The 57671-nt window shown below is 35.9% G+C and carries 50 protein-coding genes and 6 pseudogenes (2 of these 56 running past the window's edge); 26 read left to right on the top strand and 30 right to left on the bottom strand.

Annotated features, from left to right (window positions below):
* Positions 1–35 carry the start of a DUF6705 family protein gene (locus tag H5J24_RS25265; protein WP_068939297.1) on the bottom strand. It extends 490 nt beyond the left edge of the window, so only the first 35 of its 525 coding nucleotides appear in the window; it begins with the start codon at positions 33–35; its stop codon lies off the left edge, out of view.
* A 6-nt stretch (positions 36–41) separates the two neighbouring features.
* On the bottom strand, positions 42–1373 hold the full coding sequence (locus tag H5J24_RS25260; protein WP_068939295.1) for a hypothetical protein: 1332 nt from the start codon (positions 1371–1373) through the stop codon (positions 42–44).
* 156 nt (positions 1374–1529) lie between these two features.
* Here H5J24_RS25260 and H5J24_RS25255 point away from each other — a divergent pair, with 156 nt between their 5' ends.
* From H5J24_RS25255 to H5J24_RS25210, 10 genes and pseudogenes are all read left to right on the top strand, one after another.
* Entirely contained in the window at positions 1530–2084 is a 555-nt protein-coding gene (locus H5J24_RS25255) for a 3-oxoacyl-ACP synthase (RefSeq protein WP_228407553.1), read from the top strand.
* 160 nt (positions 2085–2244) lie between these two features.
* Complete coding sequence (locus H5J24_RS25250) at positions 2245–2502, top strand: phosphopantetheine-binding protein (RefSeq protein WP_034692439.1); 258 nt, start codon at positions 2245–2247, stop codon at positions 2500–2502.
* Between the two features lie 193 nt (positions 2503–2695).
* A pseudogene (locus H5J24_RS25245) lies at positions 2696–3893 on the top strand (beta-ketoacyl-[acyl-carrier-protein] synthase family protein).
* The gene (locus tag H5J24_RS25240) at positions 3890–4951 is read left to right on the top strand and encodes a beta-ketoacyl synthase N-terminal-like domain-containing protein (protein WP_068939289.1); all 1062 of its coding nucleotides are present in this window, start codon (positions 3890–3892) and stop codon (positions 4949–4951) included. The pseudogene H5J24_RS25245 and the gene H5J24_RS25240 overlap by 4 nt, the downstream one beginning before the upstream one ends.
* 133 nt (positions 4952–5084) lie before the next feature.
* Positions 5085–5840 (top strand): polysaccharide deacetylase family protein, encoded by a 756-nt coding sequence (locus H5J24_RS25235; protein WP_068939287.1) that lies wholly within the window; start codon positions 5085–5087, stop codon positions 5838–5840.
* Positions 5833–6459, top strand: coding sequence for a flexirubin biosynthesis/transport protein LolA2 (gene lolA2, locus H5J24_RS25230; protein ID WP_068939284.1), 627 nt, complete (start codon positions 5833–5835; stop codon positions 6457–6459). The genes H5J24_RS25235 and lolA2 overlap by 8 nt, the downstream gene beginning before the upstream one ends.
* Positions 6425–7060 (top strand): flexirubin biosynthesis protein LolB2, encoded by a 636-nt coding sequence (gene lolB2, locus H5J24_RS25225; RefSeq protein ID WP_082810962.1) that lies wholly within the window; start codon positions 6425–6427, stop codon positions 7058–7060. The genes lolA2 and lolB2 overlap by 35 nt, the downstream gene beginning before the upstream one ends.
* Positions 7061–7136: 76 nt before the next feature.
* Positions 7137–7517: an ApeI family dehydratase gene (locus H5J24_RS25220; protein WP_082810961.1), complete on the top strand. Its 381-nt coding sequence runs from the start codon at positions 7137–7139 to the stop codon at positions 7515–7517.
* Entirely contained in the window at positions 7514–7990 is a 477-nt protein-coding gene (locus tag H5J24_RS25215) for a hypothetical protein (RefSeq protein ID WP_068939282.1), read from the top strand. The genes H5J24_RS25220 and H5J24_RS25215 overlap by 4 nt, the downstream gene beginning before the upstream one ends.
* A gap of 4 nt (positions 7991–7994) precedes the next feature.
* Positions 7995–9168 (top strand): annotated as a pseudogene (locus H5J24_RS25210) (DUF2062 domain-containing protein).
* A gap of 38 nt (positions 9169–9206) precedes the next feature.
* Here H5J24_RS25210 and H5J24_RS25205 read toward each other — a convergent pair.
* The 7 genes from H5J24_RS25205 to flxA all read right to left on the bottom strand — a co-directional run bounded on the left by H5J24_RS25205 (position 9207) and on the right by flxA (position 17407).
* Positions 9207–10883 (bottom strand): C45 family autoproteolytic acyltransferase/hydrolase, encoded by a 1677-nt coding sequence (locus H5J24_RS25205; RefSeq protein WP_185124640.1) that lies wholly within the window; start codon positions 10881–10883, stop codon positions 9207–9209.
* Positions 10884–10908: 25 nt separating this feature from the next.
* Positions 10909–12426, bottom strand: a complete 1518-nt coding sequence (locus H5J24_RS25200; protein ID WP_068939276.1) for a phytoene desaturase family protein — start codon at positions 12424–12426, stop codon at positions 10909–10911.
* 175 nt (positions 12427–12601) lie between these two features.
* Positions 12602–13489 carry a lysophospholipid acyltransferase family protein gene (locus H5J24_RS25195; RefSeq protein ID WP_068939274.1) on the bottom strand — a complete coding sequence of 296 codons (888 nt, stop codon included), beginning with the start codon at positions 13487–13489 and terminating at the stop codon, positions 12602–12604.
* A gap of 106 nt (positions 13490–13595) precedes the next feature.
* The gene (locus H5J24_RS25190; protein ID WP_034692469.1) at positions 13596–13850 is read right to left on the bottom strand and encodes an acyl carrier protein; all 255 of its coding nucleotides are present in this window, start codon (positions 13848–13850) and stop codon (positions 13596–13598) included.
* Positions 13851–13854: 4 nt separating this feature from the next.
* Complete coding sequence (locus H5J24_RS25185) at positions 13855–15075, bottom strand: beta-ketoacyl-[acyl-carrier-protein] synthase family protein (protein WP_068939272.1); 1221 nt, start codon at positions 15073–15075, stop codon at positions 13855–13857.
* A 1-nt stretch (position 15076) separates the two neighbouring features.
* Entirely contained in the window at positions 15077–15808 is a 732-nt protein-coding gene (flxB, locus tag H5J24_RS25180; protein WP_068939269.1) for a flexirubin biosynthesis SDR family reductase FlxB, read from the bottom strand.
* A gap of 78 nt (positions 15809–15886) precedes the next feature.
* Positions 15887–17407, bottom strand: coding sequence for a flexirubin biosynthesis tyrosine ammonia-lyase FlxA (gene flxA, locus H5J24_RS25175; protein WP_068939267.1), 1521 nt, complete (start codon positions 17405–17407; stop codon positions 15887–15889).
* Positions 17408–17504: 97 nt separating this feature from the next.
* Here flxA and H5J24_RS25170 point away from each other — a divergent pair.
* Positions 17505–18753 (top strand): annotated as a pseudogene (locus H5J24_RS25170) (NAD(P)/FAD-dependent oxidoreductase).
* Positions 18754–18787: 34 nt separating this feature from the next.
* On the opposite strand, the gene H5J24_RS25165 reads toward H5J24_RS25170, so the two are convergent.
* From H5J24_RS25165 to H5J24_RS25150, 4 genes are all read right to left on the bottom strand, one after another.
* Positions 18788–19390: a hypothetical protein gene (locus H5J24_RS25165; protein ID WP_068939263.1), complete on the bottom strand. Its 603-nt coding sequence runs from the start codon at positions 19388–19390 to the stop codon at positions 18788–18790.
* Positions 19391–19468: 78 nt separating this feature from the next.
* The gene (flxY, locus tag H5J24_RS25160) at positions 19469–20761 is read right to left on the bottom strand and encodes a flexirubin biosynthesis putative acyl-CoA ligase FlxY (protein WP_068939261.1); all 1293 of its coding nucleotides are present in this window, start codon (positions 20759–20761) and stop codon (positions 19469–19471) included.
* Between the two features lie 85 nt (positions 20762–20846).
* Complete coding sequence (locus tag H5J24_RS25800; RefSeq protein ID WP_068939258.1) at positions 20847–22532, bottom strand: M23 family metallopeptidase; 1686 nt, start codon at positions 22530–22532, stop codon at positions 20847–20849.
* Positions 22533–22793: 261 nt separating this feature from the next.
* Complete coding sequence (locus H5J24_RS25150) at positions 22794–24014, bottom strand: IS4 family transposase (RefSeq protein WP_068939257.1); 1221 nt, start codon at positions 24012–24014, stop codon at positions 22794–22796.
* A 318-nt stretch (positions 24015–24332) separates the two neighbouring features.
* Here H5J24_RS25150 and ileS point away from each other — a divergent pair, with 318 nt between their 5' ends.
* The 9 genes from ileS to trpS all read left to right on the top strand — a co-directional run bounded on the left by ileS (position 24333) and on the right by trpS (position 32691).
* Positions 24333–27728 carry an isoleucine--tRNA ligase gene (ileS, locus tag H5J24_RS25145; protein ID WP_068939255.1) on the top strand — a complete coding sequence of 1132 codons (3396 nt, stop codon included), beginning with the start codon at positions 24333–24335 and terminating at the stop codon, positions 27726–27728.
* Positions 27729–27786: 58 nt separating this feature from the next.
* Positions 27787–28167 (top strand): TraR/DksA family transcriptional regulator, encoded by a 381-nt coding sequence (locus tag H5J24_RS25140; protein ID WP_045501318.1) that lies wholly within the window; start codon positions 27787–27789, stop codon positions 28165–28167.
* Positions 28168–28245: 78 nt separating this feature from the next.
* Entirely contained in the window at positions 28246–28491 is a 246-nt protein-coding gene (locus H5J24_RS25135; protein ID WP_068939252.1) for a DUF6576 domain-containing protein, read from the top strand.
* 18 nt (positions 28492–28509) lie between these two features.
* Entirely contained in the window at positions 28510–28704 is a 195-nt protein-coding gene (locus H5J24_RS25130) for a DUF2683 family protein (RefSeq protein WP_068939251.1), read from the top strand.
* Positions 28704–29345, top strand: a complete 642-nt coding sequence (locus tag H5J24_RS25125; protein WP_045501324.1) for a lipoprotein signal peptidase — start codon at positions 28704–28706, stop codon at positions 29343–29345. Before H5J24_RS25130 ends, H5J24_RS25125 begins: the two co-directional genes overlap by 1 nt.
* A gap of 14 nt (positions 29346–29359) precedes the next feature.
* Positions 29360–30004 carry a SanA/YdcF family protein gene (locus H5J24_RS25120; RefSeq protein ID WP_068939250.1) on the top strand — a complete coding sequence of 215 codons (645 nt, stop codon included), beginning with the start codon at positions 29360–29362 and terminating at the stop codon, positions 30002–30004.
* Positions 30005–30031: 27 nt separating this feature from the next.
* Positions 30032–30742, top strand: coding sequence for a hypothetical protein (locus H5J24_RS25115; RefSeq protein ID WP_068939245.1), 711 nt, complete (start codon positions 30032–30034; stop codon positions 30740–30742).
* Position 30743: 1 nt separating this feature from the next.
* Positions 30744–31601, top strand: coding sequence for a hypothetical protein (locus H5J24_RS25110; protein ID WP_068939387.1), 858 nt, complete (start codon positions 30744–30746; stop codon positions 31599–31601).
* A gap of 121 nt (positions 31602–31722) precedes the next feature.
* Positions 31723–32691, top strand: a complete 969-nt coding sequence (trpS, locus tag H5J24_RS25105; RefSeq protein WP_068939243.1) for a tryptophan--tRNA ligase — start codon at positions 31723–31725, stop codon at positions 32689–32691.
* Between the two features lie 57 nt (positions 32692–32748).
* On the opposite strand, the gene H5J24_RS25100 is transcribed toward trpS, so the two are convergent.
* The 9 genes from H5J24_RS25100 to H5J24_RS25060 form a co-directional block, all read right to left on the bottom strand.
* Positions 32749–34035 (bottom strand): sensor histidine kinase, encoded by a 1287-nt coding sequence (locus H5J24_RS25100; RefSeq protein ID WP_068939241.1) that lies wholly within the window; start codon positions 34033–34035, stop codon positions 32749–32751.
* A complete protein-coding gene (locus tag H5J24_RS25095) occupies positions 34035–34706 on the bottom strand; it encodes a response regulator transcription factor (RefSeq protein WP_068939239.1) in 672 nt (223 codons plus the stop codon). The genes H5J24_RS25100 and H5J24_RS25095 overlap by 1 nt, the downstream gene beginning before the upstream one ends.
* A gap of 192 nt (positions 34707–34898) precedes the next feature.
* Positions 34899–35105, bottom strand: a complete 207-nt coding sequence (locus tag H5J24_RS25090) for a PepSY-like domain-containing protein (protein WP_068939235.1) — start codon at positions 35103–35105, stop codon at positions 34899–34901.
* Between the two features lie 34 nt (positions 35106–35139).
* Entirely contained in the window at positions 35140–35589 is a 450-nt protein-coding gene (locus tag H5J24_RS25085; protein ID WP_068939385.1) for a PepSY-like domain-containing protein, read from the bottom strand.
* Between the two features lie 242 nt (positions 35590–35831).
* Complete coding sequence (locus H5J24_RS25080; RefSeq protein ID WP_068939233.1) at positions 35832–36527, bottom strand: YjjG family noncanonical pyrimidine nucleotidase; 696 nt, start codon at positions 36525–36527, stop codon at positions 35832–35834.
* Between the two features lie 203 nt (positions 36528–36730).
* Positions 36731–37321, bottom strand: coding sequence for an RNA polymerase sigma factor (locus tag H5J24_RS25075; protein ID WP_068939383.1), 591 nt, complete (start codon positions 37319–37321; stop codon positions 36731–36733).
* 195 nt (positions 37322–37516) lie between these two features.
* A complete protein-coding gene (locus tag H5J24_RS25070) occupies positions 37517–38008 on the bottom strand; it encodes a hypothetical protein (protein ID WP_068939232.1) in 492 nt (163 codons plus the stop codon).
* A gap of 84 nt (positions 38009–38092) precedes the next feature.
* On the bottom strand, positions 38093–39373 hold the full coding sequence (gene metK, locus H5J24_RS25065) for a methionine adenosyltransferase (protein WP_068939229.1): 1281 nt from the start codon (positions 39371–39373) through the stop codon (positions 38093–38095).
* Between the two features lie 236 nt (positions 39374–39609).
* Complete coding sequence (locus tag H5J24_RS25060) at positions 39610–40560, bottom strand: LysR substrate-binding domain-containing protein (protein WP_068939227.1); 951 nt, start codon at positions 40558–40560, stop codon at positions 39610–39612.
* A 133-nt stretch (positions 40561–40693) separates the two neighbouring features.
* Here H5J24_RS25060 and H5J24_RS25055 point away from each other — a divergent pair, with 133 nt between their 5' ends.
* The 5 genes and pseudogenes from H5J24_RS25055 to H5J24_RS25035 all read left to right on the top strand — a co-directional run bounded on the left by H5J24_RS25055 (position 40694) and on the right by H5J24_RS25035 (position 45003).
* A complete protein-coding gene (locus H5J24_RS25055) occupies positions 40694–42181 on the top strand; it encodes a catalase (RefSeq protein ID WP_068939225.1) in 1488 nt (495 codons plus the stop codon).
* Between the two features lie 104 nt (positions 42182–42285).
* Positions 42286–43053 (top strand): enoyl-CoA hydratase/isomerase family protein, encoded by a 768-nt coding sequence (locus H5J24_RS25050; protein WP_068939223.1) that lies wholly within the window; start codon positions 42286–42288, stop codon positions 43051–43053.
* Between the two features lie 51 nt (positions 43054–43104).
* A complete protein-coding gene (locus tag H5J24_RS25045; protein ID WP_068939220.1) occupies positions 43105–43527 on the top strand; it encodes a deoxycytidylate deaminase in 423 nt (140 codons plus the stop codon).
* Between the two features lie 6 nt (positions 43528–43533).
* Positions 43534–44449, top strand: a pseudogene (xerD, locus tag H5J24_RS25040) (site-specific tyrosine recombinase XerD).
* 41 nt (positions 44450–44490) lie between these two features.
* Complete coding sequence (locus H5J24_RS25035; protein ID WP_068939216.1) at positions 44491–45003, top strand: NUDIX hydrolase; 513 nt, start codon at positions 44491–44493, stop codon at positions 45001–45003.
* 190 nt (positions 45004–45193) lie between these two features.
* Here H5J24_RS25035 and H5J24_RS25030 read toward each other — a convergent pair whose 3' ends face one another.
* The 8 genes and pseudogenes from H5J24_RS25030 to H5J24_RS24995 form a co-directional block, all read right to left on the bottom strand.
* Positions 45194–45652: a heme-binding domain-containing protein gene (locus tag H5J24_RS25030; RefSeq protein ID WP_068939214.1), complete on the bottom strand. Its 459-nt coding sequence runs from the start codon at positions 45650–45652 to the stop codon at positions 45194–45196.
* 4 nt (positions 45653–45656) lie between these two features.
* Positions 45657–47432 (bottom strand): Ig-like domain-containing domain, encoded by a 1776-nt coding sequence (locus H5J24_RS25025; RefSeq protein WP_068939212.1) that lies wholly within the window; start codon positions 47430–47432, stop codon positions 45657–45659.
* A 25-nt stretch (positions 47433–47457) separates the two neighbouring features.
* The gene (locus H5J24_RS25020) at positions 47458–48720 is read right to left on the bottom strand and encodes a serine hydrolase domain-containing protein (RefSeq protein WP_068939210.1); all 1263 of its coding nucleotides are present in this window, start codon (positions 48718–48720) and stop codon (positions 47458–47460) included.
* A 179-nt stretch (positions 48721–48899) separates the two neighbouring features.
* Positions 48900–49829 carry a 2-hydroxyacid dehydrogenase gene (locus H5J24_RS25015; RefSeq protein ID WP_068939208.1) on the bottom strand — a complete coding sequence of 310 codons (930 nt, stop codon included), beginning with the start codon at positions 49827–49829 and terminating at the stop codon, positions 48900–48902.
* Positions 49830–49985: 156 nt separating this feature from the next.
* A pseudogene (locus H5J24_RS25010) lies at positions 49986–50536 on the bottom strand (acyl-CoA thioesterase).
* Positions 50524–51276, bottom strand: a complete 753-nt coding sequence (locus tag H5J24_RS25005) for an HU domain-containing protein (RefSeq protein WP_068939203.1) — start codon at positions 51274–51276, stop codon at positions 50524–50526. The pseudogene H5J24_RS25010 and the gene H5J24_RS25005 overlap by 13 nt, the downstream one beginning before the upstream one ends.
* A 180-nt stretch (positions 51277–51456) precedes the next feature.
* Positions 51457–53575, bottom strand: a pseudogene (locus H5J24_RS25000) (TonB-dependent receptor).
* 324 nt (positions 53576–53899) lie between these two features.
* Entirely contained in the window at positions 53900–54496 is a 597-nt protein-coding gene (locus tag H5J24_RS24995; RefSeq protein ID WP_232815936.1) for a WG repeat-containing protein, read from the bottom strand.
* A 465-nt stretch (positions 54497–54961) separates the two neighbouring features.
* On the opposite strand from H5J24_RS24995, the gene H5J24_RS24990 reads away from it, so the two are divergent.
* Positions 54962–57671, top strand: the 5' portion of a protein-coding gene (locus tag H5J24_RS24990; protein WP_068939201.1) for a bifunctional aconitate hydratase 2/2-methylisocitrate dehydratase. Its footprint extends 74 nt past the window's final position; only the first 2710 of its 2784 coding nucleotides appear in the window; it begins with the start codon at positions 54962–54964; its stop codon lies off the right edge, out of view.

The raw sequence follows: 57671 nt of genomic DNA, 5'->3' as shown, positions 1-57671 counted from the left end.
AAACCAATCAATATAAATGTTAATATTTTCTTCATAAATTTTTATTTAGGACAGTTTTCTGAAATTATATTTCCATTGGAGTCTTTTACGAGCAACCCCCAATTTTGCATACTATTGTCTCCTTTTAATATCTTTAATCCAGTATTATTTGATTCTAAATAATTATAAAATCCTTTTTCGTTATTAGCCACAGTATTATTTGCATCAATACCAAATAGCTTATATACAAAGTCATAATTTTTAAGAACAACAGGATCAAAAGAGTTTCCTTCAAATAAAGTAGCAGTAAAAGCACCAAACTTTACAGGATCATCAATTATTATCATATATTGAGTATCAGATGCTGTTACAACCCCAGTTATAAAACTATACATATCCGCTATTAGACCTTGTTTATATAATTGTGCAACCATAAAAATATCATACGGAGAAAAAACGGATAGCAAACCGTCATAATGGCTATGGATAAAACCGTTTATTGGACCATTTACATTGAAATTAATCTCTCCTGTACCAGGATCTCCCTGAACAGGAATTTCATTTATATTATTATTCTGTTGATTCAAAATGTACCCTTGCTCTGAAGATGAATTAGTCTTTCCTTTTAAATTGGACATTAATTCTTTTGTTTTATTTTGCATTCCAATAGCTTTTATTTTGAAACAAGGAGTTGGCTGGTCATTTCCTGAGTTTCCTCCGGGGCCGCCACCGCCACCACCAGGATTTACCTCAGGTTTGATGCAGTTATTCAATCCTGTACATCCACTTTTCGGGCCAGTACCTTTGGGTCCACCTTTGGGCGGGGAAATATCAATATTTCCTATATCACAGGCATCATCTGAGTCAAATCCGCAGCCACCGCCTTTATTGTTCAATCCGTTTTTCAGGTTGTGTTTCAGATAAGCCATACTGAATATTTTCAGCACTTCATCATAGTAACCGTTTCCGGAATCCAGCTTTCTAAATTCCACTTCAGTTTCTTCATTCCTCAGGATTCCAGCCATTAATCCACTTACCTGCCCATTCTTTAGCATGGGGTAAATAATCCAGCGTTCATCATCTTCCAAAAGCATACTTTGGGAATGCAGTCTGAATTCCACATATTCTTCATCACTTTTACCCTGATTTCCTGATTTTATGGCAGAAGTTTTTGTATAATGGGTTTTATGAATCCCATCATAGTTTTCCATAAGGGTTTTGAAGCCTTTGGCATAATCTACACTTTCATCATTAAACGAAGTAAATACCTGAAATTTGTTGGAATAATATTGTTCTTCTTTAGCAGAGAGATAATCTTCACCAGTCCTGCATGATTGTAAAGATAGGGCTAAAGCAAACAGCAACGAGAGCCGCAATGCTAAATTTTTCTTCATAAACATTTGTTTTTAATTCATTAAATATAATAATTTTTATCACATCCGAGTGACAAAATGCCAAAATATTTACGACTCCATTCCCAACAAAGGCTTTCTGTGATAAAACCGATAACTATTAATCCATCATCCCAAATTATTTTATATTTGTAAAAAATGGAAGAGCCATTAATGAGGAAAATTAATACCTGCACCCTAGAAAACTCAAAAATAATCGTTGATGGAAACCTTATTTTTGAAATCAAAAGCAATACATTCCTGGAATTTGCCAAAGAAGCCTATAAAAGCTTAGAGCTCAGCTATCCGAAATTCCACAAAATGGACAGTTTGAGTAAATTGGCTTTTCTTTCTGCTGAAATGCTATTAAAAGAGGAAGACCACAGCAGAACAGCATTAGTTTTTGCCAACAAATCATCCAGTCTGGATACTGATTTCAAGTACCAGGAAAGTATCAATTCACAGGAGAACTACTTCCCTAGCCCGGCAGTCTTTGTTTATACCCTGCCAAACATCTGTGTAGGGGAAATCAGCATTAAACACAAAATGCAGACTGAGAACGCTTTCTTTGTTTTGGACGAATTTGATGAAAATTTTTTAAACGAATATGCTGAACAGATCCTCCTTTCTGGAAAAGCTGATAAAGTATTATGCGGCTGGGTTGAATTATTTCAGGAAAATTATAAAGCTTTTGTATATTTGCTCACATTATAAATTTGATAATTTGAAAATGTGCTATTTCTATCCTGTAAAATATTAGAATTTAAAGTACAATAACTATTCAAAAGATTTTTTTATTTAAAATCCAATGTCTGATAGAATTCACTATATTTTCAAATTATCTCATTAACATATTTTCAAATTAAACCCTTTTATGGAAAACTTAAAAACTGAATTGAAGCACAAAATTATTGAAGTCCTTAACCTTGAAGACGTTTCTGTAGAGGAAATCAAAGATACAGATCCATTATTTGGAGGCGGATTAGGATTAGATTCTATCGACGCATTAGAATTGATCGTGCTTCTTGACAAAGACTATGGAATAAAATTAGCCGATCCTAAAAAAGGAAAGGAAATTTTCCAATCTATCGATACCATGGCAAAATTCATCGAAGACAACAGAACAAAATAATTTTTTTCAAACGCTAGGTTCGCTGAGCTTTTTAAAAATCGAAAATATTTTTCGGTCATAAAGGCGCTTCGCTTAGCAATGAACACTAATTGTATTTTCTTGGCTGAGTGAAACGCCCTTGCGAGCTTAAAAACAGTTTGAAAATAAAGCTTTGCGCTCATTGCGTTTAAATAATTCATAGAAAAACTAATTAATGAATCAAAATATTGCCATAACAGGAATGGGCATCATTTCCTCCATTGGAACAATGTGGAGGAAAATTTTATTTCATTGCAAACCGGAAAACACGGTATTTCAGATATACAAATGTTTGAAACCCGTCATGCCGGAGCGATTAAAACAGGTGAAATAAAATTATCCAATGAAGAACTTGTACAGAAACTTCAGCTTAACGAAGATAATAATGTTACAAGAACCTCTTTATTAGGAATGGTTGCTGCCAAAGAAGCTGTAGAAAGTGCCGGAATATCAGACATCAATGGATACAGAACCGGACTGATTTCCTCTACCAGCGTCGCAGGAATGGATATTACTGAAAAATATTTCTATTCCTACGAAGACTTTCCTGAAAAGCAAAAATACATTAACGCTCATGACGCCGGAAATTCTTCATTGGCTATTGCCGATCACTTAGGGCTAAAAGGTATGGTTTCCACCATCAGCACGGCTTGTTCTTCTGCAGCCAATGCTATTATGATGGGAGCCAAACTCATTAAAAATGGAGTTCTGGATCGTGTGATTGTTGGAGGAACAGATTCTCTTTCAAAATTTACACTGAATGGTTTCAATACCCTGATGATTCTTACAGATTCATACAACACCCCTTTTGATAATAACAGAAAAGGATTAAACCTTGGAGAAGCAGCTGCTTTTTTAGTGCTGGAATCCGAAGAAGTTGTTAAAAAGAAAACAAGCAGGTGCTGGCTTATCTTTCCGGGTATGGAAATGCTAATGACGCGCATCACCAAACCGCTTCTTCTGAAAACGGACAGGGAGCATTCTTAGCCATGCAGAAAGCACTAAAAGTTTCTGGATTGAAAAAAGAGGACATCGATTATATCAATGTTCACGGAACAGCAACTCCAAATAATGATTTATCTGAAGGAATTGCTATGATCAGAATATTTGGAGAAAATAAGGTTCCTGAATTTAGCTCTACAAAGGCATTTACAGGCCATACACTGGCTGCCGCAGCCGGAATTGAAGCTGTATTTTCAATTTTAGCGATGCAGCACAGCCTTATTTTCCCGAACCTGAATTTCAAAACAAAAATGGAAGAATTTGATCTGACTCCGGTTACTGAATTGAAGGAGAAAAATATCAATCATGTTCTTTCCAATTCATTTGGATTCGGAGGAAACTGTTCAACCTTAATTTTCTCAAAATCATGAGTGCAGTATACATCAACAGTGCATCCTGTATCTCTGTTCAGGACACTTTAAACGAAAATATTCTTCAGAATCTTAAGCCGGAAAACTCCGCGAAGATCATCAAAGCCATTGAACCTAATTACAAAGAATTCATTCCTCCTGGCATGATCAGAAGAATGTCTAAAACGGTAAAAATGAGCTCAGTAGCTTCACATTACGCTTTAAAAGAAGCCGGAATTGAAAAACCGGATGCCATTATTGTAGGAACCGGAATGGGATGTTCCCAGGATTCTGAAAAATTTCTAAAAAACGTAATTGATAATCATGAGGAGTTTTTAACTCCTACATTCTTTATTCAATCCACTCATAATACCGTTGCAGGCCAGATCGCCCTTGGACTGCAGTGTCATGCCTACAATTTCACCTATGTAAATACCTCTTCATCGCTGGAATTTTCATTGTTGGATGCTCAACTTCAGATTAAGGATGGTGAAGCTGAAAATGTTCTGGTGGGATCTACGGATGAGCAGACTGACAGAACTATGGAACTTTATTGTCTGAATAATACCATTAAAAAAGAATCCGATCTTCCTGCGGATTATCTACATTCTACAACCAATGGTGTTATCTGGGGCGAAGGAGCAAGCTTTTTTGTTGTAGGAAAAGATAAAGCAGAAAATTCCTATGCAAAGCTTACTGACATTAAAATCAGCAATAGATTGGAACTGGAAGAGACTTCAGATTTTATCCAGAAGTTCTTAATAAAAAACAACCTTTCTGTACAAGATATTGATACTGTCATTTTAGGGTACAGTGGTGATGCAAGTTCAGATGTTTATTACTCTAAGGCTATGGATTTGTTTCAAGATTCTGCCTTACTATATTACAAACATTTGAGCGGAGAATTCAATACAGCCAGTGGCTTTTCTACGTTTATGGCCTGTCATATTCTTAAGGAACAGCAAATTCCTGAAGTGATGATGATTAATAAAGAGAAAAAGGAAGAAGTGAAAAATGTACTTCTTTACAATCATTTAGCAGGCAGCGACCATAGCTTGACATTACTAGAAAGAGTATAGTTGTTGTTCTGTTATTCTGACGAAGAATCTCTACTTTTGTATTCCAGATTTCTTTTGTGACTATAGGCGACATTCAGAATGACAGAACGAGTATAGTTAGAAATTGTCGATAAGGAACTCAAAACAGCACATCATGAAACATTATTCATTCATCCTATTCTATCTCTTTTGTAACGTTTTTATCTATGCGTTTCAGGGAAGTTTTTGGGTGTACATCGCATGTTTCCTTGCTTTTTCTGCGGTAGTGGTTTGGGGATCGTTTGCTATTGAACTGGGGCATTTTGTTAACAGTATTACCCATAAAAGAACAAAAATTAAAGAAGTAGCCCTTACATTTGATGATGGCCCTACAGAATTCACACCGAAATTTTTAGATTTACTGAAAGACCATGAGATAAAAGCAACCTTTTTCTGTATCGGAAAACAAATTGAAAAATACCCTGAAACATTTCAGAGAATCATTGCTGAAGGCCACACCATTGGAAATCATACCTTATCTCATTCCAATTCAACTGGGTTTTTATCAACTTCAAAAATGATGGCAGAGATTGAAAACTGTGATAAAGTCATAAAGAAGGTTGGGAATATGCAAACAGATTTATACAGACCTCCTTTCGGGGTTACCAATCCAAGTATTGCCAAAGCGATACAGCGAACTCATAAAACAAGTATCGGCTGGAATGTACGTTCTCTGGACACTGTTATCGATGATGAAAAGAAAATCTACCAAAGAGTAACTAAAAATCTGAAAAAAGGCAGCATTATTCTCCTTCATGATACTTCAGAAAAAACGTATCGCGTGCTGGCAGATTTATTAGTATTTTTGGCAGATAAAAAGTATTCAACCTTTACCGTTGATTCCATTACAAATTCAAGAAAAAATGATTAAAAATATTGCTTTCGGAGCATTTTTACTGGTTTCTGGTTTCTTTTTTGCCCAAAATACAGCAATGTCAGGAGCAGAAGCTAAAGCATTTGTAACCAAAGTTTCCGCAGATACCAAGGAAATCAAAACGTTGCAGAGTGACTTTACACAAACCAAGAAAATGGATTTCCTGGATAAAAGTATTGTTACGTACGGGAAAATGTCTTTGCAGACTCCCAATATGCTGAGCTGGAAATACACCAAACCTTATCAGTACAGTATTGTTTTTAAAAGCAATAAGATCTACATCAATGATCAGGGGAAAAAATCTTCTGTAGATGCGAAAAGCAAAACTTTTGAAAAGATCAATAAACTTATTGTGGGAAGCTCAAACGGAACCATGTTCAATGATCCTGAGTTTACGGTCACTTATTTCAAAAACGGAAATTACAATGTGGCGAAATTCGTCCCTAAGACTTCTCAACTTCTGAAATACATTAAGCAGATTGAACTCTACTTCCCTAAAAGCCAGTCTACGGTTTCTCAGGTGAATATGACCGAAGCTTCGGGAGATACTACTAATATTGTTTTCAAAAATACAAAGATCAATGCTTCAATTCCTGCGTCAGAATTTACTTTATAGCCTGATTCTGGTACTGGCTGTTTCCTGTAAATCTTATCAGCTTACGGATGCGAAACCAGCTCCAACAAAGGAAAAAATAGTTGAAAATCTTTATTTTTCGTCTGCTGAAGATTATGTGTATAAATGTCAGATGGATATTTATAAAAATCATGTAAGTGGTATTCTGATCATCAAAAAACTGAATGAAACGACACACCGTGTCGCCTTAACTTCTGATTTTGGAAATAAACTGATTGATTTTGAAATTTCAGATCATGATTTTAAGCTCAATTACGTTCTTCCGGATCTGGACAAAAAAATTGTCATTAATTTTCTGAAAAATGACTTTCAGCAGCTGTTAAAAAGGCAATATCCAGTAACTGAAAGTTTTGAAAATGAAAATGCTAACATCTATCTCTCAAAGATGGACAATAAAAGCTATTATCTGTTTTTCAACAAAGACAATAATCTACTGAAACAGATTATTTACACGAAAAACAACAAGGAAAAGATCGATTTTACTTTTGGTGCAAAAAAGCATATCTTCGCAGACAGCTTAAACTTACAACATAAGGATTTTAAGATCAATATAAAACTATTTCAAATAACCGAAACAGAATGATTTCCAACATGAAAACAGACTTATATCGCTTTCAAACCGGATTTTATCATACCTTTTAATCTTAAAAAATAAGATCATGCAGACCATTCTTACAGACTTTTATACTTTAACATCATACGAAAAAACAGAAAACGGAGGTTTCATGGCTCATATCCATTTAAATAAGGATCATGATATTTTCAAGGGACATTTCCCTGGAAATCCTGTAACTCCCGGAGTTTGTATGATGCAGATCATTAAAGAACTGACAGAAGAATTTACAGGCTCAAAATTATTTTTAAAAACAGCATCGAATATAAAGTTCATGGCAATTATCAACCCTTTTGAGACTCCTGATCTGAAACTTCAGCTTGATATTGCAGAAGATGGTGAAGATGTTAAAGTAAAAAATGTAAGCTCTTTTGGCGAGACTATTGCATTGAAACTGTCTGTAAGCTATAAAAAATTAATGTCATGAAACTTATCTTATCCTTCGTAGCGGCATTTTTATTTTTCTTTCAGTCTGATCTCGATGCCCTGAGAAACAGCTATGCCAAGGCCAATGAATCAAGTGCCAATACCTCAAATTTTATTGAAGTTGCAGAGAAACAATCAGGTTCTGATGCGGTAACTTTAGGCTATAAAGCAGCGGCCAAAATTATGGAAGCCAAAGTATCTAAAGGCAACAGAAAATCGCTGGTAAAAACGGGAGCAACTAATCTTGAAGGCATCATCAAGAGCAATCCTAATAATGCAGAATTGCGTTTAATCAGGCTAAGTGTTCAGGAAAACATCCCTAAAATTGTGGGGTACAGAGGAAGCTTAAAAGATGACAAAGCATTTCTTCTGAACAATTACAGCAAACAGAATACTGCTTTAAAAAACTATATCAAAAGGTTTGCAATGCAGTCCAAAACAATGACCGAGGCGGAAAAAGCCACTTTAAAATAAAAACATGTCCCTTGCTGAAGTACAAAATGCAATTTCTGAAAGGAAAATCTGCGTTTTAATACCTACTTATAATAATGAGAAGACCCTGAAAAGGGTAATTGACGGTGTTTTAGATTACACCGAAAGTATTATTGTGGTTAATGACGGCTCCACCGATTCCACCCCTCAGATTTTGAGCCAATACCCACAGATCACGATAATCTCCTTACCTGAGAACAAAGGAAAAGGAAATGGGCTTAAAACAGGTTTCAGAAAAGCAAAACAGCTAGGTTATGACCATGCCATCACAATTGATTCTGACGGGCAGCATTATCCGGATGATATTCCCGTATTTGTAGATGCCCTTCTTCAGGAAAATAAAGACGTTCTTCTGATTGGAAACAGAAATATGTCTCAGGACGGAATTCCAAAGAAAAGCAGTTTCGGAAATCGATTTTCTAATTTCTGGTTCTGGTTTGAAACCGGAGTTAAACTGGAAGATACACAATCCGGATATAGGCTTTATCCTTTGCATAAAATTCCAAAAAAATATTTTACCCCTAAGTTTGAATTTGAAATCGAGATCATTGTAAGAACTGCCTGGAGGCATGTTCCTGTAAAGAACATTCCTATCAAAGTTCTATATGATCCTGCAGAACGCGTTTCTCACTTCAGACCCTTTAAAGATTTCACCAGGATCAGTATTCTGAATACAATTTTGGTCACCATCACCCTATTCTACATTATTCCGAGGAACTTCGTGAATAATTTCAAAAAAAAAAAGCTTTAAAAGATTCATAAAGGAAGATGTCCTGGAAAGCGATGGAAGTAACCGTACAAAAGCCTTTTCCATTGCACTTGGAGTCTTTATAGGTCTTTCTCCTTTTTGGGGGTTTCAGACTTTGCTTGTTATCAGTTTATCGGTCCTATTCAAACTGAATAAAGTGCTGGCATTTGTAGCGTCCAATGTGAGCTTACCTCCTTTCATTCCTTTTATCATTGCAGCGTCCTTATTTTTGGGAGCACCATTTGTAGATGGAGACAGCAATCTCCTGAGCCAGGATCTTAACTTTGAATTGATTAAAAATAATCTGCTTCAATATGTAATCGGAAGCTTTATCTTGAGCACGACCTTATCTGCGGCGGCTGGAATAGGCACTTTTCTTTTCCTGAATAAGCTGAACCCGGAGAATAATTAAGCTAAAAGAAAAGCCCTGAAAATGTTCTTGAGCTATAATTACTTGTTAATTTTTTTATTGGTTTTATAAAGATATTTCTCAACCATCTTCCGATCCGGAACAGTGGTTATTTCTTTAGTAAGAGCCTTTTCAAATTCTATTTTTGCCTCGGAATATTCTTTTTTGTGATAATAATATTTTCCGCTCAAAAAATAGACTTTCCAGAAATCAGGATTCAAAGATTGATAATAAGGAAAAAAGCCATCTGTAAATGCAATATCCCGACCCTCTGCAGCTTCATTAATCTCTTTGCTCAGCATCCTGGAGACTTCATAATTTTCAAACTCTTCAGAATCTGCAAAGGGATCACGTGGAATATTCATTTCTGATTTTGAAAAATCATTAGGCTTTAAAATCTTATCTGAGAATATTTCATTGAGGTCATAGCATACAAATTCTCCAAGCTGATAAGGATTGGAAGATACCCAAACCAGCTTCTTTTCAGGAGAAAATATAACGGCATGGTGGGCCAATAGCTGGTTTAATGCTTTTTCATTTCCATAGCCAATGCTTTTATCCTTTAAACCTGATCTATTTCTTAAAATAGATGCCATTTTCTCAGGGGTCAGCTTTTTTTCATCCTGTAAGAGTTCCTGAAGTTTTTCATAACGGTATTCTGAGTGGCTTTCTTTGATCTGTTTCTCATTTCTTTTATCATCTTGATACGCCTCAGATTGAAAATGATTGGTACAAAGCACTCTGCTGGTATTCTGAACCCTGTAAACGCCAAAGTTTTTTGGTGAAACTTCAATAATGACAGCATTCTTATCATGGGCACTTCCCACTAAGATGGATTCCGAAACAAAAACCTTTCTCTTTTTCGCAATGGCAATGGCTTCTTCTATGTTTTTAGCATATTGTAAAATTTCTCTTGTCACCAGGGAAATTGGCGTTTTTGCTGTCAAAGGAATTCTTGATTTCCCCGCATTGATGGTTACGGTTATTCCTTCTTTATTCATTCCTGAAACCACGCCTATCATTCCCGGCCAGCTTACAGACATGTAAGGAATACCTTCTTCGGGCTCCACGAATTCAACCAGTTTATTTTGAGCAAACTCGTCTCCTATATAAAAATCAAAGTTTCTTCCGATCAGCATATCTCCGTCTTCTGTATTTTCGTTCCAGACCGCCAGAGAAGTGCAGCCCACCATCGCCAGATCCTGCATGGCATGTCCAATATCATGAGCACCATGTAAATAAAGATTTCTCAGATATCTGGGAGCAATAAAATCATACTGGTCTGACGAATATTGTGACAATCCATATAATTCTGCCTGATAATCTTCCCTTACATTCAGATACATCTTACGGTTATACCACTTTAAGAAGGTATTTAAAAGCTTCTGTTTAAATTTTGAAGGAACAAAGCCTTCTACTTTGGAGAAGAAGATTTTCTCCTGTTTCTGCATCAGATCCTGAGTTAATGCTCCATTGTTGTATCCTAGTTGTAATGGATTTCCTTTAATATAAAGCTCCCAGAGCTGCTGTTTATTTTTAGTAAGAAAATTCTGATTATAGCTGAACGTACTGTCGTTGATCTTTTTAACCCTCGGAATTTCCAGGGAATATTGTTTTACATCAGGAAGATGATGAACAGATTTAGACACCCCGCACGCGCTCAGGAGAAAGGAAAAAAGGGAATATATGAAGAACCTTTTGTATGATAGGGTATGGATCTTAGTTCTTTTCACGGTTTGTTTATTAGGTCATTGGGTCCAAACGGCTGTCAATAGTTTCTTTTCCCAGAATTTCAGCACAGGTATTAAATGCACCGATGGTTACTCCTAAAATGCCATGCATATTTACAGATTGGCCTGTAAGAAACAGGTTATCGATTTTTGTACGGGGAGAAACCATGGTTTTAAGAGGATTGTCTGAGTTTTTCATATAACCGTACATATTTCCTTCAAAACTTCCGATATAATCGCGGTAAGACAGCGGTGAAGAGGTGTATATCTGCTGAATGGCGTGCCTTAAATCAGGAATTCTCTTTTCCAGGGCATCAATCATTTTTTCAGTCTTTTCCAGCTTGAATTTTTCATACTGTTTTCCTCTTTCATGTTCGTCCGCAACTGTATTAACGGTATTTTCCCATTGTTTCACCTCATCAAAATCCATATAAGAAATAGCCGTAAGACTTTCTGCAAATTCAGAGTGATGCTTTGATGGTGTAGATGAAAGCATATAGGTTTCCGGCCAGGCTTCTTTATCGTAGTGATAAGCATTCCAAACCTGATCTTCAGAGGAATAATGATAGATATTGTAATTAAAATTCGGTAAGCATTTGGGTTTTAAAACAAGATAAACACTGAAGCAGGATGAGACCGGCTTCCAACTTAACACCCTGTTCAGAAAAGATTTTTTCAACCTTTCTTCTCCAATCAGTTTAATAGTGGAACGTATTTCAATATTGGAAATAAACTGCTTGGCGGCATATTCTTTTCCTGATCTTGTTTTTACAGAAGTCAGCGTATTATTTTCATTAAAAATAAATTCAGAAACTTCTGAATGCTTGTGAACTTCGGCTCCGTACTGACGAAGCTTTCGGATCAGCAATTTGGATATCTGACTTCCTCCTTTTATACATTTATAAGCACTTTGTATGTAAGAATTCACTGTTAGAGCATGCACATAAAAAGGAACCTTTTCAGAATCTCCGGCATACAGAAAATTAGAACCTAATAAAACTGCCTGAAGGGTTTTATTCTGTGTCACAGATTCTATAAATCTTTTGGTATTTAAATGCAGGATTTCTTCATTGTAATTATCCTTTCCTACCACATGATATCTTGGAAACTGACTACATACATACTGAATTTCTTCACAATAGTTTTCAAGATTTTCTTTTTCTTCAGGAAAATAAACAGATAACTGTTCTACAAAGTTTTGGTAGCCTTGAGCATGTGGATATTTAACATCACTATCACCAAAGGAAATTCTGTCATATCCATCTTCATCCATTTTTTGAAGTTCCAGATCCTCCATAATCTCCAGGTAGGAGAAAAAGCGATTCAGATTCTGACCTTTTGAAAGACCTCCTAAATAGTGAACTCCAGTATCAAAAATGAGCTTATCTCTTGAAAAAGTTTGTAGATTTCCGCCATACTGATTGTTTTTTTCCAACACGCAAACTTTCAGGCCTTCTTTCGCCAAAATAAGAGCCGAAACAAGACCTCCCAATCCGCTGCCGATTACAAGTATGTCATATTCTTTTTTCAAAAGAGAGTGTGCTTTTTAAATTAAGAGATTGGGAATTTAAGAAATTCAGATATCATCTTCTTATTACAATATAGTAAAATCCTATTTAAACAATATCATTTTTAAATTTCAGTTCCTCAATATTCCTTAGTGATTATGAGTTTTATGATTAGTTTAGGGGATAAAAATAGAAAAATTAATCAATATCATCCCAAAAGTCGAAATAATTAAACCATTGGAGCGGATATTTTTTCACCATGGTTTCAAGATTTTGAACATAGGATTGTAATAGTCCCTGAGAATCTCTGTTTTTGATATTCTGAGCAACTCTTGCGTATAAATGGTAATGAAGATTTTTCTCTTTCATCACATAAACATAGACAACAGGTACGCCCAATCGGGAGGCAATCAAAAACGGACCTGCCGGAAATTTGGCACTTTTTCCTAAAAGATCAGCTTCCAGGAATTTTGAACCTTCAAAATAACGGTCTCCGGTAAAGCAGATGAGTTCATTATTCGATAAAGCCTGATTGATCTCAAAGATATGCGACATATCTTCTTTCACATAAATAAATTTGATATTGCTCTTTTTTACGGAAACACTTTCCAGATATTCCTTGATGACAGTGACTTCCTGATCCGTGGTTACCAGATTGATCTGGCAGTCAAAATCAATATCTGCAAAGAAATGTTCTGCTACTTCAAAATTTCCGATGTGGGCACTGATAAGGACTCCACCTTTTTTAGCAGCCAGAAGGTTTCTCAGGTTTTCAATACCGTCAAATTCGTAGGTATATTTCTCTCTCAATCCGGCCGAAATTGTTGTTTTATCAATCAGAACCTGCCCGAAAGTAAAATAACTCTTAAAGATAGAACGTTTAGCCTTCCAATAGTTCAGATTCAGTCTTTTCTGAAAATAATAGAGAATGTATTGGTTGCTTTCTTTCTGAAACAGAACGTAATAAGCAGCCACAAAGTACAATACAAAATATGAACTTCTGATTCCGATATTTCTAATGCACCAGACGAATATCCTGTAGCCAAGAACTGTCCCTTTAGATTTACCTTTCCACTTGTTGTCCATAAATACAGTTTACCAATATAAAAGATACCAATGTAACAATATCTTTGAGTTTCCTCTTTTCTATTATTACATTGGTATATTGTAAGGAATATAGATTACTTAATTACTACGCGTTTTTCTCCGCGATCTTATGTTCAATCGTTGTATAGAAATCATCAAATGTTACCATTTTTTTGAAGTCTGCTTCTCCTAATTTCACTCCGAAATTGGATTCAATCACTACGACCATGTCAATATAATCTAAACTGTCTAGTCCCAGTGTATTTTTAAGGTTGGCATCATTACTGATTTCATCTCCGTCAACTTCAAATTCGTTAACCAGAAAATCATTAACAATAGCAACAATTTTTTCCCTTTCCATGTTTTTAATCAAATTTTTTAACTATTAGTGCAGAATTGGTTCCCCCGAACCCAAAAGAATTCGACAAAAATACATCAATTTTTTGATTTTTCGTTTTAGAGACTAAATTTATCTTTTGCGCCTCATTATCAGGATTTTCCAAGTTAATATTTGGAGCTACAAAATCATTCTGCATCATCAGAATGGAGTAGATAACTTCACTTGCACCGGCCATCCAGCACTCGTGTCCTGTCATGGATTTCGTAGAACTTACCGGAACTTCACTTCCAAAAATCTCATAAATGGCTTTGGCTTCATTAGCATCCCCAATAGGAGTTGAAGTAGCGTGAGCATTGATATAATCGATATCTGAGGCTTGTAAACCTGACTGTTTCAAAGCTCTGTCCATTGCTAAGGCTGGTCCATCCACATTTGGAGTTGAAATATGTCCTCCGTTGGATGAAAAACCATATCCTATGATTTCAGCAATAATAGGAGCTCCTCTTCTTTGAGCAGACTCTAAACTTTCAACAATTAAAGAAGCGGCTCCTCCACTAGGAATTAGCCCATCCCTGTCAGCATCAAAAGGCCTTGAAGCTTTTGTAGGCTCGTCTTCTCTTGCTGAAAAAACACCTAATCCATCAAAACTGGCCATAGAATATTTGTTCGTTTCCTGAGCACCACCACAGATAATCATGTCCTGAAAACCGTTCTTAATCATCATATAAGCAAGCCCCAAAGAGTGTGAACCACTTGCACAGGCAGCACTGATGGTAAGATTGATCCCTTTTAGTTTAAAAATAGTAGAAAGGTTCATGGTTACTGTTGAATTCATTGATTTAAAGATCGCTCCCGATCCCATCAATGTAGTATCTTTCTTTTCCCTTGCAATATCGATAGATTCTACGACAGCTTGGGAAACACTATCGTTTCCGTATAGGATCCCAACTTCATGAGTATCTAAAAAGGTTTCATCAAGATTAGCCTGCTTCAGAGCATCAAGGGTGGCAAGATAAGCGTATTCACTTTCTTCACCCATGCTTACGCGCTGACGTCTGTTCAAAAGATTTTTTAAATCAGGTTTCGGAACTACCCCTGTAAGACCTGATCTGAAACCGAATTCTTTTCTATCCTGATGTAAGACGATACCGGATTTTCCTTGATATAGGGATTCCCTGACCTCTTCTAAAGATGTCCCGATGCAGGAATAAATTCCCATTCCGGTAATTACAACCCTATTTTCCATCTTATGAATAAATTCCGCCGTTAATATTAATTACTTCTCCTGTAATGTATGAAGATTTTCTGGAAGCTAAAAACGCTACAAGATCTGCCACTTCTTCTGCTTCTCCAAATCGGTTGGCAGGAATCATTGCTTTCAGTTCTTCTTCATTGAATTCCTGAGTCATATCTGTTTTAATAAACCCTGGTGCTACTGCATTTACCGTAATATTTCTCTTCGCAACTTCCTGAGCAAGGGCTTTTGTAGCCCCTACTAAAGCTCCCTTTGCAGCTGAATAGTTGGTTTGGCCTGCTGTTCCTTTTACTCCTGATACTGAAACCATATTGATAATTCTTCCATATTTGTTACGAAGTAATTTTTGAATAAAGAAATTAGTAACATTAAAGAATCCGTCCAAACTGGTATTGATGACACTACTCCAGTCTTCTTTCTGCATCCACATAAAAAGACCGTCTCTTGTAATTCCAGCGTTATTAACGATTACTTCTACCATCGCCTCAGCATTATTTTCCTGCCAGGCTGTTAATACCTGCTGTACTTCTTCAGTATTTCCTACATCAAACTTAAGGATTTCTCCTGTAGCTCCCTGTTCTTCTACTTTAGCCAAAGTTTCCTTTGCTGCCGCTTCATTGGAAGTGTAGTTAATGAGTATATGGTAGTTTTTCTCTTCAGCCAGTTTTATACAGATTGCTCTCCCGATCCCTCTGGAGCCACCTGTTACAATTGCACATTTCATGCGTTAGTGTTTATTTTGTTTTAGTTTTTTAAGTTACCTTGTTTTTCTTTTTTAAAGACAATTAATTACTGCTAATAATTACATTGACTTTAAATATTTCTTCACTTCTTCCAAATAAGGATACATCACCATATCATCTGAGAAAGCAGGAATTATTTTTCTGATTGCATCATACAATTCTTTTGTAGAGGATGAAACCTCATTCTGGAAACCAAGATATTCAATAGCCTGAATGATGGTAATCGCTTCAATAGCCAATACTTCAAAAGCATTCTCAATAACCTTTCTGCAGATCACCGCTGCATTCGTTCCCATGCTTACGATATCCTGATTGTCATTATTATTCGGAATACTATGAACATACATAGGGTTAGACAACATCTGGCTTTCTGCCGTAGTGGAAGTTGCTGTAAACTGCACTCCCTGCATCCCGAAATTGAAACCTAATTTACCTAAATTTACAAAAGGTGGCAAAATTTCGTTGATTTTTGCATTTAAAAGATAGTTCAACTGTCTTTCTGCAAGCATGGTAAGTTTTGTCACCACAATTTTCAGCTTATCCATTTCCAAAGAGATGTAGTCACCGTGGAAATTTCCACCATGATAAACGTGCTGATCTTCAACATTGATGATTGGGTTATCATTCGCAGAGTTAATCTCATTTTCAAGAACCTTCTCAGTATACTCCAATGTATCTAATACCGGTCCTAAAATCTGCGGAACACATCTTAAAGAATAATATTCCTGTACTTTTTCCTTGAAAACTTTTTCCTGTTCTTCAAAGTGGGTATATAAATGGTCTTCTCTTTTTCTGATTAACTTACTATCAGCAAGGTGTGCACGCATTCTCTCCGCTACTTTTTGCTGGCCGTAATGTCTTTTTGTACCATTTAAGGTTTCTGAGAAATGATCGTCATAGGCCTGAACAACCTCGTTGATGGCACAAGAAAGTTTAATGGAAATATCTGTCAGCTGATTTGCTTTATAAGCATTTACAATACCAATTCCTGACATTACGGAAGTTCCGTTCATCAAAGCAAGCCCTTCACGAATTTCAACCTTTATCGGTTCTAGTCCTTCTGTTTCAAAAACCTCCTTGGTAGACTTTCTTTCTCCTTTATAAAATACCTCTCCTTCTCCAATCAATACCAAAGCAAGGTGAGCTAACTGAACAAGATCACCGCTTGCTCCTACTCCGCCATGTTCAAAAATTAATGGAATAATATCTCTGTTGATCAATTCCCTAAGAAGATAAATAACAGATTCATGCACTCCTGAATTTCCTAATGATAAGGTATTCATTCTCGCCAGCATACAGGCTTTCACTTCCTGGGCAGGCAAAGGATTTCCAATTCCGGAAGAATGGCTTCTGATAAGGTTATACTGAAGCTGGTGTGTATCCTCATCACTGATCTTGAATTGAGCCATGGGCCCAAAACCGGTGTTCACACCATATATTACTTTATTTTTTGAAAATTTCTTTAAAAACTGAAAACTTGTATTCACTCTTGATACAAGTGATTCATCCAGTTCTATTTTTTCATTTCCAATGATAATTTTTTGAAAGTCTTTCAGTTCTAAAAAGTTATTTATTTTCATCAATTAAAAGTAATAGTTGATAATTTTGTAAATATTAATTAATTGTCACTAATTTTGCGGCAAAGATAAAAGTTATTATTAAAATAAAAAATCAAAGATGAGCAAAGAATTTGTTGACGTTCTTGTAATCGGAGCCGGGCCCTCCGGATGCGTATCTTCTTCGTACTTAAAGAACAATAACGTCAGCGTAAAAGTTGTCGAAAAGACAAAATTCCCAAGACTGGTAGTCGGTGAAAGCTTAATTCAAGGGTAATGGACCACTTTGATGAGGCCGGATTGTTCCCTGCTTTGGATAAAATGGGCTTTGAAAAAAACTGGGAGCACGTTTTCTTCGTGGCGATGAAGTCTGCATTTTTGATTTTAGCAATAAATTCGGGGAAGGCTGGGACTGGACCTGGCAGGTTCCGAGAGCTGACTTTGATAATACTTTGGCTCAGGAAGTCATTAACAAAGGAGTTGATCTTGAATTTGAAACGGAAGTTATCGACATTAAATTTGACGGAACAGATTCAATTACCACGGTAAGAACTAAAGATGGAGAAACAAAAGAGATTCATGCAAAATTCGTGATTGATTCAAGTGGTTACGGAAGAGTTTTACCTCGTTTACTAGATCTTGAAAAACCATCCAAATTATCTCCACACTCTGCTATTTTCTCGCACGTAAAAGATCTTAACAGAGAATCAGGTGAAGAAGGGACTTTAATTTCTTTTGATATTATTGAAACCGAAGTATGGCTTTGGGTCATTCCTTTTTCTAACGGAAATACAAGTTTAGGAATTGTAGGACCTACTGAATATATCGACAAATTATCCGAAAATGGAGATACTACTGAAGCTTTAAGAAAAGCAATTTCTCTTTCTGATTATTATGTAAAACGTTTTGGTGATGTAGAGTTTCTTTTTGAACCAAAACACCTGAAAGATTATTCATGTTCTGTAAAAAGCTTATTTGGAGACGGATTTGCTCTAACCGGAAATGCATCAGAATTCCTTGATCCTGTTTTTTCTTCAGGAATGGCTTTCGCTACAGAATCAGGAATGGTTGCCGCTAAACTGGCATTAAGACAGCTGAATGGTGAGAAAATTAACTGGCAAACGGAATACTCAGACTATATTTTATATGGTGTAGATGTCTTCACTACTTATGTAAAGGAATGGTATACCGGAAATCTCCAGGAATTATTCTTCCACCAACCGGAAAACCCGGATGTAAAGAAAAAGATATGTGCTGTATTGGCCGGATATGTCTGGAATAAAGACAATCCTTTTGTGAAAAAGCATGATACGGTAATTAAAAATCTTGCCAACCTCATCAAACTGGAGAAAGAGCAAACCCAAGAATAATAAAAAACGGTCTGAAAATTCAGACCGTTTTTTGTTATTTTATAACTTCTTTAATTTTTTTTCCTAAATACTTTCCTGTTTGTTCGTAAGCTCCTGCAATTCTACCATATTCCATAACGAAATCCTTATTTTGTGGTTTTCCAAGAACTTTATCTCCTTTAAGCTTCATCACCACATTTGAAGGATTATCTGTTTCTACAAAAGTTAGCTCAGATGTTAATTTAGCTTCCTGCCCTATCAATCCACCATGCCATCCTGCATAGACCCATTTAGCATCAACAATGAGTGTATACTTAGCATGAGTATCTTTTTTGAAAGCAATTTTTTTAGACTTCCTGTTAATTCCTTTCAGAAAATAATCTAAATATTCTGTGCTTTTAAACTTATCCCATTCTCTAATCCATTTTCCCCAGGCTTCTTCACTCTTTTTAGCGATGGTTTCTGCTTTCCTTTTTTCCAGATATTGGGTTTCAGTATAGTTCTCCACCTGAAAAGCTACATTTTCAAATTTCACCTGAACATTTACTTCCGTCTGATCCTTTAAAAAATCAAAATTTCCAGATTCAACATTAATTTGATCCTGAGCAAAGGTTACCACTCCCATTACCATAAAGACCAACAATAATAATTTTCTCATAATTTAGTTACCAGTTCTTTTTATTAAGTGCACAAAGATATTATAAAAAGAGAGGTTTATTCACTCTTATTTTTAATTTCATCTTAAATCGATAAAGGTAATTGGTTTTCTGCTGTTTGGATTAAAAACGGTTTTAGACAGAATATCAAAATCTATGATTTCAATTTTCGGACTTACCCTTAATTTTGCACGGAAATGGTCTCTTACTTCATTGACGAAATTTTCATGTTCCTGGTCTGTACTTAATTTGATAATGATTTCATCCAGTCCGATTTCATTAGCCTGAATCACAATCTGGTAACACAGAATATTATTAAAATCATTCAGAATATCATTCATAGCAGGTGGGTACAATGTCGTTCCTTTATATTTGATCATCTGCTGCTTTCTTCCAATCACCGGCCCCAACCGCAGTGTATTCCTTCCACATTGACATGGTTCGTAATGGGCTTTTACAATATCTCCTGTTTTAAACCTCAACAACGGAATAGCTTCTACTCCCAAGGTCGTAATCGTAAGTTCACCGCTTTCACCTTCTTTTACAATATTCCCTTCATCATCCAGAATTTCTGTAATAATCAGCTCAGGATGGTGATGGCCTCCGATTTGGAACTCACATTCTGTAAAAGCTGTACTCATTTCTGTAGACGCATAAGTAGAAAAAAGCTTAATATCCCATTTTTCTTTAATCTTCTGCGAGAGAATATTATCCGTAAAGTCCTGATTTTTGATACTTTCCCCAATACATACCGCTCCATAAACACTTGATTTCTTGTAGTCCAGACCACGTTTTTCGGCATAATCTATCATTTTCAGCAAAAACGAAGGTACAGTAATCAGGTATTTTGGTTTGTATCTGAAAATAGAGTCCCATTGCAACTCTGGAATTCCAGGTCCCATTCTGACAACACTTGCCCCCATTTTTCTTAATCCTAAAAAATAAGCAAGTCCGGCCATGAAACGTTTATCAATTGTAGTAATCATCTGCACTACATCTCCTTTTTGGATTCCTGCACAGGCAAAAGATATGGCTTCATTGTAGGCCAACCTTTCCAGATCGCCATCAGACAAGCCGAAAGTTACCGGATCTCCTAAAGTTCCTGAAGTAGTACTATAGTCTACAATCTTATCTGGAGTGATACAGAAAAAATCGTGATTATACTGCTGCAGATCATTCTTTGTTGTAACAGGAATTTTCTGCAGATCTTCCAGGGTACTGATTTCCTCAATATTGATGTTTTTCTCTTTAAAAAGCCTCTGATAAAAAGGTGAGTTTTCTTCAAGATACGCCAGAAGCTGCTGAAGTTTTTCTTCCTGAAAAGCCTTTATTTCCTGAATACTCGATTTTTCGATGAACGGATGAAATTCCAATGATTATAATTTTTTAAAGGACAAATGTATTTAAATTTAAAGGATTGAAACAGTAAAAATCAAAAGATTATTCACCAACAATTATTTACCTCTGAAATGTAAAAGTCTGTGTATTCGTATTTCCTGCACTATTAATGGTAATTACTTTTAAAGTATGTGAACCGGAACCTTTTGGACATTTTTCATCAAATGCATAAACAAAATCGTTTTTTACACGGGCAAATCGCAGCCATTTCCCATCCAATTCTGCCCTGAATGAAACAATATCACCCACTTTTGTACTTCCTTTTAATCGTAAAGAACCACCGCTTACAGCCGCACCTTCTTTCCAACCTGAAGAAACTGATGGCAAGCTGCTATCCAGTATTAACTCTGCAGTACCCAATCTGTTGAACTGAGCTTCTGCCTGATCCCCATTCCATTTTGCTTTTACAGCATCCTTATCACTTCCATAATTGAACAAAACCACTACTTTATCTTTCTCGTCTTTGTTAAGTTTTCTGTTGGGTTTTACTTTCAAAGTATAATTATCCTGAACCGGAAGGTATGGATTCTGTAAAACAATGGTATTGGAAACAGCACTTCCATCCCCACTATTTTTTTCATACATACTAAAATTCACAGCATCATACATTGCATTTTTACTGAAGCTGATCTCTGCATTTTCAGTGGTTAACGTTTTCCCTTCATTAGGTAAAACCACTTTTCCGGAAGGAGAAATTCCGCTGCCTGTATTAGCTAACTGAACCTTTGTAGTCAGCTTGCTGGTATTTCCTTTTACATCTTTTAAAACAATTTCAATAGTATGAACATTCTCATCCTGAAGATTGATAATTCCTGACAGATTAGGTTCACTGTAATTCTGTAATTTCATTCCCGGCAATGTAGACAAATGCTGAATTCCTACTTTATCTCTAATAAATTTGGTATAATCTATACATCCATTCAGATAACGGGTATCATCATAACTTACCTTATCAATACTGAAACCATAGATTAACTTTCCATCCATTAATAATTCTGCTTTATAAATTCCAAGATTAAATCCCTGATTGGCTTTATCTACCGCTTTGATTCCAAAGCTTATCATCGGAGAATTAACTCTTACAACATCCGCAGCATATGTATTTCCTATTTTTTTAACAGCAATTGCATTAGCTCCGGGCTCATAGGTACTGAATCTGCGGTCATACCAATATAATCCACTGATAATGGGTGCCACAGAATCCGGAATATTAAATCCAAACAACAACGGGTTAAGACATTCTTCTGTTTTGGTATCTCTTATTTCAAAATGTAAGTGTGGACCTGCCGAACCTCCGGTATTTCCGCTCAAAGCAATAAGCTGGCCTTTGGTAACCGGAAACTGCCCTGGCTGAAATGTGATATCCTGTTCCCATTTTTCATCCTTGTACTGCTTCTCTTTTACATATTCATCAAGCTTATCAAAATATTTATTCAGATGGGCATACACCGTTGTAAAACCATTCGGATGGGTGATGTACACTGCATTTCCGAAACCATAGCGTTCCACTTTGATTCGGCTTACATAACCATCCGCAGCAGCCAATACCGATAAGTTTTCCTGACTGTTCGTCCTCAGATCCAATCCCATATGAAAATGGTTGGTTCTTACCGCTCCAAAATTGGCAGCCAGTTGCATGGGAATGTTGAGCGGATTACGGAAATAGTTCTGTGGGTAATTTTGAGCGTGTGTGATGATTGTATGGATTAAACAAATAGCAACCATCAGTTTGGAGAAGATTTTCATACAGCATTTGGGTTTAGTTCTACTTAAATATACGAGATTTCAAGCAATGATCGTGCTATTGTGCTGTTTCGGATTGGATGTTTTTTCTATTTTTAACCACGGATGGCACAGATTTTCACAGATGATGATGGATCAATCTGCGAAATCTGTATGATCTGCGAGAGATTATATTAAGTTTTGGCTAAAGCCAATGGTTTAATTTTTATTTTTCAAGCGGGCTAAAGCCTAGTGGTGGTCGGAAGAATATCCGACCATTTTATTTTAAGTTTTAAAAACTTTATCAGGATTTCCCCCTGCCCCTATTATTAATATAGATATGGCAAGGTTCCTTATCTCCATAGCAAATCTTCTTTTGGCTGTTTTATATCCTATATTATTTGCTTTTTTATAGATGAGAATGAGCATAGCTGTAATAAGAGTCATGTAAATCATTACTTCTATACCATTTTTATTGAGTGAAAGAAGATGACTAGCATGAAGTTCCTGTTTTAGAAATCTAAAAAACACTTCAATGTCCCATCTTTTCCGATAATAATCCGCAATATCTTTTGCAGAGATTTGAAAGTCATTGGTTAGAAACCAAAATTCTTTTTCAGGTTGCTGTTTGCTGCTTACTACAACCAATCTGAAATGTGTTTCAATTTGCTCCTCCTTATTATAAGTTTTCCCTTTTTGAGTTGGGACAGGTTTTGACGAATATAACTTTACTAAACTATCTTTTATGAGTACAATTTCTCCTAAGTCGATATTCTGATCTTTTTCAATAAAAGACTTTATTTCTTCATGTTTTCTATTTTCTTTAGATCTTATAACAAAAAACACCCCTTTATCATCAAATTCTTTCATTCTTTGGGCAGAACCCAATCCTTTATCTATAATATAAATATTGGCATGTTCTTTTTCTCTTTTCACATGTTGCAATACAGCTTCAGAAAGAGCATTATCTTCTGCACAGTATTTAGGAGTATTGTAAATTTCAACTCCGCAAGGAAGCAGCCCATCAAATAAGACACTATACTTAATAAATTTCTTACCTCCGTTTTGAGCAATGCCTTCCTTTAATTTTCCAGCTGCTTCACCAATAACAGTGCTATCTGTTCTGATTAGATCATATTTTTCTCTTTCTGCCGGGTTATAGGAATCACAGAACATATTATAGATACAATCGTAGATTTCTTTAAAGTATCTTGAATCGATTTTTGAAAGCCTCTCAGAAATAGAACTGCGTCTTACAGTTTCAGTTTCATCAAGATTGAATAAAGCCTTAAATACAGGATCTTTAAATGTGTCTTCCAGTGTTCGCTGGCTTAATTTTTCATTGCTGGTAATGGCAAATAACAGAAGATAAAACATCTTTCTGCCTTGAAGTACTTTAGAATAATGATCTACTTTGGTATTGGCTGAAAGATGAGATAAGAGGGCTTCAGGAATAAAGCTTAACAACTGGGAAACTGAAATTTTGTGCTCGCTAAAAATGGACATATTAATAAGTATACTTATCAAAGATAAAACTTAAGTAACCCAAAATGAAAATCGGAAGAAAAAATCTTCCGACCATCACTAGGCTAAAGCCCGCTTCTATTGAATTTTTCTTTGAATCGAAAGGGTTAAAAATCTTCAAGAAAGCTTAAAAAACATTCACTTATTTAAGGTTCATCATTGGCTTTTTAGATACTTCTTCATTTATATTTCTGAGATTGAAGTTTTTAATAGAAATTACCTACCAAAAACATATCTTATAAACCGACAAAATTCACTAAATTTGCAGACTTAATTAATCAACGAATTGAGATATTTACAATGAGCCAATTTAAAGAATACAAAAACCTCAACCTTATTGACGTAGCAGAGAATGTAGCGGAGTTTTGGAAACAGAATAAAACTTTCAATAAGAGCGTTGAGATTCGTCAGGGAAATCCTGAGTTTGTTTTTTATGAAGGTCCGCCTTCAGCAAATGGTATGCCTGGAATTCACCACGTAATGGCAAGAGCATTGAAGGATATTTTCTGCCGTTACCAGACGCAAAACGGGAAACAGGTTTTCCGTAAAGCTGGCTGGGATACGCATGGTCTTCCTGTGGAACTAGGTGTAGAAAAAGAATTAGGAATTACAAAAGAAGATATTGGCAAAAAAATCTCTATTGAAGATTATAATAAAGCTTGTCGTGAAGCTGTAATGCGTTATACCGATGTATGGAATAACCTTACAGAGAAAATCGGATATTGGGTAGACCTTGATGATCCGTACATTACGTACAAGTCAAAATATATGGAAACTGTTTGGTGGCTGTTGAAACAATTATACGACAAAAGCTTGTTGTATAAAGGATATACGATCCAGCCTTACTCTCCAAAAGCAGGAACAGGGCTTTCTTCTCACGAATTGAACCAGCCTGGAACGTATCGTGATGTTTCAGATACTACGGTGGTTGCTCAGTTTAAAGTGAAGAAAGATTCATCTGATTTATTCAACGATGTTGATGGAGATGTACATATCCTTGCATGGACGACGACTCCTTGGACGTTGCCTTCCAACACTGCACTAACAGTAGGTAGAGATATTGAATATGTTGTTGTTAAAACATTCAACCAATATACATTTGAGCCGGTAACCGTTGTATTATCAAGCGTTCTTTTATCTAAAGTATTCGGTAAGAAATATGCTGAAGGTACAGATGAAGATTTTGCTAATTATACTCCGGAAACTAAAGTAATTCCGTTCAGAATTTTAAAAGAATTTACTGGGGAAAAACTGGTTAACACAAGATATGAGCAATTAGTTCCTTGGTTTACACCAAACGATAATCGTGAGGATGCTTTCAGAGTGATTTTAGGAGATTTCGTTACAACAGAAGATGGTACAGGTATCGTACACACCGCTCCTACTTTTGGTGCTGATGATGCGAGAGTTGCTAAAATGGCTCAGCCTGAGATCCCGCCAATGTTGGTAAAGGATGAGAACGACAATCTTGTTCCATTGGTAGATTTACAGGGTAAATTCATCCAGGGTGAGAATGTTCCGGAAGTATTCTCAGGAAAGTATATCAAAAATGAATACTACGATGAAGGAACTGCTCCTGAAAAGTCATGGGATGTAGAATTGGCAATCTTGTTGAAAACAGAGAACAAAGCCTTCAAAGTAGAAAAATATGTCCACTCTTATCCACACTGCTGGAGAACTGACAAACCGGTATTGTATTACCCATTGGATTCATGGTTTGTGAAGATGACTGCTGTAAAAGACAGATTGGTTAACCTGAACAAAGAAATCAACTGGAAGCCAAAAGCTACCGGAGAAGGACGTTTTGCCAACTGGTTGGAAAATGTAAACGACTGGAACTTATCCCGTTCAAGATATTGGGGTATTCCATTGCCAATCTGGAGAACAGAGGATACGAAAGAAGAAAAGATCATTGGTTCTGTAGAAGAGCTTTACAACGAAATTGAGAAATCAATTGCAGCAGGATTAATGACTGAAAATCCATTCAAAGGTTTTGAGATAGGCAATATGTCTGAATCAAACTACGAATTGGTTGATCTTCACAAAAATGTAGTGGATAAAGTTGTATTGGTTTCTGATTCAGGAAAAGCAATGAAGCGTGAAAGCGATTTGATCGATGTTTGGTTCGATTCAGGTTCTATGCCTTATGCACAGTTGCACTATCCTTTTGAGAATAAGGAAATGATTGACAGCAACAAGGCATTCCCTGCAGACTTCATTGCAGAAGGTGTTGACCAGACTCGTGGATGGTTCTATACCCTTCATGCAATTGGAACTGCTGTTTTTGATTCTGTTGCTTATAAAAATGTAATGAGTAACGGTCTTGTCTTGGATAAAAACGGGCAGAAAATGTCTAAACGTTTAGGAAATGCAGTAGATCCATTCGAAACACTTTCTGTATACGGACCAGATGCTACCCGTTGGTATATGATCTCCAATGCAAACCCTTGGGAAAACCTGAAGTTTGATATCGAAGGAATTGATGAGGTAAGAAGAAAATTCTTCGGAACTCTTTACAATACCTATTCATTCTTCTCTTTATATGCGAATGTTGATGGTTTCAATTATTCAGAAAAAGAAGTGGAAAATCGTCCTGAAATCGACAGATGGATCCTTTCTGAACTGAACTTATTGATCAAGGAAGTAAAAGCATTCTATGAAGATTACGAACCAACAAGAGTTGCAAGAGCGATCAGCACATTTGTAAATGATAACTTGAGTAACTGGTATGTAAGATTATGCAGAAGACGCTTCTGGAAAGGAGATTATTCTGATGATAAGATCTCTGCTTACCAGACTTTATATACTTGTCTTGAAGTAGTAGCTAAATTATCAGCTCCTATTGCTCCATTCTTTATGGATCAGTTATATCAGGACTTAAATAAAGTAACAGGTAAAGAAAACTGTGAATCTGTACACCTTACAGACTTCCCGGTTGCTGATGAAAGCTTAATTGATCAGGATCTGGTTGAAAAAACGCACTTAGCGCAGAACATCACAAGTATGGTTTTCTCTTTAAGAAAGAAAGAAAACGTCAAAGTTCGTCAGCCGTTACAAAAAGTATTGGTTCCTGTATTGGATGCTAAAACAGAAGAGCAGATTCTTGCTGTTGCAGATCTTATCAAGCAGGAAGTAAACGTAAAAGAATTACAGTTAATTAATGCTGAAGAAGCATCACACTTAATTGTAAAACAGATAAAACCAAACTTCAAAGCTCTTGGACCTAAATTAGGAAAAGACATGAAGGTAGTTGGTGCTGAGATTGCTAATCTTACCACAGAACAAATTGCTGCTCTTGAAAAAGCAGGGAAACTGGATGTTCAGGGTTATGAGATCACGCTTGATGACGTGGAAATCTCTACGAAAGACATCCCTGGATGGACTGTAACTTCCGATGGTAAAACAACTGTGGCATTAGATTTGACGTTAACCGATGAATTAAAATCTGAAGGGATCGCAAGGGAATTCATTAACAGAATTCAGAACTTGAGAAAAGAGAAAGATTTCGAACTTACAGACAGAATTAATATCTCCATTGAAGAGAACTCACCATTCCTTGAAGATATTAAGAAAAATGAGGAATATATTTCTTCTGAGGTCTTGTCAAATAAAATAGAAATTGTATCTTCACTTTTAAATTTTAACGAAATCGAAATAGATGAAGTTAATTTTAAGATAAATGTCGAAAAAAATTAACATGTAGTTATAGTATTTCAAATTCCATTTCATAATTTTATTAAAAAAGAGAAAGAATATGTCAGACGAAAGAGTTAGATACAGCGATGCTGATTTACAGGAATTTAGAGCGATCATAAAAGAAAAAATAGAAAAGGCGGAGAAAGATCTTCAGCTCATCAGAGAAAGTTTCATCAATGACCAGAATAACGGGACTGATGATACTTCACCTACCTTCAAAGCATTTGAGGAAGGTGCTGAGACTTTAAGCAAAGAGCAGAACTCTATTCTTGCAGGAAGACAGGAAAAATTCGTCCGTGATCTGAAGAATGCTTTAATCAGAATCGAAAACAAGACTTACGGTGTTTGTAGAGTAACAGGAAAACTGATTCCTAAGGAAAGACTTTTAGCCGTTCCTCATGCTACTCTAAGCATCGAAGCGAAAAACATGCAGAAATAGCCGTAAGGTTTGTAAAATAATATTGGGTTTATATAGTATCTCCGGATACTTTATAAACCTAATTTTTAATGTATACCCATGAGCGAAGTTTTAATTTTGGTAATCATTGTGGCAGGAACATTGGCTTTTTTTAATAGGGAATGGATCAGAAACAGATTTTCTCCCAAAAAGCACACCTACTACACCATTGATGATCAGTTTAATTCTGATAAACGCGAACGGGAGAAAGAAATAGATAAACTTTTGAGTAAGATGGGCAAAAACGGAATCAATGACCTTTCAGAAAAAGACCGGAAAAGACTTGACGAGTTGTCCAAAATGTAAAAATTTAAATACTAAGAAATGGAATCAATCATAGTACATCCAAAAAATGCAATGGAACTTAGCGCACTGAAAGGTGTTTTGAAAGAAATGAACATTAAGTTTGAGAAAGCTCATGTGAAAAGTTCATATAACGGACAAAAAGTGGTTAAGAAAGCAAGCGATAATAAAAACGTAAGGCCTGCTTCAAAACCTTCAAAACCTAAAGGAGAGTAATGAAAAAGATCTTAGCTATCACCTTTTTGGTATTATTGATAGACCAGGCTTCAAAAATTTACATTAAAACTCATTTTGAGCTGAATGAGAGCATTCCTGTTATAGAAGGTTTCTTCAATAAAACCTTTGTTGAAAACCCAGGAATGGCTTATGGCTTTCATTTTGGCGGAATTATTGGAAAATATTTCCTTGTGATCCTAAGAATCTTTCTGATTGGAGGAATGGTTTACATGTTTAAAAAATGGTTGAAAGAAGGAGCTTCCAACTATCTTTTAGTTCCAATGGCCATTATTTTCGCTGGAGCTATCGGAAACCTTATTGATGGAATGTTCTACGGAATGATCTTCGACAGCGGAACGGTTTATGATGCCAGCACCGACCGATGGATTGGGTATGGCGGAGTTTCAAAATTTGTTCCTTTTGGGCAAGGCTATTCCACTTTTATGAAAGGTTGTGTGGTAGATATGCTTCACTTCCCGGTAGTAGATTGGTATGTGCCAGACAGCTGGCCTATCATTGGAGGAAAACATATTGAATTCTTTAAATATATTTTCAATGTTGCCGATTCAGCCATTACTGTAGGAGCAGCTTTCCTTTTAATCTTCAGAAAAAAAGCTTTCCCGAACGGACTTGAATTCTAACAGATGTATTTCGAATGAGAAAAACAATCAAAAATATTTTAAAATCTTTCCTGCTTCTTCTGGTTGCAGGAATTATTTTTATTGCCTGGGCAAATTACAGCATTAAAAAGGAAAGTGCTGCTTCTGTATCTTATAATATTGCTGATGTACCGACAGCAAAAACAGCCTTACTACTTGGAACCGGAAAAACTTTAAGCAACGGAATGCCGAATGCTTATTTCTATAACAGAATCAAGGCAGCTACCGATCTGTATAAAAGCGGAAAGGTTCAATACATCATCGTAAGTGGTGATAACAGCAGCAAAGATTATAATGAACCTGAAGATATGCAGATTGCACTGATACAACAAGGTATTCCACAGAACAAAATTTTCCTTGATCATGCAGGTTTTCGAACTTTAGATTCTGTGGTAAGAGCTAAGGATATTTTCGGACAGACCCAACTTACGATTATCTCTCAGAAGTTCCACAACGAAAGAGCAGTCTTTCTTGCTCAGAAAAATGGAATACAAGCCTTTGGGTATAATGCAGAAGATGTAAACAAATATGCAGGGTTAAAGACCAATTTAAGAGAGTATCTTGCGAAAGCTAAAGTATATTGGGATTTAATTTTAGGAGTGGAGCCGAAATTTGGTGGGGAAAAGATTATTATTCCTTAGTATTAAAAACAAATACAATCATAAAAAATGAGTGTCTTCACCTATCATTTAGTAAAAACAGATTACCTTTCTGCACTCAGAATCCTTTTTTCTTCACCAAATTCAAGAAATATCCCAGGGTTAATTCACGCAGAAATTATGACGGTGATGACGCTAGGCTCTCCTATTTTTTCACCCTCTCGAATGTTGATAAGACAAATCGCTGTATTCGCACAATGGGAAAGTGAAAATGATATCGAAAATTTTTTAGCTAAAGACAGTTTAGGAAAAATTTTATCTAAAGGCTGGCACACAAGATTAACTTTTATGAGAAAATGGGGGAAATTCAACAAGTTTGAAATTCCTGATGAAACCGCAGAATTTGAAAATCCGGATTCGCCAGTCGTTGCAGTCACCATTGCCAGAATGAAATTTTTACAAATCCCCAGATTTATTCATTGGGGAAGACCGGTTGAAAAATTGGTTCGGGACCATCCGGCAACGACCTTGTCTTTGGCTTCCATCAAATTCCCTAATACCGTTTCCACTTTTTCAATTTGGAAAAATCAAAAAGAAATGACTGATATGGTTCATGGACACAGCAAAGTTCCAAAACCAGAAAGGCACACCGCCGCAATGAAAGAAAGAGATCGAAAAGATTTTCATTTCGAATTTACAACGTTGCGCTTTAAACCTATTTCAGAATTTGGGGAATGGAATGGGCAACGCAACATTATTCCAAATCTCAAAAACAACTAAAATGAGATTTGCTCCAATACAGAACTTCCAGGATTGGCTGACTCAACAATGGGTAATTCTGCGCGGAAGAAAAATTAAGCCTGAAGATTCTCTCTGGTTGATGGGGCCTTTTGGTAATTTGAATCCAATGAGTAAAGATTTTATTCATCAATTTGCAGAAAAAGAAAATTTAATTGTGGATGAAGGCTCAGAAGCAAGAGGTATTATTCCTTCAATGTTAAAGCTTAACTTATCTGAAACTGAATTCTCAAATTTATCCAAAAATGTGATTGACTTCTATGAAAACACCTCCAATCACACCTTAAATTTTTCTATAGAATGGAATCCCTATTTTAAGTTTTTTGGAATTTTAATTAATAAATTATTCAGTAATAGAATTAATCAACTGAACATTCCTACAGAAAACATTCACAGCTCAGAATCTCTAAAAAGCGAAATCATCAACCTCATCGACCCAAAGACTAATGAAATAAAATACACGTTTTGGTTTCGTTCTGTTGAATCGAATGGACAAGTTATCTATTCCGGAGTTTACGGCATCAGCAATTTGCCATCAGGAAAAACTTGCGTAAAGGCTGTATTTCCTTTACCCAATGGGAATGCAACCGTATTGATGACTCCTAGTGTTGGTAAAAATGGAGAACTGATTTTAGATTCTTCAGGAAAAAAATTTGGTGATGCTGGCTTTTATTTTTTACTTAAAGATTCTAAAGGTGAGTATTGGTCACAATTTATACGTCCTTTTCGTGATTGTCTGATTATTGGTTCCGAAAATGATATTATATCAGCAGAACAGACTTTAACCCTATGGCATTTCAAGGTTCTTACTTTTATCTATAAAATTGAATTAAAAAATTAAGTTTATTGATCCAGCATTTTTCATTAAAGAAAAGAGTAGGAATCGAATACGATAACGCAATTAGAAGGTAATTTTGCGTAAATTTGTAATTCATTAATTTTTAAATATAAATTTTAAACAAATGTCAAGAATTCTTACCGGCATTCAAGCCACCGGAACACCCCATCTTGGAAATTTATTAGGGGCTATTATTCCTGCGATTGAACTTTCTAAGCAGGAAGGAAATGAATCATTTTTATTTATTGCGAATCTTCATACGCTTACACAGATTAAGGATGCGCAGACTTTAAGACAGAATACCTACGAGATTGCTGCGGCTTGGCTTGCTTGTGGATTAGATACCGAAAAAACATTTTTCTACAGACAAAGTGATATCGCTGAAACCTGTGAACTATCTTGGCATTTATCATGTTTTTTTCCTTATCAAAGATTAACATTAGCGCATTCATTTAAGGATAAGGCTGACAGACTTCAGGATGTAAATGCAGGTTTGTTTACCTACCCTATTTTGATGGCTGCTGATATTTTATTATACGATGCAGAAATTGTTCCTGTTGGGAAAGATCAGCTTCAGCATTTGGAAATCGCAAGAGATGTAGCTTCAAGGTTTAATAACCAAATGGGTGAAGTTTTTGTATTGCCACAATCTGAACTTCAGGAAGACACAAAATATGTTCCGGGAACAGATGGGCAGAAAATGTCTAAATCAAGAGGAAACATTATCAATATCTTCTTACCTGAAAAGGAATTAAAGAAACAGGTGATGAGTATTGAATCTGATTCTAAGTCCTTAGAAGAGCCTAAAGACCCGGAAACTGATAAGACATTCCAGATTTATGAACTGATTGCAACTCCTGAGCAGACTGAAGAATTAAGAGCTAAATATTTGGCAGGTAACTTCGGATACGGCCATGCTAAAAAAGAGCTTTTAGACCTTATCTTAGTTCGTTTTGAGAAAGAAAGAGAAGTGTTCAATTATTATATGAACAACCTTGATGAACTGGAGGCTAAACTTCAAGAAGGGGCAGCGAAAACAAGACCTGTTGCTCTGGAAACGCTTAAAAGAGTAAGAACAAGCTTAGGATATTAATTCTAAACTTTATCTATAAGAAATCGGCTGGCTCAGAATTGAGCCAGCCGATTATTTTTATGATATTTTATTTTTAGTAAGAATGAAATAATGCATTTGATCTTCAAACTCATAAGTAATATCCCAACCTGAATACTGTTTGATGATCGTCTTAATAATAGATAATCCTAAACCTGTAGAGGCGTGGTCTGAGCTCTGTTTATAAAAACGGTTAAAAATTCTGGATTTATCTAATGCTTCCTTCATCCCGCTATTTTGGAAGATGATTCTGTTGTTCTCAATAAAAATATTTAAAGTTCCTTCTTCATTGTTGTATTTCACAGCATTTTTAAGAAGATTAGACAAAAGAATATCTGCAAGATCCTGGTTAAATTCTGCTTTAAATATTCCCTTCTCAATAACATTGACTTCTACATTTTTAAAGGCAATAAAATCTTCATAATTCTGCACAAGATTATTAATCATTGTATTAAAGTCAACTTCTGACAATGCATTAAACTGGCTGTTCTCAATCTTGGAAAGCATTAGCAAGGATTTATTCAAACCTACCATCCTTCTCAGATCATTTTTAACTTCCGTGAGAAAGGTCAGATTCTTTTTATCAAGGTTTTCATTCTGAATCAGAAGGTCAATTTTATTAATAACAATCGCGAGCGGTGTCTGAAGTTCATGAGAAGCATTTTCAATAAACTGCTTTTGCTGGTAGAAAACAAGCTCATTACGATCGATCATCTCGTTGATTTCTACATTCAGTTCCTCAAACTCTTTGATGGAATAATTCTGCTCTTCCTGAGAAAAAGGAATCCCAAACTGGTATTTCTTCAATTTATTTAGGATCTGATAGAATGGCCGCATTGCCTTATTCAAAAGATAGCTATTAACTGCAACAATACTTACCACCAAAAGAATATAAAGAACGATTAAAGCTGTTGTAAGGTCATAAATCAGCTCATCTTCTTCCACCGTGGAAGTCCTGATCACAAGTCTCTGATGATTTTTATACTGATCGATGAAATCCGCCTCCAATACACGATAGGGCTGGTCTTTATCATCATACTCCATATAATACATCTTGTTATAGAGCCTGCTTTTGTTTTGATATTCTCCGGCTGTAATAGGTATGACCTTAAACTCGTTAAAACCAAAATCATTATTCTTCAGTAGCTGCGGATTAAGATATACCGCCTTGATGATCTGTATCTTCCTATCCTTTAGTCCGTCATCTACATTATCATGTACTTCATCCAGAATATAGGCATAAAATAACCCAGCCCAAACCGCTATAATCAGCAGCAGGATCATGATAAGGTATTTTATCGTATAATATTTTAGGGAAACCTTCATCAGACGAATTTATATCCTATCCCGTAAACCGCCTGAAAATCAGCTTCTGCATTGAGTGTTTTCAGTTTTTTACGAAGATTTTTAATTTGTGAGTAAATAAAATCAAGACTGTCTGCCTGATCGATATAATCTCCCCAGATAGCCTCTGCAAGAGTGGTTTTCTGCAACGTTTTTTCCGGATGAATAACAAAGTAGTATAAAAGATCATATTCTTTACGGTTAAGCACCAGTTCTTCGTTTCCTACCTTAACATTTCTGTTTTCCGGATCAATACAGATGTTTTTATACCTGATGATATTCTCACCATCCTGGTTTTTCCTTCTGATCACAGACCTTATCCTAGCCATCAGTTCTGCAAGGTGAAAAGGTTTTGCCAGATAATCATCTGCTCCTATTTCCAGTCCGGTCACTTTATCATCCACAGAGTCTTTAGCAGAAAGAATGATCACCGGATCTTTTTTATGCATCTTTTTAATTTCACGCAAGAGATCTATCCCATTTCCGTCAGGCAGCATAATATCCAGAAGAATGCAGTCATATTCATAGGAAATAATCTTTTCCAGCCCGGAACTGTAATTTTCTGCATATTCTACAATAAACTGCTCTGCTTCCAAAAATTTCTGCACAGTATCCCTTAGGTCCGGTTCATCTTCTACTATTAAAATCTTCATAGGCTCTTCTGCTTGGATAACTTCTATCAAATATAGGAAATTACTGAATAACACGGAGAAAGTCTAGGAACTGAGGGTTAATTAATATCCAAACATTGTTAGAATAAGGACCAGTTGATAAATGATGCAAAGTATATCAATGATGTATACATACCCCTTATTCCCTTCTCTCCAGCTTTTCTTCATCAATCATTAATTCGTTTTTATGTAACGTCCATCTGCATCAAAAATAAGGCATAAGCCATTCATCAGATGAATTTTATAAGCATTATATTTTTTCTCAATAGAATCAACCACACTACATGGATGATGCTTTGTCATAAAAGACACAATACTCTTTCTAATCTTAGCGGAAGAAGTTTTTCTTCCATCACTGTTTATTAAATTCCAGTTTACCATAACCTTAAAATTTTATTGTTAATCTTAAATAAGTTTAGTCATCAATTTTTTTAAAATTCCCGTTTCGATCGAACTCCAGTTCTAATCCGTTGGAAAGCTCTGCTTTATAAGACCATCTCTTCTTTTCTACCTTTACGATATATGTATTCGGGAAGTTTCTGCTGCTGTAGTTTTTAATAGAAGCAGGAATGAAACCGTAAGGAATCTTTTGGTGATTGCCATCTACTTCTTTCCAATTTCCGTTGCTATCAAATTCGGCTTTCATTCCATTATTGAAATACACTTTATATTCATCAACCCCATAAATTTCTCTATCTTCAATAGCAGATGAAACCGGAATGCCTTTAAAATGGCCTGCAAGAAAAGTTTTAGCGGTCTTAGGTAAATGATTAGGATTAATCGCTCTGTCCTGTGCTGAAATTAAACCTCCAATTAATAAGAAGATTAACATAAATACTCCTGTGATTTTCTTTACATTTTTCATAATATTAAATTTTTCTGTCATTATTATGGAGCAAAGTTCCAAATCAATTTAGGAAAGAATTGGGAAAAACTTAATTTGTAGAAAATCAGGATGTAAAATAAAGTTTGTGGATAATGTTGTATCATTTTTATCCACAGATTAGCAGATGCCTATTCTTCTGCATTATCTGAATATTTTTAAACAAAAAAGCCATTAAGATGAACTTAATGGCTCTCATATGAGACTAAATAGTCTTACAAATTTTATAAGTATTCCTTAATCTGTTGAAGATGGGTAATAGCTTTTAATCCGTCCGCTTTTTTATCCTCTTTGTATACATCAAAGAAGATAGCATCCATTCCGAAATCTCTTCCTCCCAGAGCATCAGCAATCCAGTCATCACCAATCATGATACTTTCTTCTTTCTTCGCTTCAGAAAGCCCAAGGGAGTATTCAAAAATCTTTGGATTTGGCTTCCTTACTCCTACAGCATCTGCGCTGGTGATGGTTTCAAAATAAGGGGCAATACCGGAAAGGGTGCATTTTCTTTCGGTTACCTCCTGAAAGCCGTTAGAAATAATATGAAGTTTATAGTTCTTCGACTTCAAATATTCAAGGACATCTTCTGCCCCTTCTACCAATTCATTATGACTTACAATATTATCCAGAAAATTCTCTTCAAAATAAAGCGAAAGTTCTTTATTATCTACTCCAAAATGCATGAAGGAGTCATAAAAACGGTGTTCTCTCAAATACTCTTTGCCTATAATCCCATCTCTGATCTTTTCCCATAATTCTTCGTTGATATCATGGTAGACAGCATGAAACTCTTCAAAGTCGATATTATACTTCGAATGGATTTCCTGTTTTTCGAAAAGTTCTTTGATGGCCAGATAGGCATTTCTGCGATGATCCCAGAGTGTATTGTCCAGGTCAAAAAAAACGTGCTGCATTTTCATACAGCACAAAGTTAATAATTTTAATTTTTTGTAATAGGATAATTCTTGCTCTTGCTTTTCACAATTTCAAGGCTTTTAGAAAAATTGAGCAGAAAATCAATGGTTTGTTTTTTAGGTTTCAAAGTTTTCACTTTTAAGGAGTCATTTTTTTTCATAAGCGTAATATGTTTTCCTTAAAAACGTGAAATTTTACAAAATATTATCTATCTGGTTAATATTATGTTATTTTCATCCATGATTTTTCTCAGGTTGATCAGCGCATATCTTACTCTGCCTAATGTGGTGTTAATACTCATATCAGTATGATCGGCGATTTCCTTAAAACTTAATCCGTCAAAAAACCTTAATTTAATGACTTCCTGCTGATTTAATGGAAGAAATTGCAGCATTCTCAACAGATCTTCTTGAATCTGATTGGTCACCAGCTGATCTTCAATATTCTCAGAAGGTTCTCTGATCAGGTCAAAAATAGAATATTCATCCGTTTCAAAAGTTGTTTCTGAAACTTTGATATTCTTTGCTTTTGCTCTGAAATGATCAATGATAAGGTTGTGTGAGATTCTTTTGGCCCAAAGGATAAATTTACCCTCTTCGTTGTAACGTCCTTCTTTTAGCATTACAATGATTTTCATGAATGTATCCTGAAAAATATCATTGGCTAAATCTTCATCATTTATTTTGTAAAAAATGAATGTAAACAGTTCTCTCTGATGGCGGTGAATAAGGGTTGATAATGCGCCCTCGTCACCTTTCTGGTAAAGCGAAATTAGTAAACTATCCGATTTTGATTTCATAACTCTTCTCAATATAATGTTTGCAGCCCAGCTATCGCCCAGATACAAGATCCAGTTTTTGCTGTATATACAAAGCAGTTCTTCAGAGTAGAGTCTCTTCGATAGGCGGTACAATTATATTATGACGTAAATATAATAATTTTTTAATAACTGTTAAGCAATTATTAAATTTTCGCTATAAAAATTTAAAAAAAATCATTTAAACATGTCATGAATGAATACAGTAGGGATATTTAATGTAAAATTAATATTCAACCCTTTCATTTCTTTTCCGTTTAATCGGGCATCTCCGATAGGGAAAGCATAGCCTCCGGTAAGATCAAGCATTCCAAATAAGGTAACCCCTATTTTGGGAGCAATATATTTGTTGGTCCCTTCTGCTCCCATTAACAAATAGTAAGAGTGATAGAAATCCACATTCTTCTCAAAATTAAGTAAAACGTCTGCCTGCAGCTTAGGCATAATAGCAAATTTTGAGTCTGCTACGCCCATTAAGGCAGAACCACCCAATCTGTAAATTACATCATCATTTTTAAGAAAAAGCAGCTTTCCGCCCACTTCCCCAAAGCTTTGGTTCTGATAGGTATATCCTACACTGATCATTTTATGCATGGTATATTGGGCTTTCACCAATGTACTCAGTAAAAACAGGGATAGAATGGCAACTGCAGTTCGAAAATTCATCATCTTTCAATTTATTAAGGTGTAAAATTAAAAAAAACTGCCTTACCGGAAGGCAAAGCAGTTCATAATATTTAGTCAGAGAAAAAATTAAATACCAAAAGCGGCTTTAATTTCGTCTACTTTATCTAGTTTTTCCCAAGTAAAGAACTCAAGACCTTCCAACGTAAGCTCATTTTTGTGACCTTTGTTGAATGTTTTATCAGCTACATAGTGCTCTTTACCCATGTGTCCGTAAGAAGCTGTTTCCTGATAAATAGGGTTTCTTAATTTTAAGTTCTGCTCAATAGCGTAAGGTCTTAAATCAAAGATTGTAGACACTTTTTTAGCGATTTCTCCATCGTGAAGATCAACTTTAGCCGTTCCGTAAGTATTAATGTATAAACCACATGGTTCAGCTACTCCGATTGCGTAAGAAACCTGTACTAAAACTTCATCAGCAACACCAGCTGCTACAAGATTTTTAGCAATGTGTCTTGTTGCATAAGCAGCACTTCTGTCTACTTTTGAAGGATCTTTTCCAGAGAAAGCACCACCACCGTGAGCTCCTTTACCACCGTAAGTATCAACGATGATTTTTCTACCTGTAAGACCTGTATCTCCGTGAGGACCACCGATTACGAATTTACCTGTAGGATTGATGTGATATTTGATCTGATCGTTGAATAGAGCTTTGATCTCCTCAGTCTGCTGAGCAACAACTCTAGGAACAAGGATGTTCTTGATATCTTCACGGATTTTGTTCAGCATTTCTTCTTCTGTTCCGAAGTCATCATGTTGGGTAGAAACCACAATAGAATCAATTCTGATTGGTTTGTGATCATCAGAATACTCAATCGTTACCTGGCTTTTTGCATCAGGACGTAAATAAGCAATCTCTTTATTTTCTCTTCTGATGGCAGAAAGTTCTTTAAGGATTGTGTGTGCAAGATCCAAAGCAAGAGGCATATAGTTAGCCGTCTCATTGGTAGCATAACCAAACATCATCCCCTGGTCACCAGCTCCCTGAGCATTTGCTTTAGCTTCGAAAGACTCATCATTTACCGCTCTGTCAACACCCTGGTTGATATCCGGAGACTGCTCATGGATTGCAGAGATTACTCCACAAGAATCTCCATTGAACATATATTCACCTTTTGTATACCCTATTCCGTTGATTACTTCTCTGGCAATCGTCTGAACATCAAGGTAAGCATCAGATTTTACTTCTCCTGCCAATACCACCTGTCCGGTAGTTACAAGAGTTTCACATGCTACTTTTGAATTTTTATCGTATGCTAAGAAATGATCGATTAATGCATCGGAAATTTGGTCGGCAATTTTATCCGGATGTCCTTCTGAAACTGATTCAGATGTAAATAAATAAGACATATTATTCTTTGTTTTTTAGATTAAAAAATAACTATGAAGAAAAATAAGAATAACAATTGCCCAGAAAAAAGAATACTGTTTTAGCATTTTTTTATAGAGGTTGCAATCAGGTCAAATTTTTCCTCGTTCGTAAACGTCAGCAAATTTAAGCACTATTTTCGTAATACTCAAAATTTTTGTTTACTAATTATAATTTTCTTTAAATTAATGATTTATATCACTGTAAAGCCTCTTGATTATTGAGGCTTTATGCTTACAAATTCTTTCGGACTTTCGTGATAATTCAGTTTAAGTTCCAAAGAATTTTTGATAGAATGCGATAATTCGTCAATAATCTTTTGCTTAAAAGTCGGCTTATAATAAATGATGCTGATCTCTCTGTATGGGAAAGGCTTTTTGAATCTGAACACATTTTGCTTCTGTTCTTCAGAAAGCTGGCTTAATGCTAATTCAGGAAGAATACTGATTCCCCCTACTTTATCTACCATATGTACCAAAGTCTGGATATTAGACGCCAAGAAATCTAAGTTTTTAGGTTTCAAAGTATTTTCTTTCAGATGGCAGATATTTTCAAACTGATTTCTCAAACAGTTTCCTTCTTCAAGCAACCATACCTTCTCTACATTCAGTTCTTCTGGAATAATGTAAGAATTTTTTTTGTTTGCTTCTGTATTGGAGCTGTAGATCATTAATTCCTCATTGAATAAGAAATCCTGGTAAAACTCATCCGCAGTATCATAAGGAGTAGAGATAATTCCCGCATCCAGTTCTCCTGCTTTTAAAGCTTTAATAATATTATCCGTAGTCATTTCCTTTACATTCATCTGAATCTTTGGATTCGCCTCAAGGAATTTGAAGATCTCAGTAGGTAAAATAAATGATGATACGGTAGGAATAATTCCGAGATTAATGGTTCCTCCTAAAATGTTATTCAACAGGTTAGCTTTGTTTTTCAACTCATTGACAGATTCTATAATCACCTTCGCCTGATCGATGATCTGAAGACCTACATCTGTGGTACGGATCGGGTGTGTAGTTCTGTCGAAAACCTTCACATCCAATTCATCTTCAAATTTCTGTATCATGGCACTTAAGGTAGGCTGGGTAATGAAGCATGCCTGAGCTGCTTTACCAAAATGTTTATACTTATCAACCGCGATAAGATACTCCAATTGTTGAATGTTCATTTGATTAATATTATCTATTACAAAGATATAACGTTTTTGTTATTAGCAATTAAAAATTCAAGTAAATTTGATAATTAGTACCTTTACACTTCGATTTAGAAAATACGAAAATAACTATTCAAATCATCAACATATGGATTCTAAAAAATTAACGTTAAGCAACGGTGCACCTTATTTTGAGCATCAGGATTCCCAGACGGTAGGACCAAGAGGCCCGGTATTGCTGCAAGATTTTGTTCTTCAGGAGAATCTTGCACACTTCGTTAGGGAAAGGATCCCTGAAAGAATTGTACATGCTAAAGGAAGCGGAGCATACGGAACTTTTACAGTAACACATGACATTAGCCAATACACCAAGGCTAAATTATTCTCAAAAGTAGGAAACTCCTGCAGAATGTTTGCCCGTTTTTCTACAGTGGGTGGCGAAAAAGGAAGTGCAGATACGGCAAGAGACCCTAGAGGATTTGCCTTAAAATTTTATACTGAAGACGGAAACTGGGATCTTGTAGGAAATAATACTCCAGTATTCTTTATTAAGGATGCTAAAAAATTCCCGGATTTTATTCACACCCAAAAAAGACTCCCAAAAACCAATTTAAAAAGCGCTACCATGATGTGGGACTTCTGGAGCTTAAACCCAGAATCACTTCATCAGGTTCTTATATTAATGTCAGACAGAGGAACTCCTTATGGCTACAGACATATGCATGGCTTCGGATCTCATACTTTCTCCATGATTAATGATCAAAATGAAAGAGTATGGGTAAAATTCCACTTCAAAACAAAACAGGGAGTGAAAAACTTTACCGATGAAGATGCTGTAAAAATGGCAGGGGAAAACCCGGACTTTGCGCAGGAAGACCTTTGCAATGCTATCGAAAATGGAGACTTCCCGAAATGGACCATGTATATTCAGGTAATGACCGAAGAGCAAGCAAAAGATTTCAGATGGAACCCTTTTGATGTAACAAAAGTTTGGTTCCACGATGATTTCCCACTGATTGAAGTAGGAGAAATGGAGCTTAATGAAGTTCCTGTCAATTATTTTGCCCATGTTGAGCAATCTACATTCTCACCAAGCAGTCTTATCAACGGAATCAGTTTTTCTCCAGACAAAATGCTTCAGGGAAGATTATTCTCTTACCCGGATGCCCACCGATACAGAGTGGGAGTAAACTCACATCAATTGGAAGTAAACAGATGTCCTTTTGCCATTAACAATTACCAAAGAGACGGTTATATGGCCGATTCCAGCCAATATCAGGATAAGCCGAATTACCACCCTAATAGTTTTGATGATATCCAACCGGATGTCTCTTACAAAAACTATGAATATGAATTAGATAGCGCTCATGTTGCCAATTACAACAGAAATGATAACGACAGCGATCACTATACTCAACCTGGGCTTCTTTATTCCAAAGCCATGAATGCTGAAGACAGAAATAATCTAATTCAAAATATTGTAGGCAGCATGAAGGGAATCACCGGACCTAAAAGAGAGGAGATTATCAACAGACAATTATGTCACTTTTTCCGTGCCAATATTGAGCTTGGCATGAAAGTAGCTTCACAACTAAATATAAATATTGATGCAAATATGATGAATCATTCAAAATAATCATATTGAACAATAAATTAAAAAAAGGAAAAAAAAATAATATTTTTTCCTTTTTTTTGCAAAAAATTCATAATTTGCAAGGGATGATATTTTAAAGTGGAAAAATGAGTTACGAAAATATATTATTAAAAAAGGAAGATAAATTATCTATCATTACAATAAACAGACCTGAGAGTTTAAATGCATTGAATGCAAAGACTATTCAGGAGATCAGCACTGCTTTAGATGAGCTTAATTCTGATACTTCCTGCAGGGTAATTATCCTTACAGGCAGTGGAGAAAAATCATTTGTAGCTGGAGCTGACATCAAGGAATTCAGCGACTTCGGACAGGAAAAAGCTGAGGAACTTGCAAAAAACGGACAAAATTTTTTGTTCAACAAAATTGAAAATCTATCCAAACCTGTGATTGCTGCGATAAACGGTTTTGCATTAGGAGGAGGATTAGAGCTTGCCATGGCATGCCATATCAGATATGCATCGGAAAACGCCAGATTAGGGCTTCCTGAAGTAACACTGGGATTAATTCCTGGATACGGAGGAACTCAAAGGCTTCCCAAACTTGTCGGAAAAGGTATTGCTAACGAAATGATCTTCTCTGCCAAAATGATCCCTGCTCAAAAAGCAAAAGAGATCGGACTGGTAAATGAAGTATACCCTATTGAAGAATTATTAACCAAAACGAAAGAATTAGCGAACACTATTGCCCATAATTCACCAATGGCAATATCCAAGGCTATAAACGCCGTAAATTTATCTGATACGGAGAAAGGTTTTGAAACTGAAATTAAATATTTCGGAGAACTTTTCGAAATGGCAGATAAGAAAGAAGGAGTGACTGCTTTCCTAGAGAAAAGAAAGCCGAACTTCTAATCTTTCAAAAGATTTTAATCCAAATTATTTCGAAAAAACTAATGCTGCGGTATGAATAAGTTTGATAAAGCTTATCTAAAAATGGCTCAGGAATGGGCGCAACTCTCCTACTGTAAGAGAAAACAGGTAGGAGCTCTTATCGTAAAAGATAGGATGATTATTTCAGATGGTTACAACGGGACTCCTATGGGATTCGAAAACTGCTGTGAAGATGGAGAAGGTAAAACGCACTGGTATGTATTGCATGCAGAAGCCAACGCTATTTTAAAGCTGGCGGCTTCTACCCAATCAGCAAAAGGAGCAACGTTATATTTAACATTGTCGCCTTGCAAGGAATGCAGTAAACTAATCCTGCAGGCAGGTATTGCAAGACTGGTGTATATTAATGAGTATTCGGATGACGATGGGATATCGTTTTTAAGAGGCCATAACATTGAAATAGAACAAATATCGGACTGTGAACTAAAAAAATAAGCACAAATGACTTGGGATGAAAAGATCAAAGATTTTGAAATATTTCTTCGCTTCGAAAGAAATTTTTCAGACAACACGCTCGACGCCTATGTTCGAGACATTAAAAAACTAAAAGATTACGCAGAAGAAGATCTGGAAAACGTCGGTCCAGATTCTATCGGTTACGAAAACCTGCAGGAATACATTTTCAATCTTTCTAAACAGAAATTCAGTGAGAGATCACAGGCAAGGTGGATATCTTCCATCAAAGCCTTCTTCAAATTTCTACTGGAAGATGAATATCGTGAAGACAATCCTGCGGCGTTACTTGAAGGTCCTAAACTGGGACTATATCTGCCGGACACGTTAAGCCTGCCAGATATTAATAAAATCATTGCTGCCATTGAGGTCAATACAGATCTTGGAAAAAGAAACCAGTGTATCATTGAGGTACTTTATGGTTGTGGACTCCGTGTGTCTGAACTTATTGATCTTAAGATCTCCAATATTAACTTTAAAGAACAATATATTAAGGTAAACGGAAAGGGAAATAAAACCCGTTTTGTGCCTTTAGCTGATTATACAGCTGAACTTCTGGAAAGTTATATCAAAGAGGTACGTTCAAAAGGAAAAATCAATAAGAAATATGAAGATACTCTGTTTTTGAACAGCCAGTGGTACTTCCATGTCAAGAGTTATCGTATTCCTTATTATTAAAGAACTTACGGATAAAGCAGGAGTGAACAAGAAAATTTCTCCTCACACCTTCAGACATTCTTTTGCAACACATTTGCTGCAGAATGGAGCAGATCTCCGTTATATTCAGGAAATGCTGGGACACTCCAGCATTACTACCACTGAGATTTACACTCACCTGAAAACAGAAGAACTAAGGGATGTTATCTTAAGTTATCACCCGAGAAACATTAATATCGCTCAGTGATGCTAAAGGTCTTTTGACCTTTGAAGAATAATTATAGACAGATGAAAGTATTGAAATATTGCCCAAGCTGTGGCAAAGAGACCTTACATTGGGATGGTGAAAAGAAATGGAGCTGTCCCGAATGTGGTTTTACACTGTATAACAATGTAGCAGGCGCAGTAGCGGTTGTGATCAGATGTGGTGACGAAATTTATCTTACCCGAAGAAACAGAGACCCTAAAAGAGGGAAATTGGATCTGGCCGGAGGTTTCGTTGACCCTAAAGAAAGTGCAGAGGAAACCTGTAAAAGAGAGCTTTTTGAAGAACTTCAGCTTGATATCAATATTTCTAATCTGAAATACCTTACCAGCCTTCCGAACGTCTATCAGTATAAAGAAATTGATTACAATACCATTGATCTCTTTTATGAATATACTGTTTCGGAGAAGTTTGAGGCAAATCTTGAACTTTCAGAGATCTCTGAAGCGGTATGGATTCCTTTACAGGAACTGAGCCTTGATGAGATTGCATTTGATTCTCAGAAGAGATTCTTTGAGGATTACCTGAAGAAATAATTTTTGTAATATAGGCTCTCGCAGATTTTGCAGATACGGCAGATTATTGGGTTTTATCCACTGCTTATTTTGTAAAATCTGCGGGAGCTTTTTTATGGTAAGAAAATAATTTTCCCACAGATTTCACGAATTACACAGATATAAACTCTGTGATGATCTGTGTAATCTGTGGGAATTATTATATTTTAAATCAGTATGTTTTAGATTTCAGCATTTCCTCAAAATACTGGCTAAGCAGAGTTCTTTCTGCTTCTGAAAGCTTAGCTTCTTTATGATAAACAATATAACCAGGAAGCGGCATTGTTTTATGCTTAAGAGCCTCCATAGACCTATCGAGCATATTCTCTTTTAATTCTTTATTATAGGTTCCCCATACAGAAAAATTAAGTCGTTGACGCCCATCATTCACATGGCTTTTTACAGACCAAGAAATAGGAGCCACATAAGCATAGTTAGGATATACCGTTTCATCTGAATGACAGTCATAGCAGGCATTTTTAAGAAGCGTACTTATCTTTTCCGGAGTATGCTTCATCTGAACAAAATTCACCTTAGCATCAACCGGTTTATTCACCCTATCAATGGGGATAAGCTGGATAAGCGCAAATATTACCAAAGTCCATAAGACTATTTTTTTTGCCGTCTTCATAAATCTATTTTACCGGAGTTATCACTGCATTGGCAGATTTAAGCTCTTTTTTATTTTCCTGTATTACAGCTTTTTCTTTTTCGTCAGAAACAGGAGGTGAGACCGGAGTCGTTGGAGCTGTTCCTTTAGGATTATCTAGTGTTCTGGTATCTTTCAGATCCCATTCTTCTCTTGTTTCCCATAATGCTTTTACCAAAGCTTTTTTATAGTAAACATAGGCATCTTCTGCAAAAGTTTCTGTGGAAAAATCTGCTTCATCCCAATACTTGTCATTATTGTTATCTACTAATATTCTGACAACATATTCTTCAGGTTTCAGAAGATCAAATTTTACTTTATCTCCTTTGGTATATTTCTGATATACCACTTTATCTGAAGAATCCAGTAACTGAATCCAATAGTTAGAAGCGGGAGCATTAGTAAGGGTAAACTCCAGGCTTCCAAACTGCTCTACTTTATCAACGGTGAAATCAAAACGTTTAGATTGGGCATTCTTTGCATAGAAAGAAGAAACTGTTTCTTTAGGAATTGTAAGCTGATAATCTTTCCCACTGATAAAATCAGAATTCACCTGAATCTGATAAGGATTGGTCTCTGAAATCTTAGCTGTAAATGGAATAGTATTCAAAGAATCTCCTTTCACCGCCAATTTCCATTTTGAAGGATCAATCTTATCAATAAAGTAATTGGATGAAATTTTAAAATCAGTTTTTGGGGGTAATGATCCACCTCCATTATCGCTGAAAACATCCATTGTATTTTTCTTATTGTATTTATAGAATAAAGAAACAGAATATACGGTATCTTTTTTCGGACCAATATTGTGGCTAAATGACAACTTCTCAGTAGTTTCCTGTCCTACATTACTCTTTACCGCGTCAAACCAGATTCTCACCGAATCTGATTTTGGTGTATGGGTTACTTTTATATCTTTAAGTTTGTCATTGAGTGATTGAACATTTACTTCTTCAGGATGTCCTTCAAACGTCATAAGTACCCCACCAGAAATCTCTTTCATATCCAAATACTTTAAAGGCTTCTTTGATGGATAAATACTTAAATTTAAACCCGAAATTGATTTCTCAAAATCAACCACTTCTTTCTTAAATCCAATTTTCTCCTTTCCAGGATCATAGATTGAGTTTCCGTTTTCATCTTCGAAAGCAATGATCTTATATTTTCCCGGAGAAAGGTAATTCAGCTCGTAATATCCATCGTCATCTACCTTGGTAATATAATAAGGTTTTTGTTTGTAGTTCATGGTATCTTTTACCTGATACAGCCCAACTACGAGCTTATTTTCATTAGTACCGGTCTTCTTTTTGATCTGCATGGCATCTTTTACTTCCCCACTGATGTACAGATCATCCAGTTTATCACCTGTAGAAAATGCGAAATTAAAATACCTGAGAATATTGGCCTCATTATTATCCGCAATAGAATTTCCAAAATTGAAATTGTAAGTGGTATTAGCCTGAAGCGTATCAGTCCATTGGATAAGAACAAATTTATTTGCGATATTCGATGGAAGAATTCGTTTGATATTCTTGATAGGCGGAGAAATAATAAGATTTTTATTGATGTCCTTTAAGGTTACGTATTCATCAAAATCCAGGCGAAGTTCGTGGATATCTCTTTTTACATTAATCCTTGTTGTATCAATATTTGAACTTAAAAATTTTGGGGCCAGTGTATCTTTAGGGCCTCCCACAGGAGATCCTACCCTTGCACATGAATGTACAAGAAAACTGATAACAAATAATAAAAGAAACCTTTTCATGAAAATGTTTAAGCAAAAGTAAACATTATTCTCCAAAAACTTCGTGTCCGCTGTTCAAACTATCTTTGCTATCGTTCATTACCGTCTGAAGTTTCTCCTGCTGTAAAGGAAAATTCTCAAATAATCCTGACAAAGCAAGTGCTGTATAAACTTTACCTGAATATTTATTTCCAATCGCTACGATGGTAACTTTAGATTTTAAAAGATGGGCAAATACTGAATTTGTTCCATGCCACCATCCGTTATGATACGTCAGTTTTTCACCATTATCAAATATTTTCATCCTAAAGCCAAGTCCATAATTGTTCATTCCAGCTTTTTCATTGCTGTAAGGGGTAAATACCATCTGCATCAGTTCAGGCTTCAAAAAATCCTTTGAATACATTGCTTTTGAAAAATTAAGCAGGTCTCTCGGTGTGGTATAGACATTTTTGTCACCGTAGATCAGATCTAATCTATCCAATGGATATAATTTATTTCCACCATAGTAGAAAGATTGTGAAGCTGTAGGTATATCTTTTTCCTGAAAGATGTAAGTATTCGTCATTTTCAATGGTGTGAATACCATTTCTTTCATGGCCTGCGGAAAAGGAGTTTGAGTTACTTTTTCGATCAATAAAGCCAATAAAGCAAAGTTTGTATTGCAATACATAAATCCGGTATCGGTATCTCTTGCCAGGTCCGGTTTATATTTAATAATCATATTCAATACATCCTGATTGGTAATAAATTGTTTGGAAAGTTCTGCCGGTGCAGGTTGTATTTTGGTAATGAAGTATTCGTATTTGGGTAATCCGCTTCTTTGGTCTAATAAAGTTTGGACTGTTACATTAGGATAAGGAAACCCTGGGAAGAATTGGGTAAGATGATCGGTAAGTTTTATTTTCCCAGCTTCTACAAGCTTCATCATGGCCATTGCCGTCAATGTTTTTGAAACGGAAGCTACGTGTAAAGGTGTATTTTTATCAATAGGCATCTGATTGCCTTCTCTCCCGAAACCTCTATAGTTTTCGTATAAAATTTCGTCACCTTTAGCTACTAGAATCCCACCACTAAGATCTCCGCCTTCCCAGATTTTTTTATAGTACTGGTCTATATAACCTGTCAACGATTCCTTATTCGAAAGCTGTCCATCAGCTTTTGTAAACACATTTCCCAAATCTACATTCCCATAGTTCGGAAGGTTGGTTGTATTCTCAACTGAAGCTTCTTTAGATTCAGATTTATTTTTACAAGAAAAAAGGGATAAAGCAACAGTTACAGCAAGTACTAGATTACGCATCTTCATAAGATTCAAAAATGAGCGGCAATTTAATAAAAGTCGAAATTAAATTATAAATATGAAGGTGACATTATGAATAATTTAACATAAATGAGAAAAAAACAAAAAGTAACGATCATAAAAAAGGCTGAAAAAGTATCTATTATTACTACTTCCCCAGCCATCTCAGTAAAATTATTTATCGCTTAACAATGCGAGGCAACAATCTTATCAACAATAAATTGAGCCAGTTTTTCTTTACTCTGGTGAGTCCACCCGGCAATATGTGGAGTTACCATTGCTTTTTCTGATTCCAGAAGATATTTTAAGTCTTCATTTTCTGTTTCAAGGTGCTCAAAAGAGGATTTTTCGTATTCTAATACATCCAGGCAAGCTCCTTTTACTTTCCCTAATTTCAATCCTTCTACTAAACTTTTAGTTTTTACATTTTTTCCTCTCGCTGTATTCACAAAATAGAAGTCATTTTCCATTTCAGAAATGAATGTTTCATCAACAAGATAGTGAGTTTCTGAAGTCAGGGGAATATGCAGACTTAATACTTCTGCAGACTGTTTTAATTCATCCAATGTAACCTGAGTGGCAAATTCATCGGAAAGACCTGGAAGAATATCATGGAATATCACTTTACACCCAAAACCGGAAAGTCTTTTGGCTGTAGCTTTTCCCATATTTCCATATCCTATTAATCCTACCGTTTTCCCCAGCAGTTCATCTCCTCTGTTTTCTTCACGTTTCCAGATTCCATTTTTCACTTCCTGAGAAGCAATGAAAAGTCTGTTCATCAATACCAGAAGCATTCCTACAACATGTTCTGCAACTGAATCTCTGTTTCCTTCCGGCGAGTTGATTAATTGGATACCTAATTTTTCAGCAACAGGAATATCAATGTTCTCCATGCCGGCCCCTACTCTTGCAATAAACTTCAGGTTCTGCGCTTTTTCAAGAAAGTTTTTATCTAAAGGAATACGGCTTCTGATGATAATACCATCATAGTTTTTGATCTTATCACAAACCTCATCGTAAGTGGACGTAAAGTCTTCTTCCAACATAAAGTTTTTAGCTAAAAGCTGTTCAGTAATAAGCGGGTGATTTTTATCTAAAAGGAGAATTTTCATATTAATAAAGAATTTAAAAATTAAGACATTCGTCTATAGTTATTATTTTAACGCAGAGTCACGCTAAGATATATAAACAACAAATGCTTTTAAGCTCGCAAAGGCGTTGGCACTCAGCAAAGTTTAAAAGCATTTTTTCTTATAAAAACAGTTGTTTTATTTTTTATCCTTCTTAGAAGTTTGAGGCTCTTCAGGCTCCTGGAATAATTTCTTAAGTTCTACAGATTCCAAAGGCTTCATTCTCCCGGAAAGAATTAGTGAAAGTTCTTTTCTACGGAAGGCAGCTGCATATCTTTCTTTTTCATCTTCTGTTTCCGGAACCATATCCGGAATGGGAATCGGGCGGTTGAATTCATCTACCGCAACAAAGGTATAGATTCCTGAATTGGTATGAATTTTTTCTGATTGATAGGATCATCTGACCATACATCTACATACACCTCCATAGAAGTAGAGAATGCTCTGGAAACTTTAGATTCCAGAACAACAACTCCTCCTTCAGGAATCGGATGATTGAATGAAACATGGTTCACAGATGCTGTTACTACTCTCCTTTCGCAATGTCTTGCCGCAGAAATGGAAGCACATCTGTCCATTTTTGCTAAAAGTTCACCACCAAAAAGGTTTCTTAGAGAGTTGGTCTCGTTCGGAAGAACGATATTGGTCATAATAGTCAGGGATTCTGACGCTGTTTTTATTTTTGCCATTTATTCTTAGTGTTTTTTGGAGCAGCCGGAACTGGTTTCGTGGCTTTTCCGACAGGTTTTACCAATGAATCTTTCTTCAGTGAATCTGAAACCGGAGTTTCAGGAGCATGTACCATAACTTTTACTGTATCTTTTACAATCCTGTGGGTAGAAGTCTGTACTGATACTTTATTAAAAGACTTTTTACCGAAGAGAAGTTCCTGTTGAGTATATGCAAAGTATAGAATACCGAGAATTGGAATAATCAACAGGAAGAACCAGAGAATAGTCTTCTTGAATTTATAGTCTTTTTCGCGGTTTTCGAAAGTATTTACCTTCTCACCATTATTAATATCAGAGAATCTGATTTCTTCCAACCCGAAGAAATCCGGACGTCCTGCTTCCACTCTTTTCCCTTTGAAATGAGTATGTCCCTCTTCAATAAAGACAGTTCCCAGATTTTGAATTTCAAGAACCTGCTCTGCCTGAAGTTTTTTCTTCCAAAAATCAGTTTGTATCTTCAGATCACTTCTGGAAGCCTCTACAGACATTTGCTTTTCACGGGCAATGAAAACAGTAAGATCTTCATTCTGTACTTCATAGTCAATTGCGAATTCAATCTGACTTGCAGGAGGCAGGATACTTCCGTTTTCGGAATTGATAATAGCCTTAGAATTTTTCAGAGAAAACACCCCAAAGCCTGGAACCGTGACAGTTCCATATTGTTTTAAATATTCTAAAATGTATGCTGAAATATTCATTTGGCAGCAAATTTATAACTTTTTCATGACTTTTTGAAGATATTTAACGGATATAAAAAAAGACTGCTGAGGCAGCCTTTTGTGTATTTCATATTAAAACACGTTCACAATTCATGATCTCTGGTCTCTTTCGGGATAAATTTGCAATTCACTTATTTACAGCAATTACTTTCTTTCAATCTATTGAATTTTCCAACTGATTCCAAACATGAAGTTCGTACCTGCCTGGGCAAAGTAAAGTGGACTTCCATCTTCACTCACAGAACCATTGTTCACATATTTTTTGTTGAACAGGTTATTTACCAATAGTTTTAATGCTATATCATTGTTTCCAATTTTAAACTGGTATTGTGCATTAAAATCTGTCAATAAATAATCTTTAAGTTCTAAGTTTTTATCTTCCGTATTATCCAGATACTGCTTTCCAACATATTGGTTCATTAAGGCAAACTGGAAATTTTTATTTGGATTAAATCTTACCCCTAAGTTGGCAATCATATTCGGAGAAAATGAAATCTGAGTATTCCCCAAACTTACCGGTACTTTTCCGACTTCTATATTAAAATCCTGATTTCTATTTTGGCTTACTGTAAAGTTTCCGGAAACTTCCCATTGTTTTGAAAGTTTGGCTAATGCACCAATCTCTACTCCACGTCTGTAACTTTTTCCTGAATTGGTTCTGATAAACGCTCCAACACTGTTAAGCTGTCCATTCAAAACCAACTGATTCACATAATACATATAATATACGTTCGCTGTTAAAGATAGAAACCCAAACTGTTTTTCCAAACCTGCTTCAAAATCATGCAGTTTTTCAGGCTTCACATCATTGTTGGCCATAATATCTGCTCTGCTTGGTTCTCTATGAGCATGGGCATAAGACAAGAATATCTTTCCACCCTCTAACTTATAATTCACCCCTGCTTTAGGATTGAAGAACAGCCAGTTTTTATCCAGGTCAGCACCGTCATCATCTCCAGCCATGATGACCTTAGTATTGTAGTTGATACTTCTAAGCTGCAAATCTCCAAAGAACTCAAAATTATCCATTCTGTATAAGGCCTTTGCAAAACCAGAAACTTCATTCTTTACAGAACGATTTCTGTAATATTCACTTTCATGGATCTGTGGATAAAAAACTCCGGTAACATTTCCGTAATGTCTTCCATAGTACTGATTGGCTACTGCTCCAAAGTTCAGGTCAAGATTTTCAAACTTTCCATACAATGTAGAAACAACTCCATAGAAATCATTATTTAACCATTTTTTTCGGATAAAATCTGATTTCGTAATCGTTACCCCATTCTCAATAATATTAGGCAGCTGATATTTAGAGAAAGAGCTTGCTTGCTTATAGTTTTCGTAATATCCCTTTCCTTTCGTGTAGTGGAAAGTTGTTTCAAGATTCCAACGGTCATTGAATTTTTGTTCCCAAAGTAACTGATAATGATTCTGTCTGTAGTTATCCGTTTCATTATCATAAAATCCTGTAATATTTCCATTAGTGTCCTTAAGGGCACCGGAAATATTAAATGTTGGATTCGTCTCCCACATTCCCCTGCTGATTCCGTTCCAAGCCTGATAGGTTTTTTTCTTTTCCACCGAAAGCCATTAAACGCAATTTGGTTTTTCCTTCTTCAAACAATGCGGTAAAATTATACGAATGCAGATCAGAAGAAGCTCTGTCTATATAGCCATCAGAATGAATATTTGTGTATCTTCCCATTACAGAAAGCCGATTTTTCCAGAATTTTCCGGAACCTACCTCAGCTGAGTATTTATAGGTATTAAAAGAACCGTAGCTATCATCGGTTTTAAAGTAAAACTTCTCTTCTGGTTCCTTTGAGATCACATTGATACTTGCCCCAAAAGCAGACACTCCGTTATTGGATGTTCCAACCCCTCTTTGAATTACAATCTGTGAGGCAGAGCTCGTTAAATCCGGAACATTCACAAAAAAGGTTCCCTGGCTTTCAGAATCATTATAAGGAACTCCGTTCATCATCACATTGATGGCCGTTCCCGAGACCCCACGAATTCTAAAACCAGTATATCCTACTCCGTTTCCGGCGTCCGAGGTCGAAATAATTGAAGTTTGATTTTTCAAAAGAATAGGAAGATCCTGTCCCAGATTTTTACCGTCCAAATCTTTCTGAACATTAATAATTTCCTTAGCAACAGGAAGTCTTTTCGTAAAGCTGACCGCTTCTATTTCTCTGATCTTCAGAGAATCTGTTTTTTGAGCCTGAATAAAGGCCACAGAGCCTACACTAAGCCCTAAAAAAAATAATCCTTTCATTCTATAAATCTTTAACATTTAATGAATAAAAGGGGATCGATAAGATATTATACAAATTCAGCCCTCAGTAGAGTTGATGTCCCTAAACAGCATTACCTGTTCCAGGTTCAGTGGGTATAATCTCAGCCTGTTAAAGCACCCCTTTATTTCAGCCGCGAAATTACTAAAAATATATGAGATGGGAATGAGATTCGTATTTGAAGGTATGGGATTCGAGATATTGGGCTACAGACTCGCAGTAAGGATATTGAGAAAAAAGAATGATGGCATAAAAATTAGAGTTATAAAACACTCCATTAGTAATAAACACCCATTATTGATGCTCTAGTATGTTTTATTATTCGCGTCAATGTAATAGTAGTTTTTGCCATCTTTTGTCACTTCAAACATTTTCCCAAGCTTCCAGCTGAAGTTTCTTTTAATATTTGAATATTCGAAAGGAACAATAATTTTGTTATTAACATCTATGACTCCAAATTTATCATTGTTTGATGCAACAATCATTGGATCTGCAACATCATCCCCTTCCATGATATAAAGGTACTGATATTGCGGATAAATCTGGTATTGGCGGTAGTCTGCTGCGTTAACGAATTTTGATTTTTCAATTATTCCATAGAACCCATTGAGAACATAGGCCTGGAAAAGCTGTTGCTTATATTCTTCAAACTTACATTTTCCTAAATCTGAATCTTTAAATTGATAAACTCTTTTTCCGGCATGGTCTATCCTATAAGAAATCATATTCTTTTCTACAGTCGCAAAATCTTTTGTTCCAAATTTTCTTACTTTTTCATTCGGTGAATTCAAAAGATTGCAGTCTTCATAAAAGAAAACGGCGATATGATATTCTGGCTGAATGATGTACTTTCCGTTTTGGTTAACATACCCGAAGCTATCTCCTTTCTTTTTGGGAATCAAAAGTGGAAGATCTTTGTTATGAACTACCAGGTCGGGATTATGCCTGACGACGGCATTCTTCTCTTTTTCACGGTAGTTTTCGTAGTGTTTTTCACAGCCGGTTTTTTCACAAATTTAGTCTGTGAGAAAACAGAAATCGAAATAAAAACGCACAAAAGATTCAGGATATTTTTCATATTCATCATTTGTCTGCAAAATTACGACCAAAAATAGAAATTATCAAATTCATATTTATAAAGAATCTAAATAAATTCATTCTCATAAAATCGTAAAATTTCGTAATTTTGGGAACATTTTGAATTGTTTAATAATTTAAAAAACTTTTAAAAAAAGTAGATTATGCTGACCTTCTTTGGTTAATGTTGCATCACATGCAAAACCCCAAAATGTCATTAACTGTATTTTATACAGACTAGTAAAGAAGCAGCGAAATAGTCTACCTTTAATATTGAAAGACCTTCTATTATGAATATTTATAAGGATTACATTAAAGAGATTGAAGAAAGAAAAGACCAGGGGCTTCATCCAAAGCCAATTGATGGTGCTGAATTACTAAGCGAAATCATCGCACAAATCAAAGACTCTGGTAATGCAGATCGAGCAGACTCTCTTAAGTTTTTCATCTACAACACCCTGCCAGGTACAACAAGTGCCGCTGGTGTAAAGGCTAAATTTTTAAAAGAGATCATTCTAGGTGAATCCGTAGTAGAAGAAATCTCTCAGGCTTTTGCTTTCGAACTATTATCTCACATGAAAGGAGGTAAATCCATTGAAGTATTATTAGACTTAGCTTTAGGTAACGATGCTGCAATTGCTCAACAGGCTGCAGACGTTCTTAAAACTCAGGTTTTCCTTTATGAAGCGGATACGAACCGTTTAAAAGAGGCATACAACAGCGGAAATGCAATTGCTAAAGAAATTTTAGAAAGCTACGCAAAAGCTGAATTCTTCACTAAGCTGCCTGAAGTAGCTGAAGAAATCAAAGTAGTTACTTATATCGCTGGTGAAGGAGACATTTCTACCGATTTACTTTCTCCGGGTAATCAGGCACACTCAAGATCAGACCGTGAGCTTCACGGTAAATGTATGATCACTCCTGAAGCACAGGAAGAAATCAAAGCTTTACAGGCACAACATCCTGACGCAAGCGTTATGCTTATCGCTGAAAAAGGAACAATGGGTGTAGGTTCATCCAGAATGTCAGGGGTAAATAATGTGGCTTTATGGACTGGTAAACAAGCAAGTCCTTATGTACCATTCGTAAACATTGCTCCAATCGTAGGAGGAACAAACGGTATTTCCCCAATCTTCCTTACTACAGTTGATGTTACCGGAGGTATTGGTGTTGACCTTAAGAACTGGGTGAAAAAAGTAGACGAAAACGGAAACCCTGTTCGTAACGAAAATGGTGATATCGTTCTTGAAGAAGCATATTCAGTAGCTACAGGAACTGTTTTAACGATTAATACAAAAGAAAAGAAATTATATAACGGAGATCAGGAACTGATTGACCTTACGAAGTCTTTCACTCCACAAAAGATGGAATTCATCAAAGCAGGAGGATCTTACGCAATCGTATTTGGTAAGAAGTTACAGACATTTGCAGCGCAGACTTTAGGCATTGAAGCTCCGGTTGTTTTCGCTCCATCAAAAGAAATCTCTCACGAAGGACAAGGTCTTACCGCTGTTGAAAAAATCTTCAACAGAAATGCTGTAGGAACAACACCAGGAAAAGTATTACATGCTGGTTCTGATGTACGTGTAAAAGTGAATATCGTTGGATCTCAGGATACGACAGGTCTTATGACTTCTCAGGAGCTTGAATCAATGGCCGCGACTGTAATTTCTCCAACAGTTGATGGTGCATACCAATCAGGGTGTCACACCGCTTCAGTTTGGGATAAAAAAGCTCAGGCGAATATTCCTAAGCTAATGAAATTCATGAACGATTTCGGATTAATCACTGCACGTGACCCGAAAGGTGAATACCACTCAATGACCGACGTTATTCACAAAGTTCTTAACGATATCACTGTAGACGAATGGGCAATCATCATTGGGGGTGACTCTCACACTAGAATGTCTAAAGGAGTTGCTTTCGGAGCTGACTCAGGAACCGTTGCTCTTGCATTAGCTACAGGTGAGGCATCTATGCCAATTCCTGAATCTGTAAAAGTAACTTTCAAAGGTGAAATGAAGCCTCACATGGATTTCCGTGATGTGGTACATGCCACTCAGGCTCAGATGTTGAAGCAATTTGGAGGAGAGAACGTATTCCAGGGAAGAATCATTGAGGTTCACATTGGAACGCTTCCTGCTGACCAGGCATTCACATTTACAGACTGGACTGCTGAAATGAAGGCTAAAGCGTCTATCAACATTTCTGAAGACAATACTCTAATCGAATCATTGGAAATTGCTAAAGGCAGAATCCAGATCATGATTGATAAAGGAATGGATAACCATAATAAAGTTCTTCAGGGATTAATTGACAAAGCGAACAAGAGAATTGAGGAAATCAGATCAGGTGAAAAACCAGCACTGACTCCTGATGCAAATGCTAAATATTACGCTGAAGTTGTTGTAGATCTTGATGTCATCGTAGAACCTATGATTGCTGACCCGGATGTAAACAATGATGATGTATCTAAGCGATATACTCACGATACCATCAGAGATCTTTCTTACTATGGTGGTGAGAAAAAAGTAGATCTTGGTTTCGTAGGATCTTGTATGGTTCACAAAGGAGACCTTAAGATCGTTTCTCAGATGCTGAGAAACCTTGAAAAACAAAATGGTAAAGTAGAATTCAGCGCTCCTCTGGTTGTAGCTGCTCCTACTTATAACATCATTGATGAGTTAAAAGCTGAAGGTGACTGGGAATTATTAGAGAAATATTCAGGTTTTGAATTTAATGACAATGCTCCAAAAGGTGAAGCTCGTACAGAATACGAAAATGTAATGTATCTTGAGCGTCCTGGATGTAACCTTTGTATGGGTAACCAGGAAAAAGCAGCTAAAGGAGATACTGTTTTAGCTACTTCTACTCGTCTTTTCCAAGGAAGAGTTGTAGAAGATTCTGAACGTAAAAAAGGAGAATCTCTATTGGCTTCAACTCCGGTTGTTGTTCTTTCTGCAATCATCGGAAGAATTCCAAGCATTGAAGAATATAAAG

The organism is Chryseobacterium capnotolerans, assembly GCF_021278965.1.
In the GTDB taxonomy this organism is placed as follows: Bacteria; Bacteroidota; Bacteroidia; order Flavobacteriales; family Weeksellaceae; genus Chryseobacterium; species Chryseobacterium capnotolerans.
This window is presented reverse-complemented; position numbering and strand designations above follow the sequence as displayed.

What these genes read in the sequence shown, in the direction of transcription:
- H5J24_RS25260 (WP_068939295.1), bottom strand. Translation starts at nt 1,373, where the DNA reads ATGAAGAAAAATTTAGCATTGCGGCTCTCGTTGCTGTTTGCTTTAGCC.
- H5J24_RS25255 (WP_228407553.1), top strand. Translation starts at nt 1,530, where the DNA reads ATGGAAGAGCCATTAATGAGGAAAATTAATACCTGCACCCTAGAAAAC.
- H5J24_RS25250 (WP_034692439.1), top strand. Translation starts at nt 2,245, where the DNA reads ATGGAAAACTTAAAAACTGAATTGAAGCACAAAATTATTGAAGTCCTT.
- H5J24_RS25240 (WP_068939289.1), top strand. Translation starts at nt 3,890, where the DNA reads ATGAGTGCAGTATACATCAACAGTGCATCCTGTATCTCTGTTCAGGAC.
- H5J24_RS25235 (WP_068939287.1), top strand. Translation starts at nt 5,085, where the DNA reads ATGAAACATTATTCATTCATCCTATTCTATCTCTTTTGTAACGTTTTT.
- lolA2 (WP_068939284.1), top strand. Translation starts at nt 5,833, where the DNA reads ATGATTAAAAATATTGCTTTCGGAGCATTTTTACTGGTTTCTGGTTTC.
- lolB2 (WP_082810962.1), top strand. Translation starts at nt 6,425, where the DNA reads ATGCTTCAATTCCTGCGTCAGAATTTACTTTATAGCCTGATTCTGGTA.
- H5J24_RS25220 (WP_082810961.1), top strand. Translation starts at nt 7,137, where the DNA reads ATGCAGACCATTCTTACAGACTTTTATACTTTAACATCATACGAAAAA.
- H5J24_RS25215 (WP_068939282.1), top strand. Translation starts at nt 7,514, where the DNA reads ATGAAACTTATCTTATCCTTCGTAGCGGCATTTTTATTTTTCTTTCAG.
- H5J24_RS25195 (WP_068939274.1), bottom strand. Translation starts at nt 13,489, where the DNA reads ATGGACAACAAGTGGAAAGGTAAATCTAAAGGGACAGTTCTTGGCTAC.
- H5J24_RS25190 (WP_034692469.1), bottom strand. Translation starts at nt 13,850, where the DNA reads ATGGAAAGGGAAAAAATTGTTGCTATTGTTAATGATTTTCTGGTTAAC.
- H5J24_RS25185 (WP_068939272.1), bottom strand. Translation starts at nt 15,075, where the DNA reads ATGGAAAATAGGGTTGTAATTACCGGAATGGGAATTTATTCCTGCATC.
- flxB (WP_068939269.1), bottom strand. Translation starts at nt 15,808, where the DNA reads ATGAAATGTGCAATTGTAACAGGTGGCTCCAGAGGGATCGGGAGAGCA.
- flxA (WP_068939267.1), bottom strand. Translation starts at nt 17,407, where the DNA reads ATGAAAATAAATAACTTTTTAGAACTGAAAGACTTTCAAAAAATTATC.
- H5J24_RS25165 (WP_068939263.1), bottom strand. Translation starts at nt 19,390, where the DNA reads ATGAGAAAATTATTATTGTTGGTCTTTATGGTAATGGGAGTGGTAACC.
- H5J24_RS25800 (WP_068939258.1), bottom strand. Translation starts at nt 22,532, where the DNA reads ATGAAAATCTTCTCCAAACTGATGGTTGCTATTTGTTTAATCCATACA.
- H5J24_RS25150 (WP_068939257.1), bottom strand. Translation starts at nt 24,014, where the DNA reads ATGTCCATTTTTAGCGAGCACAAAATTTCAGTTTCCCAGTTGTTAAGC.
- ileS (WP_068939255.1), top strand. Translation starts at nt 24,333, where the DNA reads ATGAGCCAATTTAAAGAATACAAAAACCTCAACCTTATTGACGTAGCA.
- H5J24_RS25140 (WP_045501318.1), top strand. Translation starts at nt 27,787, where the DNA reads ATGTCAGACGAAAGAGTTAGATACAGCGATGCTGATTTACAGGAATTT.
- H5J24_RS25135 (WP_068939252.1), top strand. Translation starts at nt 28,246, where the DNA reads ATGAGCGAAGTTTTAATTTTGGTAATCATTGTGGCAGGAACATTGGCT.
- H5J24_RS25130 (WP_068939251.1), top strand. Translation starts at nt 28,510, where the DNA reads ATGGAATCAATCATAGTACATCCAAAAAATGCAATGGAACTTAGCGCA.
- H5J24_RS25125 (WP_045501324.1), top strand. Translation starts at nt 28,704, where the DNA reads ATGAAAAAGATCTTAGCTATCACCTTTTTGGTATTATTGATAGACCAG.
- H5J24_RS25120 (WP_068939250.1), top strand. Translation starts at nt 29,360, where the DNA reads ATGAGAAAAACAATCAAAAATATTTTAAAATCTTTCCTGCTTCTTCTG.
- H5J24_RS25115 (WP_068939245.1), top strand. Translation starts at nt 30,032, where the DNA reads ATGAGTGTCTTCACCTATCATTTAGTAAAAACAGATTACCTTTCTGCA.
- H5J24_RS25110 (WP_068939387.1), top strand. Translation starts at nt 30,744, where the DNA reads ATGAGATTTGCTCCAATACAGAACTTCCAGGATTGGCTGACTCAACAA.
- trpS (WP_068939243.1), top strand. Translation starts at nt 31,723, where the DNA reads ATGTCAAGAATTCTTACCGGCATTCAAGCCACCGGAACACCCCATCTT.
- H5J24_RS25100 (WP_068939241.1), bottom strand. Translation starts at nt 34,035, where the DNA reads ATGAAGGTTTCCCTAAAATATTATACGATAAAATACCTTATCATGATC.
- H5J24_RS25095 (WP_068939239.1), bottom strand. Translation starts at nt 34,706, where the DNA reads ATGAAGATTTTAATAGTAGAAGATGAACCGGACCTAAGGGATACTGTG.
- H5J24_RS25090 (WP_068939235.1), bottom strand. Translation starts at nt 35,105, where the DNA reads ATGGTAAACTGGAATTTAATAAACAGTGATGGAAGAAAAACTTCTTCC.
- H5J24_RS25085 (WP_068939385.1), bottom strand. Translation starts at nt 35,589, where the DNA reads ATGAAAAATGTAAAGAAAATCACAGGAGTATTTATGTTAATCTTCTTA.
- H5J24_RS25080 (WP_068939233.1), bottom strand. Translation starts at nt 36,527, where the DNA reads ATGAAAATGCAGCACGTTTTTTTTGACCTGGACAATACACTCTGGGAT.
- H5J24_RS25075 (WP_068939383.1), bottom strand. Translation starts at nt 37,321, where the DNA reads ATGAAATCAAAATCGGATAGTTTACTAATTTCGCTTTACCAGAAAGGT.
- H5J24_RS25070 (WP_068939232.1), bottom strand. Translation starts at nt 38,008, where the DNA reads ATGATGAATTTTCGAACTGCAGTTGCCATTCTATCCCTGTTTTTACTG.
- metK (WP_068939229.1), bottom strand. Translation starts at nt 39,373, where the DNA reads ATGTCTTATTTATTTACATCTGAATCAGTTTCAGAAGGACATCCGGAT.
- H5J24_RS25060 (WP_068939227.1), bottom strand. Translation starts at nt 40,560, where the DNA reads ATGAACATTCAACAATTGGAGTATCTTATCGCGGTTGATAAGTATAAA.
- H5J24_RS25055 (WP_068939225.1), top strand. Translation starts at nt 40,694, where the DNA reads ATGGATTCTAAAAAATTAACGTTAAGCAACGGTGCACCTTATTTTGAG.
- H5J24_RS25050 (WP_068939223.1), top strand. Translation starts at nt 42,286, where the DNA reads ATGAGTTACGAAAATATATTATTAAAAAAGGAAGATAAATTATCTATC.
- H5J24_RS25045 (WP_068939220.1), top strand. Translation starts at nt 43,105, where the DNA reads ATGAATAAGTTTGATAAAGCTTATCTAAAAATGGCTCAGGAATGGGCG.
- H5J24_RS25035 (WP_068939216.1), top strand. Translation starts at nt 44,491, where the DNA reads ATGAAAGTATTGAAATATTGCCCAAGCTGTGGCAAAGAGACCTTACAT.
- H5J24_RS25030 (WP_068939214.1), bottom strand. Translation starts at nt 45,652, where the DNA reads ATGAAGACGGCAAAAAAAATAGTCTTATGGACTTTGGTAATATTTGCG.
- H5J24_RS25025 (WP_068939212.1), bottom strand. Translation starts at nt 47,432, where the DNA reads ATGAAAAGGTTTCTTTTATTATTTGTTATCAGTTTTCTTGTACATTCA.
- H5J24_RS25020 (WP_068939210.1), bottom strand. Translation starts at nt 48,720, where the DNA reads ATGAAGATGCGTAATCTAGTACTTGCTGTAACTGTTGCTTTATCCCTT.
- H5J24_RS25015 (WP_068939208.1), bottom strand. Translation starts at nt 49,829, where the DNA reads ATGAAAATTCTCCTTTTAGATAAAAATCACCCGCTTATTACTGAACAG.
- H5J24_RS25005 (WP_068939203.1), bottom strand. Translation starts at nt 51,276, where the DNA reads ATGAATATTTCAGCATACATTTTAGAATATTTAAAACAATATGGAACT.